Source organism: Sphingobacterium sp. Ag1, assembly GCF_000988325.1.
In the GTDB taxonomy this organism is placed as follows: domain Bacteria; phylum Bacteroidota; class Bacteroidia; order Sphingobacteriales; family Sphingobacteriaceae; genus Sphingobacterium.
In genome coordinates this window covers 173,015-219,821 of the sequence record NZ_LBGU01000039.1, presented here as the reverse complement: position 1 = coordinate 219,821, position 46,807 = coordinate 173,015, and the positions used below count along the sequence as shown (strand labels likewise).

The following is a 46,807-nucleotide window of genomic DNA, read 5'->3' as shown; positions in this document are numbered from 1 at the left end:
CCTCCAACCTTGTATTTACAGTTTGATCAAAAAGCATAGATAAAGAGTCCCGCTGCTGATACATTATTCAACCATATTTAGGGTTAATTTTCTCATTTAAAAGTATAAGCAACTCATTGAGTACTTAATTTGCAAAATTGTTAACTTTTACCCCAAAATAATAAATAAATATTAAAATATGTAACTTTTTATATAAAATACTAGCAGTTATATTTTTATGTATGCATAACAATATACATGCTAGTATTTTACCTCTTCTGTGCCTAAGACCTTCTGTCTAATTCTTAATTTTTTCTAGCCACATCCAGTTGAACCAAAGTGGTTGTACTTGTTTACTATTAAAGGTTATGATATACTTTCCGGGCTTATCGAATTTAAATTTGCCGATGCGGTTTTCGACAAATTCTTCTGTATAATTGTTTTCATTGGGCTCGACCACCATTTTGTTTGTAGGAGCAAAATTTCCTTCCAACCGCTGATTGGTCGTGCTGACTTCAAAAACACTATTTTCTTTATTGGGATTATGTGCTGAAAAATCGAGTGAGTAGACGCCAGCTTCGGGGATGGTTACCTCCCAATCGATCTTAGTATCCCCCGTCAGGATCGCATGCGTTGGATTTTTTCCATTATAGCGTACAATTTTGAGTCCTTGGTTGAGGCTATTGGTTGATTTCAATGAAAAGCCACCAAAGGTTGATTCTGAGACCGTATTTTTGTCTAGTTCCACCGGCCCATTAAAGGTTAATTTAACTTCTGAAACATAATGATCCGGCTGCGCGTCAGGCAATTGGATATGGATTAAACTGAGACTCTGATCAAATTTTAGTGCCGTTGATACACTTCCCTTCATCAGGGAAACCTGTTCTGGTGTCGATTTGATTCCTGTAATCCGAAGTGTATGGTCTAAGGGCCAATTAAAGACGTGTGCATACACGACTGTTTTTTGCCCTTCCTTTTTAGTTGTCAGGTAACCCCAATCGAACTGGTTGTTTTTTAGATCAAGGCCGGTGCTGCCGTAGATGCCCTCTCCGTATGTGTTTAACCAATTTCCGACTTCGTGCAGACGACTGACACTTTCGTAGGGCACTGTTCCATTGGCACGTGGTCCGATATTTAAGGTGAACCCGCCGTTGAGACTTACATTGGAGATTAAGGACTGGAAAATTTGACTGGTTGATTTCCATTCATTTTCCTGGCCATTGTATCCCCAAGAATGGGCAATCGTCCCAGGGGTTTCCCAGGGATGGTTAATATAATTGCTGCCAAATTGGTTGTCACCTAATGTCTCGAAATCCACATTCTCTGCATCCGTAGGAAGACCTAGACGTGAATTAATCAAGCAATTAGGTTGAAGTTCACGGATAAGTTTGACAACTTGAAGTAATTGTTCTTTTTTAATAATAGATTTTTGATAAGGGATCCACATGTCGAACCATATCAATGCAATATCGCCATAATTGGTCATCAGTTCGCGCAGTTGAGGGATGACTTTTTCTTGCCAATATTGATTGTATTGGGCATCGGTAACATGTCCCGACAGCTCCTGCTGATGGTTCCAACCGTATGGATGTTCCCAGTCAATCCAATGTGAATAATAAAAACCCAATTTCATGCCGTGCTTTCTACAGGCTACTGCAATATCTTTGATGACATCCCGATTGGAACCACTCAATTGTGGAAGGCTATAATGACCAACTTTTGTGTCCCAAAGAGCAACACCATCGTGATGTTTGGCGGTGATGATAATGTATTTCATCCCAGCTTCTTTTGCTAGAAGAACCCATTGCTCAGGATCTATTTTACTCCAGTCGAAACGTTTTGCCAAGGTACCGTATTCTTCTTTGGAGACGCGGTTGCGATATCTTAACCACTCGGCATAGTTATTCATATAACGCAAAGGTTCGCCCTTCCACATGCCTTCAGCAGCACTGTATAGTCCCCAATGAATGAACATGCCAAAGCGGGCATCTTTAAACCATGAGGCTTTTTCAGAAGTTTGTGCAAATAGTTTGGCCGAAATACTGAATAGCAATAATGACAGAATCAGTAGTCGCTTGATTGATGGTATCATAAAGGTTGTTCTGTTTTTTGACTTACAAGATAGGCAAAAAATCGAATATCGATCCTTAAATTGGTTTTGAAGTGGCTGTGAAGGATAAAATGTCGTCTGTAAAAAAGTGAAAACCCCTCGTATTTAAACGAAGGGTCTTTGTTTAGTATGAAAGCTTTAACGCGATTATTTCAAGTTAAAGGCCTGGATAATCTTTTTAAAAACGGCTGTATTGTTGTAGATGCCAATAAAATTTTGCGCACCTGGTCCATAAGCAAAGACAGGTACCATAATATTGGTATGATCATCGCTACTGAAATTGCCCCTAACAGTTCCCTTTTTATAATTGGCATCCAACAGGGATAGTCCTCCCGTTTCGTGATCTGCCGTGACAATGACGAGTGTTTCACCATCTTGATCCGCAAATTTTAGGGCTTCCCCGACAAGCCGATCAAAGTCATGCTGTTCGGTAACAACATAAGGGAGATCGTTGGCATGGGCTCCATAGTCAATCTGTGCACCCTCAGCCATGATAAAGAAGCCATTTTTATTTTTAGACAAAAGCTCAATCGTTTTTGAGAGGGAAGTTTTTAGCATTTCTCCCCGTCCATCGAGTATTCTTCTTGTCGCAGAATCCGCCAGGAGTACGAGCTGTTTGCCTGATGTCGCTTTTTCAAAATCACCTAAATTTTGCTGAAGCTGATAACCTTTTGCCGTCAGTTGCTTCATCAGCGTGTTATCCTTGTTGTTGAGGAAGCTTTCGCGACGGGATCCAACGAGAATATCCACATGGCTATTTTTGAAATCTGCCGCAATTTCCTGCGACATGGTCCGATCGATCTGATGTGCATAAAATGCAGCCGGAGTAGCATCTGTAATATCTCCCGCACTGATGATACCGCTTTTGATCCCGTGTTGAGCAAGTGTATCAGGAATAGCGCTCAACAATTTACCGTCTGCATCCACGCCAATGTAACGGTTATTGGTTTTATGTCCAGTAGCCAAAGCTGTCCCGCCCGCAGCGGAGTCTGTAAAATCCGAGTTGGATGCTTCGGTGCGCGAAAGACCAATATGTTTCATATTGATGATATTGGACTGACCAAAATTGGCACTTAAACCTGCTTGTATTTGGGCTAAGCCCATTCCATCACCAATAAGTAAAATAACATTCTTGACCTTGCTCGTTGCACCATCATTTTTATAGGTTGGCTGATAGGGAATGTAGGCCTTTGGATTTGCGTATTCGACTTTAGCGTTGTTTAAATAGAAATTCTTAAGTGCAGTAGGGTGGTCTGTATTGATCCAGTCTACCCCCATATGACCAAGCTCTTTCCAACTATTGGGACTATCTTTCGTAGCCCAAAAACGAAAGGGTTTACCTAATTTATGTGCTTTGTCTATTACAGCTTTCATCTTTTCAAGGTCGGGCGGAGTGGGAGTCCCTTTGCCATTCCAGACAGAATACTGCTTAATATCCTGACTGATCATCCCAATATGTTTGAGCTGTGCCGGCGTATAGTCTTTTTCCGGCCTACCATCAAAATAAATCATCGATGGATAATTGTCGAACTTTTCGGGCGGTGGGATTTCACCGCTGACGACGATTTTAATGGCGGAAGGATTTTTCTGCTGGTCGAAAACAGATTCGTTGCCCTTCAAATCGGCTAACAATTTAGACAATACCTGTTCGTAATTTTCCTTAATATCAATCACAAGCTGCAAGGTTTGCTCAGGTTTGGCATAAGGTTTATTGCCGTTCTCCTTAAAGAAGGCAATTAAAGGGTCGATGTAAAGTTTTTTTAACGTCTTCCCTGGTTTGATTTCGCTGCTTTCATGAGCAACGTAGAGCTCTCCATTGCGGTAGAAGACGTCCGCTTCGATAGAGCCCATTCCAGCATAGTAAGCCTCCAACAGCGGGATTTGTTGTTTGTAATCATTGTGGCTATGACCTGCATTGGCAGTCAGTTTCTGTTGTGCAGAAACTGACTGAATGCTTAGGCCGGCAAATAACAGCCACATTAATTTAGTGTTTTTTACCATCCTGCATTTTGTTTAATGACACCGGAACTGTTGTCGATCTCGCGTTGTGGAACTGCCCAGACATCATGTACTTGCGGATTGAAATTTCTAGCCGGCCAAATTACAGCACCATCAAAATCGTGTAGCGGTTTGGCATAGGTAGCTTGCGCATCGCCCCATCTGACCAAATCGCGGTGACGGTCTGCCCATTCACCAGCAAGTTCATTGCGGCGCTCACGTTTTAGGTCAGCAAGGGTCATTCCGCTTTTTGCGATTAAACCAGCTCTTTTTCTAATTTTATTTAATTCGGTATCACCAGCACCAGCGCCATTTAAATTAATGGCCGCCTCAGCTTTAATCAATAATACTTCGGCATAACGCATCAAGGGTACATTGAGGTCTGTAGTGCCGTTGTCACCATTTGGATTGACATGTGTTGGAATAGGGTTGGCATATGAAAATGGTTCCATGTACTTTTTGAACTGATAGTTCGAAGTCGCGCCACCGTCTTTAGTAAATGTACGTTCTGCGCCAAAAAACTGGAATTTGTCTCCTGGTTTCAAGATTGTTGCTTCACGACGCAAGTCACCTGTTTCAAAAGAATCGTAAAGTTCTTTTGTCGGCAGATAGTAACCCCAGCCGTTGTAAATTCCCCAAGCTTTGTTGGTCAACATCACACCTGGAAGTTTGCTGCCCCAGCCAGTACCACCACCATTTGGCGTACAGACCACCGACCAGATATATTCTTTGGACCAGTTGTTGGCGGCTTTAAACACATCCACAAAGTTGGTCAATAATTCATGTTTGCCCGAACTGATCACCATATCCGCGTACTTCGCTGCATTGGTATAATCTTTTTTGTACAGATATACTTTTGATAAATAGGCCCATGCAGCTGTTTTGTGGGCTTTACCATAATCGGTATCCTTCATCTCAGAAAAATAAGGAAGGTTGTCGGCCGCTTTTAATAGCAGTGAAATGATGTAATCGTAGTTTTCGTTAACGTTGTTTGCTCTGGCTACCGGAACGGAAGCATCTGTTTCAGGCGTAACAATAGGCACACCTGCCTTGTCGTTACCATAGTTTGCTGCCAGCTGAAAATAAACCAGGCCTGCATTGAAATAGGCGTCACCAATGATTTGTTTTTTTCGAGCTTCATCCATGGAGATATTGGGAACATTGATAATAATATCGTTGGCCCTTTTTATAATCGCATAACGCATGCTCCATTGAGATTCTGTATAACCGCCACCGATGTAATTGCGGTTGAAATTTTTGATATTGTCGGCTTCGGGTTTGTTACGTCCGGTCACCATGTCGTCACTGGCATTAATAAACCAGAACATTCCACGACCATAATAATCCTCTTCGTTGTACTTTTCATACATACCGGCTTCTGCTTTAATCGCATCTTGTTCCGTTTTCCAGAAATTCTGTGCAGAAGGGGAGCCCTCTGGCGTTATATCTAACTGTTTGTTGCACGATGCAAAAAATGCTAGTGCAGCTATTGCAAGGTATTTTATATTCGTTTTCATTTTTTTTTTTTTTTAGGGCTGATAAGTATAACTCATCTGCATTGTTTTAAGATTAGAAATTGACATTTAAACCAATAATAAAGCTTCGGGCTTGTGGATAACGGCCGACATCAAGACCATTGTTATCCATCCCAATTTCTGGGTCAAAACCTGTATATTTTGTAATGGTGAACAGATTATTGGCTGTTGCATAAATGCGTACGTTGCCCGTCTTAAATTTGCTTGCAATTGATTTTGGTAAAGTGTAGCCTAATGTAACGTTACGAATGCGGAGGTAAGAACCGTTTTCAATGTAAAAATCAGATGCATTGAAGTTTCCGTTAGCATCTGAGGTGGAAATGATTGGCACTTTACCATTTGGATTTTCTGGAGACCAGGCATCCAAAATACCCGTTAACTTATTGTAAGAAGGGCCGCTTGCACTATACGTTGTTCTTTTGATAGCGTTGAAAAGCTTGTTGCCTTGAACCCCCTGAGCAAAAATATTGAAATCAAAATCCTTATAATTCGCATTAAAGCTCAATCCATAAGAGAAATCCGGGTATGCACTGCCCGCAAAATAACGATCTTCAGGTCCGATTGAACCATTGCCATCAATGTCTACAAATTTGAAATCTCCCGCTTTTGCATTCGGCTGAATTTTTTGTCCATTGGCGTTTTTGTAATTATCAGCTTCGGCCTGACTCTGGAAGATACCATCTGTTTTGAGCACATAGTAGCTGTAGAGCGGTTGACCGACGGTAATAGAGAGCGGAGCCAATTCATTTCTGAAATTAGTACCCACAGCAATGGTGTTCAAGCCCGGTGCTAATTCTTCAACCTTGTTGTTTAATTTGGTTAAGGTTGCATTGATGGAATATGTAAAGTCGGAATTTCTTGAACTATTGTAGGTCAATCCTAGCTCAATACCCCTGTCTTTGACTAAACCCGCGTTGATCGTTTGACTATTTAAGCCTGCTGTACCTGGTAGTGAACGGGTTAAGATCATTTTATTTGTTTCCTTAATAAAATAATCGGCGACTAAGTTAAAATGGTTGAAAATTCCCAAATCTAAACCTATATTAGTCTGTTTACTTTCAGCCCAAGTGAGGTTCTTGTTGGCCAGAATCGTTTGTACGTATCCTTTTTGTAAGGTCGGTGTTTGACCGAAATAACTTTGTGTCGATGCTAGTAGCGGGTTGACAGCTGCAGCTGACAAACTACCGAGATTACCTAAAATACCATAGCTACCGCGTAATTTTAATTGATCTAACCAGGTTGCTGATTTTAAAAACTCTTCTTTGCTGATTACCCATCCTGCTGATGCAGAAGCGTAGTTTTTAAATCTATTTTCCTTTGTCAACATGGATGACCCATCCCGTCTACCAATCAACGATAGTAAATACTTATCATTGTAACTGTAATTTGCTCGTAAGAATAGCGAAGATATTGCTGTTGAAGCGTAGCCACTTTCTGAAGGTTGAATGGTATTGGCATTTGTTAAATAACGGTATTGTTTGGACTCATCATCAAAGCCTGCCCCGGAAGTATACAGATAGGTGTTTTTTGTCTTTTGGAAGGTATAACCACCGGTTAGGTCAATTTGATGCTTGTCGAAAGAAGTTTTGTAATTTAAAACTTGTTCTGCAAGGATATCGTTTGCATCATCAGCTCGTTCAACTAGACTATTGCTCAAAACGGGTTTGCCTATTTCCGGACGTCGTGGTGTAAAACTTTTATATCTAGCGTTTGATTTAGTAATACTTAAGTTGGATCTGAATGTTAAGCCTTTTGCCAATTGGATGCTCGCATAAGGATTGACAACAAGGACATTGACCGGATTGTTGATGTCGATGCGCATCAGTTCGGCAACAGGGTTAATGATATCACCGTAATCGCCCGGGAATGGCCCTGGTAGACCGGCGAAGCTTCCGTCTGCATTGTAAGGGGTTCCATTGGTTGGATAATAAATGGCAGATAATAGCGCTCCTGTATAATCGCTGCTCGTATTGGCACCATTTCCATTGGTACTGCTGTAGGATAAGTTTTCACCAACTTTCAACCAAGGGGTGAGTTGATGTTCTGAATTTATCCGGAAATTATAGCGCTTGGTTTTCGTATTTAGGACAATACCTTCGGCATTGCGGTAATTGAAACTGAGGTAAAAACTAGATTTTTCGCTACCACCATTAATTGCAGCATTGTAATCCTGTAGTGCTGCATTTCTAAAAACTTCATCCATCCAGTTTGTTTTGGTCACTAGACCCTCTGGGTATTTGGCTGGATCAAAAGCAGGTAGGATCGTAGTTCCACCATTTTTTGCAGCTGTTGCAGCGACTTCGGCACGTTGTTCGGCATTTAGCGGCTGTAATTTTCGCCAAGCGCTTTGTTGGCCTAACTTGGCATCAACGCTAATTTGCATCTGTCCTTTTTTTCCTTTTTTAGTGGTGATCAGTACCACACCACCAGAAGCTCTGGCACCATAGATCGCTGCAGAAGCATCCTTTAATACGGAAATAGACTCAATGTCGTTGGGATTTAATTGTGGAGTACCTAGGAAAATGGAACCATCAATAACATAGAGTACACTTTCACCATTGATACCACCAGCACCGCGGATATTGATACGGGGCGAAGCAGTTGGGTCACCACCTTCGTTTGTGACAATAACACCTGGTGATTTACCGGCCAATACTTCGCCAACGCTGTTGACAGACCTAGACGATAATTTGTCAAGTGAAACCAAGCTTACAGCGCCCGTTAATGTCTCTTTTTTCTGCGTTCCATAACCAACAACAACAACTTCGGATAGGGTCGAACGTTCTTCGCTTAGCGTTACATTAATAACTTCATTTTCGCCAACTGCGACTTCCTTGGAATGGAATCCGACCATCGAAAAAGAAAGTACAGCTTGCGGTCCTGCCTCGATTCGGAAGGCTCCTTTTGTATCTGTTGTCGTTCCAACCTGCGTACCAACTACTTTTACAGAAACACCTGCGATTGCAGTTCCCAATGTGTCCCGTACAAAACCTGTCACGATACGATCTGCCTTCATGTTTGCTTGTGTGTTCAAGATCACATAGTCCTCTTTTTCCACCGCATTGATTCCAAGCTTATTCAAAAGAGAGCGAACTGGTTCAGTTTTAAAACTGCCGCTTAAGACCGTGTTACGTTCTTGCAATAGATCAGGATTGTAAACAAAATGAAGGCCTGAAAGACTCTCGATTTTGTGTAGAATCACATCGAGTTTCTCGCCCTTGCTTATTTTGATGTTTACACTGCTTTTGTCCAGACGTTGGGCCATGCTTGGGGAGGCCATCAATGAACTGCAGAATACCGAAGTAATCGAAAATGCGATGCAGGGATACTTCATGATCCGATAAAAAGAGAATTCTCTTTTGAATGCAGGTGTTTTCATTTTTTTGTAATGATTAGGTAATGAATTACGCATGGTGACTAAGATGTTTTAGGTAAATTTTTAGACATTATTTGTGGACTTTAAATATTTTATCCTTTTCAATCGTACTGTACTTGAGGTGATGTAGGCTGCAGATGATATCCAGTATTTCTGCCGGATTTTGTGTGCTATTGAATGTAGCTGTTGTTTTTAAAGGCGAAAGTGAAGTGTCTTTTAAGATAATTTCGATGTTGTAGACATATTCCAGTCTTTTTACCACCTCCTTAAGTGGTGTTCCATCAAACGCAATGGCTACGGCTGTATTTTTTTCTACTAGGTTGCGCGATGATTGTTTGGTCTCTTTATCATAGCGTAGACTTTGGTTTTTGGTTAATATGCCGAGGATCTTATCATTTTGCTCCACAGCAACCTTACCCGTAGCGACGGTGACTTCGACTTGATCGGAAGCCTGATAAGCTTTTATCCGAAAAGAGGTTCCTAATACTTTAACTGCTAGCTTCGATGCAAGCTGTACCTGAAATGGATGCTTCTCGTCGTGGGCAATGGCAAAGAAGGCTTCCCCCTCAGTAAGTGCTATTTCACGGATATTGCCCTTGAAATTACTTGGATAGCTGATTTTTGAAGATGGTTCGAGGATAATTTCCGAACCATCTGCCAAGACAATCTTTTTATGTTCCCCTGCAAGGGTTGTTGTGACGATCTGCGCAGATGCTGCGATAGGCTGATTATTTACTTTCCAATAAAGAAGTCCTATGGAAGCAATCATTAAAATAGCGGCTGCTATTTTGAATACAGGTGAATACAGCCGGGAAGGTCGTTTACTTCCCTTTTCTGAAATACTGGACTGAATATTGGCCAATAATTGTTCGCGCAGTGCAGCTTTTCGTTCCTGCGGAACTTTTTTTGCAGCGTTGTCCAGTTGGGCGTACCAATCTTCGACTTGCTTAATCTCGGTGGCGGTAGCCTCTCCATTTAAATATTTTTGCAGTAACTGCTTTGCTTTTTCTTCCCTCATTTGAATACATGTCACTTCAAATGGGAAATGGTACTAGTCGAAAATATTAGGAGTATATTAAATTATTGTTAACACTCAAAAAAATGGAGGAACTGCCTAAGAGAGGCTTTTTTTGAGCAGTTTCATGGCCGAGGTAATTTGATTCTTGACAGTTTGTACGGAGACATTTAGCTCGCTCGCAATTTCCTTGATAGACTTTTCTTGCTTTCGGCTCATGGTGACGACCAGTCGCATACGTTCGGGAAGCAGCATCAAAGCTTCTTCAACTTTTTGCTGCGCGTCTTTTAGGATCAGTAGGTCGTCCGCTGAATCCGCATATCGTTGGTTCATTAAAGTCGCTAGTTCGGCTTTATGTCCATCTTTAACTGTCGTATTCCGAAAATGGTTGATTACTTTGAATTTGACAGCCCCATGTAGATAGGCTGCGAGACCACCAGATATGATGACCTGCTCACGGTGTTCCCACAGCGAAATGAAGATTTCCTGGGTAATGTCCTGAGCCACATTTTCGTCGCCTATTTTCTTAAAAGCTGCATCAAATATGGCTTCCCAGTACAGATTAAAAATCTGTTCCATGGCAAAGTGGTCACCTCGCTTTAATGATGCTATCAATAATTCGCTCACAAGATCAGTTTTAATTGGACAAAGCTAATAACTCAGTATTCCTTTAAAGTTAATAAATCTTAAAGAGTATATTTTGTCTGTTATAAATTAATCTTGGTAATTTTTGCTGAGATTGAGCGGTATTTTTTATTCTTTATATTCCTTGCCCGTAGCAATGTTAATAAAATAGCCATCGTCCCGATTGCGCTCATTTTTATGTTGTACCCACCCGTTGGGATTGATGGTCATGTAGCTTTTGTTGCCGATTCGTTGTTTTGTTTTGTTGTTGTATAAAGTATAGCGACCATCTTTATGCTCCTGTAATGCAAAGATTTGTCGTTTACCATCTAAGTTTTCAATATGTTCGAAATCGGGGTTTATATCCCAAGTCTTTTTACTTGAATTCCATAGGCCTTTTGTAGGTTCTAGATCACCTCGTTTTACATCAATTAAATAAAGATCTTCTGATGAATCGATGTACTTTATTTTTCCGGTCTTCCAATTCTTTTCCAGGGCATTCGAGGTGAGTAACATGTGTTTGTCTGGCCAGACCAAATTACCCACCTGATCCAGGATATAGAAGTTCGAGGCTTTGATGGTGTCCAATAAGTTGCCATCTTTATCCATATATAGCCAATCATAAGCCCAGATGGCATGATCGTAGTTAAATCTTCCTAGAATAAAATAGGGCGAATTAGTCACCGAATAAACTAAGGATATTTCTTTTAGAAAGGCAATCTGTGTCACATTGGCTTGTCTAATTTGTTTTGGAAAAGCTTTGTCGTATTGTGGAAAGGCATATATGCTGCCTGTATTATTGTCCTTTAGTAGTTTGGGAATTGCTGGGCTGTAGCGCTCCTGATTGATAGAATCGAGCTGTATGGCCTCATTTTTCCAAAGAAGGTCTATTTTGTCTATGCCTGTCAAAGCGGATAAAACCGGTTTTTTGCTTCGGATATCAAGGATGGCAAAACTGTTTGCTGATGCTGGAATATAACGTCCGTTTTCCAAGGGCATTTCAATGTGTTCTTCTATTTTCTTAAGTTTTTGATCTTTTAGCAGATACAGGTTCCCATTGAGGATCAGGTGCTTGTCGTCTAAGGGGTAAGTTGCAAGGTTATATTGGTTCTCATCGTAAGGAATATCTTTTTTGAGCAGAATCTGATTACTTTCCAATACCCGTATTTCAAGCTTGACATAAGTAGCTGTTTTCTTGATATAACTGCTTAGGATATTCCAGTCCCATTTCCAGAAGGGCAATTTCTTTTCATATTCCTGGCGTTTCATCAGAAGAGTCAGCTGCTTGAGGTCTAAGAGCTGTAAATCTGTGTCGGAATAATGTTCGATAAATTCACCTTTGCTGTTAATGATCCCCGTTTGATCCTTTTCATTGGCTACCAGTGCATATCCTGTGGACGTGAAAGGCTGAGCCCAATGGAACTCTTGGGATAGCTTCTTCTGGAATGCACTGTCGACAAAGACAAACTGCTTGTTTTTGGTTTGATAGGGAATCCATTTAACCCGGTCATTTTTTGTGTTTATGGCGGATTCCTGTGCACATGCCGTGATACATAGCATAGTTGTTATACTTAGCAATAATGATTTGATCATCCTTTTTTCTATAAATTGAACCTGGTTGTTTGTAAGTAGCCCGTGTATTGCTGCGGTTACTAGCTTGTTGATTACAGGTATTTAAACTATACGCTTACTAAACCATTGGGTTTGGAAGCTAAAGTAGGGGAAACAATCGTTAGAAAAATAGCCGATTTCAGTGATTATCTTGAAGATTCAAAAGGAAGGGAATTTTTCCTTTGCTGGATTTGTAAATTATCGTCAAGAGAGGCCAATAATGAATATGCTTTTTCCTTTGAGCCGATTAGATTTTTAAATCGGCTCAATATGTATAACTGGCAATATAAAGAGTGGCCTAATTTGAGCAGGGAATTGAAGGTTTTATTGGCGGGATGACTGCAAAAAAATATATCTCTATTACACGGACCTCAAAAGCTACTGCGACTAGGGATCTGCAAAGGTTGCAGGAACTGGGGATAGTTGAACAGTTGGGACATGGGAGATCTGTACGGTACGAACTCATACTTTCTTAACCCCGGGCATAAAGTCCTCGGTGCTTCTATTACTTTTTAGTAACCGGAACCAAAATAACCTCCCCTTTATTGGTTTGATACCAGTATCTGTTGCCAAGGTCATCTTCGAAATCATGGTTCACCCGGGATTTATCCACCTTTTTGAAACTTTTTACATCTGGTCCGTTGAATATTTTATTGCCAATGAAAATATGTTTGGCATCCTTGGCAACGGCAAACTTGAGGACCTCAAAAGTCTTTGGATCTGCTTCTGAAAATATCTGTTGCTTATAATAGACATGATTTTTGTCGCGTGACCAAGTGGCGTTTCCGTTTGATTCTTCTAATAATTCAAAGCTGCCCGCATCGACCGCAGGGTATCCAAATTTCTTTCCCGAAATAACTATCAATTGGTCAATGATTACTGTTTTCTCATTAAGGAATTTGATTTCCTTTGACGAAGGAATATCGATTTCCAACAGACCGATACGTTGATAAGGTTCATAATAAAGCAACTTTTTACCATCCAGTAGGGTATATGCTGCATTGAGCGCCTCAATCTTATCTGTTTTATAGTGGATCGAAAGAATACCTTTGTCCGTAACAACATAAAGCTGATTTTTATCTTTTACAAAGTTGCTGTTGACAACGCTGAAAGTCGCATAGTCGACGTGAAGGGGTTGATACTTATAAAAGTAATGTGCTTTGTCTTTAGCTAGTGCCGGCAGTTGATCATATAACGTCGTATAAGTTGCCGGATCGGCTCCATCAATAATGGTGAGCTGGTTTTGGCTGCAATCGGAAGTAGCCGAAGCAAAACCTTCAAACTTGAATACGTGTCGTTGATCGACAGGAATCCTGTTTTTCAGTTGAAAGGTCTTTACGTCGACGAGTTGTTGGGGGCAGCCCATGAAATAGAGGTGATCTTTATCGCGGGCATAGACATCTTTAATCACTGAAAAACTAGCTACATCGGCAACGGTCTTTCTCGACCCTCTTTCAAAACCATTGCCGCCCGGTATAAAATAAATTGCACCGCTCTTTTTGTAGTAAGCTTCAGACAAAGGACTCACTTGCTCTTTGCAGGAAAAGAGCAGACCTATCAAAGCACTTATTAGTCCCATTTTTAAGCTATTTTTCATAACTGTCAATGCTATGTTCTATAGCAATTATAAAAGATCTATTCGGCTAAAGATAACAGAAGTATATAAGTAATCTATCGATTGTTTACAATTCGCTTCTCGCCATTTATAATTCGTGTATTTAAAGCACTATTGGATTTTCTTATTGGCTATTTTTAAACATACAAAAGTGAAATCTAAAAAATAATTTGTTTTAAAATTGTTAATTTATATATTTGTATATATTAACTATATAATTGTATTGTTATTGTTTTTCTTGTAATTGAATTACAAAGTGTTTAGTTACCAAATTACCAGCGGTAGCTCATCACTTTTTCATGAAGTGAAAGTTTCGATACATTTTTAATTGTGGTGCTGGTATTTCCTAAAAAACCAAGGGGCGAACGTCTAGCTATTAAAACGTGTTGAACCCTATGTAGTCTCCTTGGATATTATACTATCTTTTTTACAAATTAAGTATTGATTATTTGCAATAATAGTCTGTAACAGTTTGACCTGTTGGTCTGTTTTATTGCGCCAATTTTTTAACCTTAAATCATTTAGTATGGAAATTAATAGCCAATTAATTATTGATCGGCTTTCCCAGCGTATGGATCTCGATTGTGCCTATGTCGTTAAATATCAATTTCTCGATCAGGAATCCCATCATTTAGTTTTAGCGCTTAAACCCGTGAGTGGACTTTCACACAAAGTGCTAAAACCTATTGTGGAGTTGTGCTTGATGGATCAGGAGAACATTTCATTTGAATTGATTTTTGCGCCAGAATTGAAGAATAAAATAAAGCTTGGGAGCTTATTTTATTGTTATGCGATCTTGCCTCAGCATGAGATTTTTAGTAGTACACGAAGTAGTTCTGTCATCAGTAAAGGAAAGGAAATACGTGGCATATTGGATCTCTCGGAAAAGTATTATGAGAAGGCGACCGCTGTATCCGCGGAGTTTTTACAGGGAGCACAAACATTTGCAGAAATAGCCAATTATCCGCGTGCTTTATTTATGGTTCACCAAAGTTTGGAAAGTCATTTGAAACTGCTTCAGGTAATGGTAGAAGGTAAGGGAAATAATGTACATAGTCTTGACAGTCGAATTCGGAGCCTGCATACGCATTTTCCGATGTTCAAATCGGTCTTTATGGGCGAGACAGACGAAGATAAGATGCGTTTTGCATTACTGGATAGTTCTTTTAATGCTGTTAATCAAAATAGAGACCTGGATATTTCGGCCGTAGATGCTTCGCAACTATATGATCGTTGTCTCGTATTGCAGGCTGCAATAGAAAAGTTGTTTCGCTACTTTACGGAAGCTTTACAGGCTGTATACGATGCGCTTGTGACGGCAGAAGGTGCTACGCAAGCGGCGCTAGAAAAGAGCAAGCTGGCTAAAATGAAGGAACAAGAGCAAGTCGAAGCTGGTGCAGACTTTCATAGTTTCCCCTGGCCAGCGCAGTATCAGAGCGATGTACAGGAGTTGTTGCATCAGATCCGTCAGGAAAATAATCCCGAACAAATGATGTTGCTCAATTATTATGTCAGCGATACTCATGGAAAAGGGCTGTTTGACTTTCCTCGTCAGGAAAATGGAAAAGCCGAGATCTATCTTGTTGTGATAAAAAAGAAATTGGGTCACTGTCACTTTCGAAAAGTCGCTTACGGTCAAGTTACTGCAGTTGTAGCTTTTTTGAATACGGACTTTCTGGAGACAAAACTCAACGAAGGTAGTCGATTCTCTCATATCATCTGGAATGAATCTGTTGTTCTCTACCGCCATTCGCGTTATAAACCGACTTATTCGGTTGTGCCTGTCGATTGGCATAGTACCTTATTTAAAATCTCAATTTCATGGGGGCGGAATTCAAAACTCATGCAGGATCTTTTGGCTGTTTTTTCTTCTGAAAACCTTTCTAGTGCCCAATTGGCTGTATTATTCTTAAATCAGTTGACTTCTATTGGATTATACAGCTATCTGTATCTCCGAATCGGTTATGCACCGATGAATGTCACCATTGCAGACCTCGTGGATTGGACCTGTATCTGTGATAAAAAGGTGAAAGAATTTTTTACAACAAGAAGTGAGGTTGAGGAAATATTGAATGCAGAGCTGTTAAAACACATGAAAGGGCGGGTCTATGAGCTTCCTGCACAATTGGCTCAGCTTGATATGGACTACTTTAAGTCAAAAGCGAAGGAAATTACGGATTTCTTTGTCGATCTCTGCGATCAGAGCATACGGTATATGGAGTTGAAATCTGAGGTTAAGTCCAATAAACAATAAAGGAGGATTTATGGAAAATAGTGTTGAAAATCTGGAGTTAGTAACAGATGTCGTTCCGATTATACCTGACAAAGAGAAGAATAGCTTTATTATTCCTTGGGAAAACCAAGAGGATCTTTATATTTCATCAGACTACTTTCTTAAGCTCTATAAAGGAGAAATACCACTGACGGATTTTCAGCTTTATAGTTACAGCGTTAGGATAATCAAAGTCAACAAGTTTAAATGGCCATTTTCTCTAAGAAGAGACGGAAATTATAAAAACAAAAATCTCAAAATTGATCTCGAGATCCGAGAAATCGGATTGAAGGTTAAGTGCGATTGTAAAAAGCGTCATGATAGTCTGTGTGATTATGTAATTATTGGACTTTATCGTAAGTTTTTAGTCAGTAATAAATTCTTACATGATTTATATGCAAAAGATATTGCCATCCTACCCGAAAGTCAGCATAAGTACTTTCAATTGGGTATTTCTAGGCTATATTACCGCAAGGACAAGGTTTGTATTGAAAATCATAATCAATTTGGTCAGGTATATAATTATTTCGACCACCAGGAGCTTGAATCGGAATTGCTAGATGCAGCATCTGAAAACCGATGGATGGAACAGCATGAGGCACCTTTTCCGAATTTTATGTATGTTATTCCTAGAGAGCGTCAGGTGGACGGACTGCCCTTTTTAATACCTTTTGAAATAAACAGTAAGATAAATTATTTAGAAGAATTTGGTAATAAGTTGGCGAATTTTGCTGATAGTGATGTTTTAAAAATCGATTTATGTCGTAAGATTTTAGCTTTTTCCAAAAGTCCACAAAGACAATTAGGGGATAGGGAAAAAGATGAGATGCGAAATGACGCTGATCGTGTGAAGAAGGATTTTATCATCAGTGCTTGGCGTAAACTTTTGGAAGGAAAATCGGATCAAAGATTACGTGTTGCTTTTGTCGATAGAAATAATTTTAAAACTACAATTGAAAACTTCAAATATCCATCCAAATATCGTACAACGTATCGGAATGTGATTTTGGCGGGCGATGATCTTAGTCTGAAATTTCATTTGAAAGAAGGCAGCGATCACCTGCTTCTATCGTTAATTCTTGTCTACAAAGGAGAGGAGTTGAAAGACTATACATCCGAATGTCGGTCCAATTTCTTCTTTATCAATCTAAATGAAGACGAGTGTCTTTTTGTTGATAATCTTCAAAAGGAGTTTGTATTACGTTTCTTTTACAGTATTTCTACTAAAATAACGGTGTTAAAGCGGGACTATGAAGACTTCTTTACGCGTATGTTGATTCCATTGTCAACATCCTTTCACATAGACCTTGAACCTTTAAACAAGGATACAGTTTTTATTTCTAATACCGCTCATCATGTGCCTCAATTTAAGGTTGTGGTGGAGAAAGACGACGATGATCATTTAAATTTCGAATTGAAAGCTATGCTGAGTGAAAAGGAAGAATATGTAATTCCATATGGAGGAAACTTGATTTTAAAACCGGAAAATGGAACCTGCCTGTATACGGAGAGAGATCTTGTTGGCGAGCATGAGTTTAATACCTTTATTGAAGCACAGTTGCCAAATTTGAAAAGCTGCACCAATAGAATGGTTAAGCGCTTGGAATGGCAGGCGCATAGCAACAGAAATAGACTGTATGAATTTATAAAAAAATGTAAGAGCAAGGGGTACAAAACTATTCTGAACAATATTTCAAAGGGAGCTTATTTGCTGCCACACCAACTGAAATGGGAAGTATTGGATATTCGTCAGGACAATAATGTATTTTCCATTTACATGATTTTCAAATTTGGAACAACGACCTATTTACCGGGAGAGTTTGAAGAAAAGATCATAAACGACTACAGTAGCATCCAATTGGCAGATAAATCTTTCGGATATATTAAAGCCTCAGATAAAGCATTATTTGATGTGCTGTTTAAGTATGCGCTGGTTGAAACCGACTGTCTTAAACTCACTTCAGCCCAATTGCTATCTTTCCAAACACGGCTGGATCGAATTGATCCCCGTATTATTCAAAATAGCCTAGCTGAACGTCGAAAGAAACTGTTGGATACGGATGAAATAGCCCTGTTGGATGTTCCAAAAGCGATCCAGGCAGAGTTGCGCCCTTACCAACAGGCAGGGTTTAGCTGGATGGTATTCTTAAGCGATTTTCAATGGGGCGGTATCTTGGCTGATGATATGGGATTAGGGAAAACATTACAGGCAATAACGCTTTTGGAATATTTCTATCAAAATAATCCAAAGGCAGCCCCCTCAATTATTATTGTACCCAATTCCCTACTATTCAATTGGCTGGCTGAATTCAAGAAATTTTCTCCAAATCGTCGAACATCTATTTATCATGGACAAAAAAGGAGGGAAGTCACGGAAATAGAGAACGAATCCATCTTAATTACAACCTATGGAACAGTTATGATGGAGCTTGACTTTCTTAAATCCCAGTCCTTTAGTTACATGATTTTAGATGAGTCGCAGGCGATAAAAAATCGTCATTCAAAGAGATTTAAATCGCTAACTGAGCTAAAATCTTGCTATCGCATAGCGATGACGGGAACACCTATCGAAAATGGAGTGGAGGATATCTACGCACAGATGAGTATGGTCAACCCGGGTTTTTTTGGAACTTATGGCAGTTTCAATAACACTTATCGAGGGATCAAAGATGAAAATACAGCGCAAACAACTATTCTTGGGCTTCAAAAGATGATTCAACCTTTTGTCCTTCGGCGTACAAAAAAACAGGTTGCTTTGGACCTTCCTGAAAAGACCGAAACAATTCTGTATATGGATATGCTTCCGGAGCAAAGAAAGATATACGATAAGGTCAGAAAGATATTCAAGGGGGAGATTGAAAGTAATCTGAATAGTGCCGATTCCACAAAATCCAAATTTTTGGCGATAGAGGCGCTGCAAAAACTACGACAGCTGTGCAATTCGCCCATGCTGATGAAAGATGGTGGCTTCGGTCATGATTCGATCAAATTGGATTTTATTGATGAGATCATGGATGAAGTAGCTCCAAATCATAAGATTCTTCTCTTTTCGGCGTATACGTCCATGCTAAAGCTCGTGGCACAACGAATCGAAAATAAGGGTATAGCGTATGCCTATCTTGATGGTAAGATGAATCAGGATCAGCGGCAAAATGCGGTCGAAAGATTTCAGAACGAGAACGGATGCCGTGTGTTTTTAATCAGCCTCAAAGCCGGAGGAACAGGCTTGAATCTGACCGCAGCTGATTATGTTTATATTTTGGATCCCTGGTGGAATCCCGCTGCCGAAGCACAAGCTATCGATCGTTGTTACCGTATAGGACAAGATAAACATGTGATGGCTTATAAGATTGTCTGTCGGGATTCCGTTGAGGAGCACATCTTAGCACTCCAAGAAAGTAAAAAACGAATATCCGAAGGACTGATTTTAGATGAGGCTAATCTAATGAAGTCGATCAGTAAAGATGAGCTGCTTAAATTATTTGAATAACCAATTACAAAATAAATTATGAAAACAGAATCTATTCTAAAAACTTCCTATTCGGGAATGATGTATTCACACGATTTTCAGCTTTGGTACACCTATCTTAAGCGGCGTATTCAACAAGAGTGGAGGCCGGAGGAACTGTCGTTTTTACTGGGGAAAGCCGATCACGCTTATTTGGATTTTGAGAAAATGTATCAAGTTCGAAAATTTTTAATACAAGAGTCCATCCTGCTCGACCGCATCTATGCAAGCTCCTGCATAGAAGCGATGGAATTCCACCGTGAAAAATATGAAGTTTCCGAAGAGCGTCTCGTGCGCCTACATATCGAAGAGGATGAGGTAAAATGGAGTTATACGCTCGAACTACCTTGGCAGTTTGTAGCTGGAGATAATAAACCCGCTGCTCCAAAATTACAATTTGAAGAATGGAAGGCTGAAAAGGACCTTCAGATAGAATCGGATGCAATGTTGCATGTACGACAGAAAATTAACCTCCTTTTGGATGTGGATTTCTTCAGATCGGGGGCTTCTCCCTATCAGTTGTTTCGGAAAGTTAAGGATACGGGATTGGCTCACCTCCGGATTTATCCAAGACATTTGAAAAATGTACTGTATGGACTCATTCAGCAAAATAAATTGGTCATCATAAATGTGGAAGGAAGGTATTCTTTTTATCCAGTTGATAGAAAGGGAGAGCATGCAATATTTAATTAGTGGTGGTGAGAGATAAAACAACGTACACAGCATAAGGCTATGTTAAGTTTGATCAACCTTGTAAAATACGACGATCAAAATGTGGACCTAGGTAGTCACTGGCAAGGTACCTATAGTGATTATAACATGCAATCAAAATGAATCGCTATATTTAAGCATGCACGCAAAACCCGAACAACGTAAAACATCAATAGTGCCGACATTATACAACGTCCTTGTTGGTACTATTGGTGTTTTTGCTATTTTGACAGTTTGTTTCTATCATAATGATCTGGACGTCGACGGTAATTTAACCGTAGGATTTCCCTGGATATTCTTTCGGAAAGGGAGTGGCTATAGCCTGGATCTTAATAAGCAGGTCGGATACCACGAATTTGAACCTCTAAAATTGATCGGCAATATTCTTTTTTCTGCAACACTGGCTCTGATGATCTTCTGGATATATCGCGCCACCATAAGAAAGCGCTAGAAATTTTATAAATTTCATAAAGAATGCCAAGAATACATTCGCTAGTTTCAGGCTCCTTGACTATAATAAATTATTCTCTTTAATGAGATTTCTGTAAAACTGTAAACTCTCCTCTAAATAAGAAATATAACTCTCTTTGTCGCGTAAAAGCTGCTTTTCCTTTGCTAAGGGTAATTTTTCTTGCTTTAACTGAGCTGTCGGAGAATTGATCAGACTATTCATATCCGTGTTTAATATATCCGCAATTTGCTGTAAACGCTCAATGTCTATCTTCGTTGTTCCGATCTCAAGATTCTGATAGGCTTTTAATGATATATATAATTGTTCAGCCATTGCCCGTTGGGAAATCTTGAGATATTTCCTACGCTCTTTAACGGCTTTGATAATTTCTTGTGATGTAACATTGCTCATGGTTAATAGAATGCAAATTAATGTGAATACAGGGTTTGGTATAAACAAAGATAGGTATTTTGAAAATATAATCTACTTATGTAGTAGTCTTTATTTTTATTTATTTAAAAACCACTGCTATCCTCCTCGTAAAGCCTTCTTCGTAAAGGCGTATTAAATCTTCATAGCACCATTTAATATAGGAACATTTTCTACCTAACTGTTGGAAATGAATAGTCAAACCACTTATTTTTGAATAGTCTACTTATTTGGTAGTTTTTATAAAATAATAAACATATGACTAAAGTATTTACATTGATTGCATCGCTCACTTTCTCTACAGCGATTATGGCGCAGCATAAAACTGCCCTGTTAAACGGTCAAGTGACTGGCTATACCGCGCAGGACAAAGCTTTTCTGAGCTATCGGAATGGTACACAACGTGTCGTCGATTCCGTCAACATTGGTTCAAATGGAACATTTCAATTCAGTTATACGATTGCTGATCCGACAGTAGCCAGCCTAGCGGTAGGTAAGACACTTGCCCTGGCTCAACGGTCAAAAAATCTAACACTTTATCTTGAAAACACAGCGATCAAGGTTCAGTCCACCGATTCATTAAAAAATCCATTGATCCAGGGAGGGAATACAAATAAGGAACTTAGCCAATTGAAGAAACGGCTGGAACAAATTGCTCCTTTGCGTGATGCGTTGAATACAAAATATTTTTCGGCGAGCCAAGAGCAACGAAATTCCCCAGAATTCAAAAAAGAAATTGAACAGCTCAGTGAGAACTATCAGCTTGAAAATAAGAAAATTCTGGAAGCCTTTATCTCAGAGAATCCTAATTCTTTCGTCAGCTTAGACCGGATTGCAGAAGTTGTTGGCTATGCTCCTGAGGCTGACGATCTAGACCGATATTTCAAACAGCTTACGCCTGAAATTCGTCATTCAGAAAAAGGAAAAGCTTTTGCACTACAGATTGATCAAACCAAGGCGACATCAATCGGACAGATTGCTCCGGCTTTTACCCAAGCTAACCCGGATGGGAAAAATATCTCCCTTGCCGATTATCGGGGTAAATATGTATTGTTGGATTTCTGGGCAAGTTGGTGTGGTCCCTGTCGTCAGGAAAATCCTAATGTCGTAAAGGCTTATCATGCCCTAAAAAACAAAAAATTTACCGTGCTCGGCGTATCTTTAGATCAACCTGGCAAAAAGAACAGCTGGCTAAAAGCTATTGCAGATGATAAATTAGAATGGGATCAGGTTTCGGACCTTAATTTTTGGGATAACCAAGTGGCTAAACTCTATAATATCCGATCGATTCCTCAAAATTTTCTGATCGATCCCAATGGAAAAATTATTGCCAAAAACCTTCGTGGTGAAGATTTGGAACGCCAACTTTCTAAATATATCGTTGATTAAACAGTAAACATGCAGAATTTATGAAAACACAGTTATCGATTTTATCCCGTAAAAAAAATATTTCCTCAACGACGGTCGTTGTTGTTGAAGAAAAATGGAAAGTGATTTTTATGCTACAACAGCTAACCTCAGCCTATATTTCCCAAGCACGAATGTGCATGCCTATTCCATATATGTAGGCCTCAACTACTCCCGCTATTTTATTCATTGACGATATGGGGTTTACCTCATGTTGTTCTACTTTTTTGTCGCAAAAAGGGATGCCGAGCAAATGCCCCTAGGGTATTGCTTTGTCCCTGTGTGACATGCTACACTTTTATTAATCGAAAATTACAATGAAACAAAAATTAATCTATTTTTTGTTGGGGATCCTCTTTGTCGTTCATGTTCAAGCACAGTCTGCTCGTAAAGTCAGCGGTATTGTGTCTGCTGCGGACGGCACGCCTTTGGCTGGAGTTTCTATCCGGGTAGAGAACACAAAAGAAGCCACACAAACAGGTAGAGATGGTCAATACAGCATCCATGTCGCAGCTTCCGAAAAACTGATATTTAGCTTCATAGGCTATCAGGTTCGTCACATTGATTTAAAAGGACGATCATCGTTGGATATTGTGTTACTGAAAGAGGAGTCTGTCTTGGATGAAGTTGTGGTATCGGCAGGAGGAATCCTCCGAACTCCCCGCGAGCAGGGCTATGCAACCACACAGGTTACCGGCGAAAACCTCACCCAGGGAAAATCACCGACTATTGCCGGAGGACTTCAGGGCAAGGTCCCAGGATTACAGATCAATCAGATCAGCAGTGGCGTAAATCCCAACTACAGGTTGGTGCTTAGAGGAAACAGATCTTTATTAGGAGACAATACGGCTTTGATCGTATTGGACAATGCGGTTGTAAGTAGCGATTTGCTCAACAATATTAATCCCGCCGATGTAGAGAATGTACAGGTCTTAAACGGCGCTGCCGGTGCAGCAGCATATGGGGCCGAAGGATCCAATGGAGTGCTTATCATTACAACAAAGAAGGGGCAGGCGGGACGTACCGCGATCAACTTGAGTAATACTTTTACGTTGGAAGAAATCAGTTTCTTCCCGAAGTTACAGGATAAGTTTGGCGCAGGATCCACTTCGGGTGCACAGGTCTACAACCCCGAAGAGAACCAACAGTATGGTCCGGCCTTCGACGGGTCTACGGTCGCGATTGGTAACCCGCTGGAAAATGGTGAACAGCAATACGGCATATATTCACCGCGCAAAGATCGTTTTGATTTTTGGAATGTCGGCCGCAATAACCAAACCGATCTTTCAATCTCCTCCGGAAATGATAAATCTTCTCAATACATTGCCGGGCAATATCTTATCGGTAGAGGAACAACCCCGGGCGATAAATACAATCGGATCTCTTTTCGTTTGAACGGTACAAGAGCTTTTTATCCCAATCTGACCCTGGATTATTCAGCGAGTTATGTCGAAAACTTTTATGATATTACCTCAGCCACAAGCTCCATTTATACACAGTTAACACAGACTCCAGCCAACATTCCATTATTGAGTTACAAAGACTATGTCAATAATCCTTTTGCAACACCTGATGGCTGGTACAACCCTTGGTACTTAAATCCGTATTGGACAGCCGATAATTACCGATCGAAAACAAAAAATAGCTATCTGACGGCCAAAATTGAACTGAAGTATCGTCCGACAACTTGGTTGGAGTTTACCTATAGGCCCTCAATTTCCAACCGATGGTATGATTCAAAATCTGTTTCACCCAAACAGACATACTCGAGCTATTCTGTCAATACCATAGGACGTACCAATTTAGCGGGAGGTGTTTCGGATACTGAATATAACAGTGCCCGTATCAACCATGATCTTCAGATAGGCATAAAAAAGGATGTCAATGATTTCTCTTTCAATTTTAATCTGACCGGTACCGCCATTAGCCGACGGTATAAATCGGTGGCTGTTTCGGCATCAGGTCTTGAAATTCCGGGGCTTTACAACGTGTCCAACCGAATCGGGGAAGCTGGCGCCAGCGAGTCGAATATACTGGCGCGTACATTTGCGGTATGGGGTGATCTCCTGGTTGGATACAAGGATTATCTTTTCTTACATGCTACAGGCCGTAACGATTGGACATCCGTACTCAGCAAAGCAAATAGGTCTTATTTCTATCCTTCTGTAGACTTGTCTTTTATTCCAACAGATGCCTTCAAGCAATTAAAAGACAACTCGATTGTCAATTACTGGAAGTTGAGAGGTGGTCTGTCTCGCACTGGCTATGTCAACGTGGATCCTTACTCGCTGGTACCTACTTTCTCCTCAGTTACAGGATATAGTAGCGGAACTTTCTTTTCACAAGGAAGCCGGATTATTTCATCTAATTTAAAACCGGAGATTACAACAGGGGTAGAGTTTGGTACCGATTTTAGGTTGTGGGATAACCGCATTGATGCAAATATCACGTACTATCATACCGGAACAACAGGACAGGCTATTCCTGCCGGGATAGCGATTTCTTCCGGCTATTCTCAATTTTATGTCAATACGGGTAAAGTCACAAACGAGGGGATTGAAACCGCTCTGCATATCACGCCTATTCGTAGCAGAGACTTTCAGCTAACGGTTGGGGGAAACTATACGCACAATAAAAATATCTTACAGAATCTTTACCCTGGACTAGATCGTATTTCCATTAATGGAAGTAGTGTGATCTATGCACAGAAGGGCTACGAGCTGAATCAGATTATTGTTTCAGATTATGCCCGTGATGAGCAGGGCCGTGTCATTGTCGACGTAAATACGGGTTACCCTTCCGTGGCTTCTGAAAGCAAAATACTTGGCAATACCACACCACGTCACCGCTTGGGTCTTGATCTGTCTTTACGTTGGAAGGATTTCTCTTTCAGCACCCTTTTTGAATATCGTGGTGGATACAAATTTGCCGCTATAGACCTCGGTAGTACGCTTGATTTTGGCGGTTCATCGGCTCGAAGTGCCTACTACAACCGGGAGCAGTTTGTCTTTCCAAACTCTTCTTATTTAGATGCCACAAGTGGTCAATATGTGGCCAACGATCATATTACAGTTTCAGATGGTGGAGCTGGATTTTGGACTTCGGGTACATATAACAGGGGTGTGTACAGTAATTATGTGATTTCTGGAAATTATTGGAAGTGGCGCGAGGCCTCGCTTTCCTACCGCTTACCGCAGCATATCATTTCCCGCTTAAAAGGGGTGAAAGCTGCTTCAGTCAGCATCCAAGGGCGCAACCTATTGTTATTTGCCCCTAAGTCCAACGAATATACCGACCCTGATTACAGTGCCAATGATAACAATGCAATAGGAGTCTCGACAACAGGACAGACTCCACCGACACGCTATTTTGGGGCTACACTATCACTTACTTTTTAACTAGTGAACAATCATATACTTATTCTCAATGAAAAAATTACATTTGAAAAATATATTGTCCCTGGGGATCATCATTGCACTATCTTCTTGCTCACAATTGGATATCAATGAAAATCCCAATGCGGCAACCGAAGCAACAATAACACCCGACCTGGTATTGACCCAGGCGATTGCTGCCACGGCATCCAATATCGTTAGTTATCATTCATATGGAGCCTTTTTGGTGGGATATCAGCTTCCCGGTGGCGGGATTGGCGGGTATGGAGATACGTACACGTATAACATCACATCCAATACCAATGTGGGATTGTGGAATAATGTGTTCAACAATCTTCGCGATTACCAATTTATTATCAACTACACACAAAAAAGCCCCGAGTATAAATTCTTTGGCGATATAGCGCGCATTTTTAAAGTGTTCAATTATCAGCTGCTCGTCGATGCCTACGGGGATGTACCTTACACAGAAGCGCTGCAGGGGGATAACAACTTGGCGCCCAAGTTTGACGATGATGCAGTCGTTTATCAGGCCTTGGTTACCGAACTCGATGCGGTTATTGCGGATATTAAGCAGTATAAGGGTGATCTAAGTTACCGAAGTCTAACGAAAAAGACCGATCCGGTGTTTGCTGGTAACTTGGACAACTGGATTAAGTTTGCCAACAACCTTAAGCTGCGTCTTTTGGTGCGAGCAAGGGGTACTTCTATTGACAGCTTTGTCCAATCGGCTTTTAGTAAGTTCTCGACGGATGGATTTCTGATCGATGATGTACTCGTCGATCCCGGATATCAGGCCACGGCAACACAGAACCCTTTGTTTGCAAGTTTTCATAGCTCAACTGCTGGTTCAATTTCAACGGCCGCCAATTATTATGTGCCTTCTAAATACCTGTTTACGTTCTATGACGGTCGTAAAATAACCGATGAGAAACGTGGCAAACTTACGTTCCGAAATTTTCCCAATACATCCATCGGTCAGCTTGGCGACGAAGTCAATAACCCCAATTCCGATGACTATGTGTGGTATGTTGGAACAGGAAGTGCAGATGCCCTAGGTGTATTGAAAGGACGTACCGCAGGTTTGCCGATATTTCTTGCTTCGGAAACGTATTTCTTACTAGCCGAGGCGGCCTTATATGGGCACGAGCTTAGTGGTTCGGCATCAACCAATTTTGAAAAAGGAATTTTAGCTTCATTTACTTATCTGGAAAAGAATGCGACCAACGCATTGGCAATAGGACAGGTGCCTGCAACTGATGCTGCGAATTATAAAACAGAAAATAGTACAAATTATCTTGTCAATTATGCCCTGGCCACCACAACCGCACAACGGTTGGAGGCTATCATCACGCAGAAATATATTGCCTTGAATTTTTTCCATGGTCATGAGGCCTGGAACGAATTTCGCCGTACAGGATATCCAAAAATTGTCAATGGTTCGCAAGTTGCCACGGAAACATTTGCATCGGTCCAATCGGGTTCGCCCCGCGCGGATAAACTTCCAATACGCAATCTTTATCCACAGACTGAAATAAATTTAAATGTGAACGTTCCCAAATTGACGAATGGATTTTCGGATCCAATCTTTTGGGATATCAATTGATCAACATCATCAACTAAAGCTTGAAAATCAATGAAAATAAATAAAAAATCAGTATTAGGCCTGACAGCGGTCACCTTGAGTATGGCGCTCTGGGGCTGTGTAAAAGAAAAAGGTGTCTTTGAAGATGGTGGAAGCTCAGGCATTGTGCAGCTTGTACTTCCTGCACGGACAAGCAGTACGGCAATTGCCCGTGCTGTAACAACTGTTTTTGAAGCCCTTGACGTGGTGACCCTTCCTGTAAAAGTTCAGTTGACAGGTGCACAGGGTGCCCCAGAAGACCTGAAGCTAACCTTGAAAATAAACGACAGCTCTGTTGATAAATACAACCTGGCCTGGCAATCTAAATACGAAGCATTACCTACGCGTTTATATGCCGTCGACACCTATGATGTTACTATACCCAAAGGGGCAAAAGAAGCTGTTTTAAATGTTAAAATTTATCCTCCACGTTTTACAGCTACCGATTTTACCAAGTCCTATGCGCTTGGCATCCAGATACAGACCGCGACAGGTGGAAAGATCAGCGGAAATTATGCCGAAGGGATCTATGCTGTATCGATAAAGAATAAATACGATGGTGTTTATGAGATCACAGGAACCTACCAGGACTATGTCAATGCTGCCTTTAAAGGAATTTATCCACAGACCGCAAATCTGGTTACACTCACAGGTAATACCACTGAAATTAATTATACAACCTTCAATAACGGTAGTTCTCCGCATTCCTATTATTTTAACGCGGGGGGATCAAATTCTTATTTCGGCAATTGGAGCCCGATATTCACGTTCGACAATGCAACAAATAAGGTCACAGCAGTGACCAACTATTATGGACAGGGTTCCAATAGTAGTGGACGGTATGGCGAGATCGACAATACGGCAAATAACTATTATGACCCAGCAACGAAAACCATACATGTGACGTATTATCTTGTCCAGCCTTCGGGACGTCGGGGAAAATTTACAGAGATCTATACGTTCAAGAAAACGCGTTAGTCCATACGATTACCAAAGCACTTTTTCAATATATTTATAGCAATTTTGCGCGGCGGCTGAGTACACAGCCGCCTTTTTAGTATTACCTTTTTGTTAAGTCTCGTCAGTTTGCTAACCCGGTTTAGTTAAAAACTGTTAATGTTTTGTTGACCCTACCTTCATATAGCATTTGTAATCTTGTACCCATAAATCAAATGCGCTACTTATGAAATTTAAAGCCAACAATGTCTTTTGGTTGTTATGTGCCATTGCAGCGAGCTCACCCGCTGTTCAAGCCAAACCGTTCACACTAACCACCTCGCAATTTACGTATGCACAGGGGATCGTCAAAGGCCGTGTCCTAGACGCCCAAGGAAACGCAATCGCAGGAGCAACCGTTCAAAATTTGAAAAGTAAAAAATCTGTTCAGTCTGACGAGAGGGGAAATTTCCAGATCGAAGCTGAAATGGGCGATAACCTGAGTATTTCCTTTATTGGATATGGCAGACTCGTGCAAGCTGTCAGCCAATCCAATGGGCAGATCTTTTCTCTAAAGACCGATGAAAACACGCTGGAAGAAGTGACCATCTCTATCGGTTATCAGCGGATCAGAAAGTCGGATGTCACTGGCGCAATCGCTAGCGTTAAGGCGGAAGAACTCAATCTGAGCGCACCAAAATTATCCCAGGCATTGGTTGGTAAAGTAGCAGGTGTACAGGTGATGCAGACAAGTGGCGCTCCATACGATGGGACCAAAATGCGCGTCCGCGGAATGGGATCGATCAATGCTGGTTCGGATCCATTGTACGTTATTGATGGATATCCAGCAGGAAACAATTTAAATATCAACCCCAATGATATTGAGTCTATCGATGTGTTAAAGGACGCCGCTTCTGCAGCGATCTATGGATCTCGTGGTGCTGGCGGTGTTGTATTGATTACAACCAAGCGTGGCAAGGAAGGTAAGAGTAATGTGGACTACGAAGTATTGGGTGGTTTCGGTCAGCTTTCCAAGAAAATCGATGTTTTAAATTCGGAACAGTTTATTGATCTCCTGATTGATGGTCGTAACAATTCGTATAAAGACCTTTTGGCTACGAAAGGGATTGCCTGGAGCGATAGTAGACGCTTTGATGATAATAAAACGCGTATTGCTAATGTTGGAAATGCCGGCTCGGTGAGTATTCCTGAAGACTACTATGACTTCGCATCTGGTACGGCAAAAAAAGCAAAATATGATACGGATTGGCAAGATGCCTTATACCGTAATGCACCTTTTCAACGTCATAATCTATCAACCTATGGCGGTAACGAAAAAAATCGCTATTTCCTAAGTGGATCTTATCAGAATCAACAAGGGATCATGCTCGGGACGGATCAAAAGGTCTTTAATTTCCGCGCCAATATCGATAGCAAAGTCAGCAAGAGATTGACCGTTGGTGCAAATGTTTCATTTACATATAATGACAACAACGAGGTGACGACAGGACGTTACGACAGAAGCCCATCAATGGCCGCGTTAATTTATTTGCCTACCCTCCCTGTTTATAACGAAGATGGAACCTATGCCAAATACCTGATGGCTGATCTTTCGGCGAACAATTACGGTATCCAAAATCCTGAAAACCCATTGGCCTATGTCACTGAGATTAAAAACAATCGTCGTGGAAAAAGGGGGTTATACAATGCCTTTGCTGATTTTTCCATTATTGATGGCCTAAATCTGAAAATAAACGGTGGATTGTCTACTTACGACGAGAAGTATGATTATTTCCGTCCTACAAGTCTTTCTGATGGGAATAACAAACCGTTTTCACCGCAAGCGGTATCTGCAGCCTATGCAGATGCCAAGACAAAAAATGAATTGGACAAATTGCTGGAAACAACGTTAAACTATAACAAGACTTTTGGTGGTAAACATCAGGTATCCGCTTTATTGGGCTATTCGGCTCAACGAACAGATTACGATTATCAAGGTGTGAGAGCCAACGGTTTTAATAATAATGCAATTGGGGAAATTACAGATAAAGGAGCCGATCCTTCTAATTTCCAATTGCTAAAAGACGATACGTTCAAACGCATTACAACGCTCCAGTCATATTTTAGCCGTGTAAGCTATAGCTTTGATTCCAAATATTTCCTTTCAGCTTCCATTCGTACCGATGGATCATCACGTTTCGGGCCAAATAATAAATGGGGAACCTTCCCATCGGTTTCAGGTGGTTGGACCCTCTCCAAGGAGGAGTTTTATACGGATTGGTTAGGACAACAGTCAACGGTCAAACTAAGAGCGAGCTGGGGACGTAGTGGAAATAATAATATTGGTGATTATCGCGCGTTATCCGTTATCAACTCGCCAGCAGGAGTTATTCTTGGTGATAAAGTGGAGACTTCCTATACAGCAAGTGATCTGTTCGATCCAAAATTGGGTTGGGAATCAACCTCGCAATACAACGCTGGCGTGGATCTCGGTTTGTTAAAAGGACGACTCAACATTATGACCAACTTCTACCTGAGCCGTTCCTTCAATTTATTATTCAATCAGCCACTCTCCGCTGTATCCGGATCAACAACAATCTTGACCAATCTGCCAAATTCGAAGGTGCAGAACAAAGGTTTTGATGTGCAGGTTGATGCCACACTGATTCGCAAAAATGAATTTGAATTAGGATTCAGTGGGAATATCAATGTCAACAGAAATAAAGTGCTCGATCTTGGTGGGGCTTCTACCATCTTGACGAATGGTGCTGAACGCTCCTACTTAACGCATATTACACAAGAAGGAAGTCCGATTGGTATGTTCTACGGCTTTAAAGTTTTGGGTGTTGCCACGGAGGAAAACTATAAAACTGTCGCACCTTCCGCTGCTTCAACAACTCCGCTACAACCTGGAGATCTTTATTTTGAAGATGTTGACGGCAATGGTATCGTCAATGATGCCGATAAACGTGTGATCGGCAATCCGCATCCTAATTTCACCTATGGCTTTGCCGTCAACGCACGCTATAAGGCATTTGATCTACGCGCATCATTTAATGGCTCCCAAGGGAATAAAGTGCTGGATGGCTATGATTATTACCTCTATAATATGGAAGGTTCCGGCAATCAATATGCGGATGTCGCACAACGCTACCGTTCGGCTCAAAATCCGGGAAATGGTAAAGTATACCGTGCATCGCGTGGCGGTACGCAAAGTAACAGTACACGTCTTTCCGATTTTTACCTGCAGGACGGTTCATTCCTGCGTATGACAAATATTGCTTTGGGTTACAATCTTCCCAAGAGCCTAGCAGAAAAACTAACACTTTCTGGTGTAAGGGTCTACGCTACAGTGGACAATCCATTTACGATTTCTAAATACAAAGGCTACAATCCAGAACCGGATTATAATCAACGCGGCAACTTAACTCCAGGTGTGGATTATGGGCTTTATCCATTGGTGCGGTCGTATAACCTTGGTGTGAAAGTAACGTTCTAATAGCAGGATCAAGGAGCTATTGTGCGTGGGAATTTCAAGGAAACCTCCGTTTTGATAGCTCTAGTATTGTAAAACTAGTCCTACGAACTGCGCTTTGCAGTTACGTAGGCTGATGAAAAATAAAAAAATAACAGGATGAAAAAAAGATATATATTACCCTTTGTTTTGTTGGCATTGTCTTCATGTACCAAAGATTTTTTAAATCAGAAAAACCCCAATGCCGTCACAATCGATGATTACTTCAAGTCGGAAAATGATGTGCTTTTGGCTGTCAACGGCCTCTATCAATCACTTCGTTCGGGAAGCACGATCGGGGAATCCAGCACGTTGTATAACGAGGAACGTTCGGATAATAGTGGGCGTAATGATAACCAATCCAATGCCGGGGAGCCTTTTCAATTCAATGACTTTTCGTTGCTGCCAAGTAATACCTATCTCAAGACACATTGGTCGGCTATGTACGCAGCAATCAGTCGCTGTAATGTGGTTCTTTCACATGTCGACGATGTGACTTTTACAAGTGCTGAATTAAAAGGACGTTATATTGCGGAAGCGAAATTCGTTCGTGCATTATTATATTTCCATCTGGTACGTAAATTCGGAGATATTCCATTATCTACCGTACAGGTGACCAGTAAAGAGCAAGCAAATGAATTGGCTTTTCGGCAAAAAGAGTCGATTGTGTACGAGCAGATCATTAAAGATCTGACGGAGGCATTGTCCAGCAATCTTCCCAATACGCAAAAAGATTACGTTATTGGCAGAGCATCTAAATCGGCCATCAATGCAATTTTGGGACAGGTATACTTAACTTTAGGTGCAACGCAGACATCAGGTAATGCGGAAAATTTTGCGAAAGCAGAACAGTACCTCAATGCGGCCTACCAAATGCGAACTTTTGGCAAGCTAAACGAAATCCCCTACTCGGATGTTTTTGATGTGACGAAGAAGAATAGCTGTAGAGAACTCGTTTTTCAGATTCAGTACAAACAAGGTGACCAAAACTATAGCTCAAGTATTGCCCGTAATTACCAGGCTCGAGGAGAAACCATCAATTCACGCTATAACTCTACAGGTGCTGGTGAAGTGGCAAAACTAGATTTGGTTAAAGATTACGAGCAAAGCGATATCCGAAAAGATTTCTCTGTGAAGTTTGCAACAAATACCCAGGTTAACGATTGGTTTGTAACCAAATTTAGGGATAACAGTGACGCTGCCGGTACCAATGGTTGGGGCGGAAACGACTGGATCTTGATCCGTTACGCGGATGTGATGCTGTTGTTGGCCGAGGCCAAGTATCATCTAGGTAAGGATGCGGAAGCTATCGCGCTGTTAGATCAAGTACGTGAACGTGCCGGATTGCCTTCCTATGCTGCTTCCATGTTGAATACGGCTTACCGCAGTAAATATCCAACTTTAAAGGAGGCTATATTGCATGAACGCCGTGTGGAACTGGCATTTGAAAACCAACGTTGGTTTGATCTCATCCGTAATTACAATGCACAGGAACTGGTGACTTATTTCAAAACGAAAAGCCAGGCTGATTACGGAAATGCTAAAATCTCCAATATTTCGACAAAAGATCGATACTATCCAATTCCTTTTGACGAATATAAGCTGGATCCGACACGTATGTATCAAAATCCGGGTTATTAATCTGTTATCGAATGGATATGATAAAGAATATCAGAAAAATCTTGTTACTTGTCTTGGGAATATGCTGTATGCATATTTCCAAAGGTCAGGTAAACAATATGCCTAATGGCCCACAGGATTGGCTGATCAAGAAGAATTATTATGCATCCTATTTGCTTTTAAAAGATTCTGTCCTTATACAGGAGCTCGTCAGCTCCAAGCCGATAGCACAGGTATTGGAAAAACGGTTCGAACGGTTTAACAACAGCGCTAGTTGCGCCGATCTCATGTGCTATTTGAATGCCTTCAAATGGCAGGATAACGAAATCGACCTGTTGGCAGAGCAGCTGGCGGAGCAACTTGGTCATAACAAGAAGTTGGACCAGCTTGTTCAGGCAAGTCTTATTCCATCAATGACCTATGGTGTCTTGCATCATGAAACAGCAAAGGCCTATTTTACGAAAGCCTTGAAACAGGATTTAAAGGCAATGAATTATGTAGTGGACGTCTATGCGGGTGGCGAAAGTCCCAATTACCCCAAGATAGATTCGATCTCTTTCGATGTAAGAACTGCGGCCTACCTTCATCTGTTGGACGACGTGCGCCAAGACATCCGCAAAGATATTCCGACCCCTAAAATGGCATTTTTTATGACCATGATGACTGCGATACGCTTGTTGGAAATTAATGAGCGATGGGACGCAGCACAACTTGAGCCGCTGATTGAACTCGAAAACAAGAAAGCTTACGAAGCGGTCAAAAATACCGACTTTGCCAGCTATCCTTATAGTCTGTTGCTGACCTTAGGTGCGGGCCCCGAGCTGTATGGACAGCCTATTAGTCCTGGTGGAATGTTACGTGCGCGGATGGCAGCCCGAAGCTACTTTGAAAAATTGGCTCCTTTTATTGTACTGTCTGGCGGTAAAGTACATCCCTATAAGACGCACTTTATTGAGGCAATAGAAATGAAAAAGTATCTGATTGAGGTTATGGGAGTACCCGAAGCGGCAATATTGATTGATCCGCACGCGAGACATACGACCACAAATTTGCGAAATACCGCACGTATCCTGTTAAATTATGGTTTTCCAAAAGATAAATACGCCATCGTTAACAGTAGTAAAGTGCACATTGATGCGGTGGAAAAGATGGGCGATCGTTGCATGCGTGAATTGGGGTATATTCCCTATACATTGGGTAAACGAATTTCAGATGTGATCATCGAGTTCAAGGCAAAAGAAGAGGCCTATACGATCGATCCAGATGAACCCTTGGATCCTTAGCCGACTAAATGGTCGGCTGCTCGCCTATTAACTGAGCGGATCGGCTTTGCTTACCCGTAGCGGCAGGGCATGAAAAAGATCTGTAGCGGTGTACGCTACAGATCTTTTTTATTTTAATAAAATGGACTTCCCTTCTTTAGCCGAGCGTTTTGCCGCTTCCAGGATTTCGACTACAGTGACATTATTGTGGATCGATCCAAGATCATTTTCTGGCACCCGGGCATCTTTCAGGACCTGTTCCAGATAGGCAATATGGGTCTCAAAATAGGGGACCGTAGTTGGTACATTTGAGGGTGGATCATTCTGTTGTTTGTATTTCAAGAGCTCTTTATCATTTTTGGCGTAGAGCTGAGCTTTTGTGCCAAATACCTGCAGATCTTTAACACTGTATGGCCAAGCCCAAGAAGCTTGAATAATGCCCGTGCTGCCGTCACGGTAGCTCAGTATGATGGTGGCATTATCGTCTACCTTTGGATAAACCTCGGGTTTAAGCTGTTGTGTAAAGGCCGTCACCGAAATTGGCCTTTCTCCATTTTTGAGCCAGGTCATCAGATTGGCGCCATAACAGCCAAAATCCATGATTGCACCGCCACCGTTTTTTTTCGGGTCAGTAAGCCAGTCGAGGAAGTAATTGCTACAGCCGATTTCTTTTGGTCCTTCGTGCCCGTCTTTTACAAGTATACGTGTGATTTTTCCAATTTCATCCTTGTCGACCAGCTGCTTCAGTTGTTGATTGCTTTTATACCAGGTCGTTTCGTAATTCACCAAAAAGGGCGTTTCGAACTGTTTGGACAAAAATGCAATACGTTTTGCGTCAGAAAGAGTCGTCGCAAGAGGCTTTTCTACCATGACAGGGATCTTGAGCGGGAGACAGGTCTCTGCGACGTCGATATGCTCATTGGTTGGATTGTAGGCCAGCACCGCGTCCGGCTTGATATGTTTCAATAAACTGGGCAAGTCATGATAGAAGATTGCGTCAGGTAAATTATACTGCGTTCGGATTTTGTTTGATAAGGTTTGATTCGGTTCAGCAATACCGATAATATCGACTTTTTTATCCTTATATAAATTTAAAAGCAAGAACACGTGGTCATGGTTGAGCCCCGCAACAGCAACTTTAAGTCGCTCACTGGCCTGTGCAACTTGTTGGAAGAATAGGAGCAGGAAAACTAGGCGGATAAGATGCTTCATATGTTAAGTTTAGTTATTATAAATATACCGATTTGTTCTGAGGATATCCCGTGTAAATCCAGGTTACTTTGCGGTGCGATCGGATGATATCGGCAACAATGTCAAAATAGGTTTCTCCACGTCCAGCTTTTAGCTCATCTAGTTTCTTTTGAAAATACGTTTGATTGAATGGTGATTGTGCGCCAAGCTTTCCCTGATAATAGGCCAAAGTTGTTTCAACGCCCAATGACGTCCTGCTTTGTGCAATATCCTTCCAAACAATGCAATGTGAAGTAGCGTCTTTAAAGGTTCCAAATCCACCGTAGAGCAAGTCGTCAAAGCCATCCAGGCTTCCTATCTTCCAGCTTTCGCTGGACATGTAGACGGCATTAATTTCTTCGTAAAAACTTGCAATATCGTTAATGTTACAGCCATCAACCATAGCCACGCCGAGATCGGGATTGCTCCCCACAAGTTGCTTAAAATCCGTCCAGAGATCCTTCGCAGGAAATATTAAGTCATCCTCTTTATCTTGCCATTTGTTTAACAATTGAACGAGTTCGGTTCTAATGGTACTGGGATGATAGGTCAATGAAGACAAAAATGACCTTAACGCAGTGCTATCCGAATCACTGACCAAAAAATGCGCAAGTGTACCGACCAATTTTTTTTCATCTGTTTTCATCACTGACCTTTATTTTTAATCTTCTAATAATATTCTAACGAAATCGTTTGCGGTTTTTTAACAAAAAATCCTATACATTTAACGATACATTTAAGGATAAATCTAATGTTATGTTCTACCGATTTACGTGCTATAGTATATTAACCCTTGTGAATATACTCTTTACGTTTGGGATTCCTGTATTTGGGCAGCAACATCCTAACGTTATTGTCATCTTGAGCGACGATGGAGGTTATGATGATTTTAGTTGTTACGGCGGCAAGGAGGTCTACACCCCAAATATTGATGCACTTGCACAAAATGGGGTGCGTTTTCAGTCGGCCTATGCCTCAGCTTCGGTGTGCGCTCCTTCTCGCGCGGGATTACTTTCTGGCCGATATCAACAGCGTTTTGGTTTTGAACATAATATTTCCAAACGTCCAACAGCGGGTGTCGCGCCAGAGGACATCGGGATGGATACACAGGTAGCCACCATCGCCGACTTTATGAAGTATAACGGCTATAAAACTGTGGCCATTGGCAAATGGCATCAGGGGGATGGTCCACAATTTAATCCGCTTAAACGTGGATTTGATCATTTCTATGGTTTTATTGGCGGCGACCGTCCTTACTTCCCAATCCAGGGAGCCGTTAAGCCAACGCAGCTGCTTTATGACGATCAACGTGTAGTCCCCGAAGATTCGATTCGTTATTTGACAGAAACATTGACTGATAAAGCAATTTCGTATGTTCATCAGTATAGAAGCCAACCTTTTTTTATGTATTTAGCATTCAATGCTGTGCATACACCCGTCGAAGCACCCCTGAAGACCATTGAAAAGTATAAAAATGTAGCCGATCCATTGCGACGGGCTTATCTGGCTATGTTGGACAATATGGATGAAAATATTGGACGTCTGGTCAACCATTTAAAGCAAGAAGGACTTTATGAAAACACCTTAATCATTTTTATGAATGATAATGGTGCGGCAACAAATAATGGTGCAGACAATGGGCAATTGCGTGGTTTAAAGGGATCAAAATGGGAAGGTGGAATTCGGGTTCCCCTTATTATGCAATGGCCAGCCAAACTACCGAAAGGGATAACATCCGATGCCATGGTATCGGGTATGGATATTTTACCCACGAGCATCGACGCAATAAAAGGGAAGAAAATCCCTGAGCAGCAAATCGATGGCATCAGTTTGCTATCTTCCTATAAGGATGTGAAAAATGGGCACGACTATTTATTCTGGCGCCGGGGGATTGCACGTGCTGTGCGACATAAAGAGTGGAAACTGATTGTGGTTAAAGATGATCCGATTTTGTTATTCAATCTTAAGGATGATCTTCGGGAGCAGCACAATCTGGCCACGAAGTATCCTGAGCGTGTAAAGGAGATGCTGCATAAACTGACGGAATGGGAAAAGGGACTGGAGAATCCAAAATGGCTAAGCTCTGTATTGGATAATGATCAAAATCAACTGATGAAACACCGGATGGATGTCGTCGGACGAGCCGCAGAACGACAATATCCTTAAGTAAAGAACACCAAAAACAGATGAAAGGACTAATCTTATTTTTATTGTCCTTTGCCTTGGTTATGGCAAAGGCACAGAACAGCGATACGTTTGTGCGTATTAAAAAGCATGTATACGATGATGAATTAAGTGGCCCATTGCCCGGTGCAGATAAAACACGAAACCTATGTGATCAATTGCGTGCGGACGGTACCTGGGCAGATATCGATTACAGCAGTAAGTCAATATCGCTTTGGCCTCCGGGAGAACACTTGGATCGGTTAAGGACACTTATTGTTGCCTATGTGTCTCCACAAAGCGGAGCTTATCAACAAAAATCACTTTACGATAAAATCCTGCTTGCGGCACAATATTGGGCGAATAATCGTTTTGAATCTTCGAATTGGTGGCATAACGAAATCGCTTCTCCAAAGGCCATCGGTGTTTGTCTGATCCTGATGAAATTTGGGAAGGAAAAAATTCCTACGACAGTAGAGACTTCGCTTGTTGAGCTGATGAAGCGTGGCGATCCTTACGCAAAAACAGGGGCGAATAAAAGCGATATTGCCATGCACTATTTTTACCGTGCAGTAATCTTGGAAGATGCAAATCTATTGGCTGCTTCGATGGAGCAATTGCTTTTTCCGATACAGCTTGTGGACGGCAAGGAAGGACTGCAATATGATTTTTCCTACTTACAACATGGTCCACAGTTGTATATTGCGGGCTATGGGGAGGAATTTCTGAAGGGGATCTCAAAAGTTATGGCTTATGTGCGCGAGACACCCTATGCTGTTGACCAAAAAAGACTGGATCTTTTTGAACGTTTTCTCACAGAAACATATTTACCAATTATACGTTCGCGTTATATCGATTTTAATGTACATGGCCGTGGGATCTCACGCCCCAATATCTTGGAAAAGACACAGGAGACTGCCATATTACAACAAATGAAGCTGATCGATCCAGCTAAAAATGCTGTTTGGAATAAAGCGCTGGCAAAATTGGATAGTGTGCAGCCTTTTGACGCCGAAAATATCGAGGCCCACCGCCATTACTGGAAAGGTGATTACACCACTCATTTACGTAAGCAATTTCATTTTAATGTTCGATTGGCCAGTAGCCGTACCAATAAATCGGAGTCTGGAAATGGAGAAAATATGCTTGGTCGTAATATGTCAGATGGTGCGACCAATATTCAGGTGTTTGGACCGGAATATTATAACATTATGCCTGTATGGGAATGGGATAAAATTCCTGGAACGACAACGCGCGATTATCCGGGCGACCTGGAGCTGAAAGAACAATGGGGCGCGCGTGCCGCAAATAGTTTTGCAGGCGGCGTAAGCAACGATAAGACAGGAGCCTCAGCCATGTCGGTACAGTACGATGGGGTTACCGCTCAAAAAGCCTGGTTCTTTTTCGATCGGGAAATCGTTTGTTTGGGGGCTGGGATTCACTGTGCTGCGCCAGAAGCTGTGGTAACAACCCTAAACCAAACCTGGCTGAATGGCCCGGTTATTTGGAATGGAAAGGAAACGTCGACGCTCGATTCAGTACAGCGAACTGTCAAAGAAGGTGAATTTATAACCCATAATAATGTCCTGTATTATTTTCCAACAGCGATGAACGTTGGATTGACAACAAAGGATCAGGTCGGCTCCTGGTATCGTATCAACCGTTCCCGTTCCAAAGATGCTGTACATGGAAAGGTCTTCAAGCTCTGGTTTGATCATGCTGTTGCTCCGAACAATGCGAGCTATGCCTATATTGTTTTGCCTGGCACCAAAACTGTTGATAAAAAAGCAATGCAACAGCTAAAAATTTGGCAGAATACACCAGATATCCAAGCCGTCGAACATAAAGGAAACAGGATTCTACAGCTAGTTTGTTATCAAGCAGGAACGTACCAAGTTGGCGATTGGTCTATAAAGCTCGATCAACCAGCTATCATGCAACTGAACCTGCTGGAACCTACAAAGATTCAGTTTGATATAGCAGACCCACTGCAAAAAGCCAAAATAGTGAAGGTTCAGCTTATCAATAAGCAGCTTCGAGTAAATCAATCGTTGGAGGTTTCACTTCCACAGGGCGAATACGCTGGAAGTACTGTAAGCAACCGAATCACTATCGGGAAGAAATAATCCGAATACAATTGGAAAGCTTATAAAAATACCAAGGGGAGATGTTAAATATCTCCCCTTGGTATTTTTTATTTTTTGAGTTGTTCTAACCGTGTCAAACCTTCCAGATAATAATAATCTGCATAGGTCAGCGGAACATCGATTTCCGAATGATGGGGTAAGCTTCCGACGCTATGTTGCAGTAAGAAACCACCATTGGTCGCATATTTGGCAAAATAGGTGCTTCCCGATAATGTTTGCAGGCTTTCCTGAGCAAATGTCAAATAGGATTTGCTTTCTGTACCCGTGGTCAATGTTGAGAGTTCAATCAGTGCAGACGCAACAATGGCTGCAGCTGAGGCGTCACGCGGAACAAAATTCAATTTCAAGGAGGAAAAATCAGCATCCGACTTATAACCTGGCTTTCCCGCATTAAAATCCCAATACGGAATTTTATCTTTTGGCAGATTCGGATGGGTCATGTAAAACTTTGCCGCCGCTTTTGCTGTTTTAAGAAATTCTGGTTTTTTGGTCTCCCGGTACATCATGGTAAATCCATAAATAGCCCAAGCTTGACCGCGTGCCCAGGTTGAATTGTCTGCATAGCCTTGGTTGGTCTGTTGATGGATTGCATTTCCTCTGGCATCGTAGTCCACCACATGATAGGTGCTATAATCTTTACGGAAATGATTTTTCATGGTTTGGGTGGCATGACTGATGGCCGCATCCTTGTACTTGGCATCTCCCGTCAAGTCGGATACATAGCACAGCATCTCCAGGTTCATCATGTTGTCGATAATGACTGGATATTTCCACAGGGTCTTGCCGTCCCAAGATTTTTTTTCGTTCCATGATTTGATGACACCCACCTGCGGATTATAACGCTTGAGCGCAGTATTGGCGGAATGGATGAGGATGTCCTTATAGGCGGCAATTTTTTTGGAATCTTTAAGGTATTTAATGGCATTGCCATAGGAACAATACATCACAAAACCAATATCATGATGTTGATCCAGGTCTTTGGCCTTTTCAAGCGCCTCTGTCCATTTGATCGCTGCGGCTTCGGTTTCTTTGTTATGGGTATGGTTGTAGATATACCACAGTGATCCTGGGAAGAAACCGCCTGTCCAATCCCATTCGTCTGTGCCTACCAATTGTCCCGAAGGGCTCAATGTACGCGGGAACTTGTGCTGCTTTTCTGCTGCTTGTTCCAAGAACTGATATTGCTTTTCTGCTGCTTTAAAACTTGTGTCAATAAAGCTTGGTTTTTGATCCGTAAAGCTCAATGTGATCAGACTAGAAGCGATAACAAAAAGCGCTTTTAGACCAGGTTTTCTTTTTTTCATAACGGCTTATATTCTTAGTAAGTTACATAATAATTTCGATTCCTTTTATTTTATAGCCTCTTGGCGAATCGTAAAGGTGTATTTTCCAGTAGATTTGATGCTTTTAGCTGTGAGCTTGATGCGATAAAGTTCCTTACCCCAGACTTGACTTAAACGTGGGTCATCCTGAGGAATGACATCGTAGCTCGCTGTGAACTGGCCCGCATCAAAGTGTAAGGTGGCGCGCCCATTATTGAGAAGGATTTCTCCTTTGCCAATTTTTGGTTCCTGAGCAACCAGAAAATGGAGGATATTGGCCTGCTTAGGACCTGTGATTTTAAACTCATCCTGAATGTCCAGCCCGTTTTGTACAAGGGTGTAACTTCTATTCCAGTGCTCAACATTGGCCGACTTCGGATATGCTTTTCCAATATCAAGCTGGAATTTATTTTGTGCAGGCAGAAATGCCACATGTTCAGCTTTATATTCCTTTCCAAAAGATTGGTCGGCTCCATTGATCATCGGAACATTATGGTAAGCACTCTGCATTGTCCAGATACTGTATCTGTCATCGCTAAATGTTTTCTTTGTATAGGTACCCACACCGGCATCAATGAACAGTGGTTGTTGGTCCTGGTATAAGATAAAACTCCCGACATCGTTATGGTTGTGACTTTCATTATTGAAACCACCTTTGGCGGCAAAGAAAAATGAACCCTTTTTCAGGTAAATAAATTGTGTTTCTGGATACCATTTAAAATTGTTTTGAGGGAGTGCAGCGGTAACGTTCTCTAATTCCGGATAGCATCTCAGATCTTCGAAGGCGCGGAAAATATCCCTTGAAGGTTTGAAATTTGCAGTTTTGTCGCCGATATTTTCCATATATCGGGCAAATTGCATCATCTCGCTACTATTGACATCCTGTCCATAACGGTAGATCAATAGCGGATCGCCACCCCCTTTGGCCGAAGCATCGGCAAAATTAACGACCCATTTATCGCCGCCAATATAAGATTGTGCGATGTACTCGCCCATATCGCGAATTACAGGTTTATCAAAAATATTGATCTTACCCTTGGTGGCCAGCGAAAGTATTTTCAGATAATCGTACAGCTTACCCGCAGCATGCCCCCAATAGGAGGGGCCCTCTTCGCAGGCACCGTCTGTTTTGACATAGTTGATAAAGCGATCCACAGAAGACATCGTCTTATAAATCCCCGCCAGTTGAATATCGGGATTGTCTTCAATCAAAAGCAAGACCGTAAGGACATTAAAGTTACACCATGGATTCCAGTTGTTGACCAGCTGTGTTTCCTTGAGTTCAAATGCCTGCCACCACATATCGTTGCGGTCTAGGTAGGGCTGTATAATGCGTTGTTGAATCTGTTGTTTAAGACGGATACTGATTTCGGGGTTTATTGTATTGAATGTATCGCGAAAGAAATAATGAACCCAGGAGAGGAGGGAGCCTACATCACCGGCCATCAGATCGACCACTTGTGTTCGTTCTTGCGGTAGAGACCGTTTGGTGGACTGAAAGGCGCCAAGATGGGCCGAGAGCGACCATGTTGCCATTTCTGTCAATTGCCAACTACCGTTTAGGATTTGGTCAACAAAGCGCCCCTGTCCTTCTGCAAGCTCCGCCAACAGTAGGTTGGTCAGTGCAGTACAATTTTCATTCATGGGTTTTTCCATGATGCTCCGGTTGCCTGAACGCTCATATTCGAGATAATCTGTTGCTTTAACGACTTGCCATTGGTAGCTAAGAGCCTCATTTCCCTTTTTGATTATACGGTCTTTAAAAGGAGCCATCAGCTTATCCCAGGCCGCCCGATCCGAATAAGCCGGATAGGGGACCCACGATTTGTCATTTCCTAGACTCGCTTTCAAGTTATCCTGCTTAAAGGCGCCCGTCAGGAGGTTCAGATCTTTTCCTAGCAGTCTTTGGAAAGAAAAACTGCTCAGGAAAAGAAATAGAATTACACACATTCTCATGATTACCAATCTTGATTTTGTGGTAGTAATGCCGGGTTCATTTCAATCTCTTGTCCTGGTATTGGCCAAAGCTTATGACGGCTTTGGTAACCCCGGGTGACGAGATTGTCTCCGGTAATACTTTTTTCGATGTAGTCTTTGGAAACGCTTTCTAAGAGGTTCCAGCGCTTAAGATCAAAATAACGCCATCCTTCACCTGCTAGTTCTACGGCCCGTTCGTGCTGGATACGTTTACTCATATCTGCTTTACTACCGACTGCCAAAAATGAACTGCCACTATTTAACGCCGGCATTTTTGAACGGGTACGTACTTTGTTAAGCTCAGTAATCGCTTTGTCCAATTGATTGGATTCGTTGTACGCTTCGGAAAGCATCAAAAGCACGTCGCCCAAACGGATGATTGGGAAATTGATCGGTGTATGTGCGCGATCGGTGATGGCTCCTTTTAGGTTCCCTTCAGGCACAAATTTCCGCCATAAGTAGGTATACCAGCCCCGGTTGTTGCGGATCTGACCAAAGTTTTCATTGACTCCGGTTGCCAAAATCAACTGCATATCTCTTTCTTTATTGGCGTTCCAGCCCAAGTAATGTGAATAAGGTACGATAAGTGTCTGATTCATACGAGGGTCGCGGTTGGCATAGATCTGACGCAGTTTTGCTGTATCTGGTACTTTGGTAAGCGTGCCTCCAGATTGCGTAGACTCCATCGCCTGTTTTTTAACCGCATTATCCGTTGTATAGTTGGGGAAATAATCATTCCAGTTAAAGGGGCTTCCATCACGGTTTTCGTAACGGTCTGCAAGGCGTGTGCTCGGCATACAGTTGTTCCAGTCACTACCAAAGGTTGAGCGCGTTCCCATATAGAAGGCCATGGGCATGCCATACGGGAAGCCGGTGCCGCCCATATTCTGAATGGCAAAAATCATCTCCGGCGATTGGTCGCCATCCATGGTGAATAACGCGGAATAGCTTGTGTTTAAACTATAGCCATACGTGTTGGTCTTGTTGTAAACAATCTCTTCAAAATCCCGGATTGCTCCAGCCCAATCTTTATTGTAAAGGGCTACTTTCCCTCTTAACGCATACGCTGCACCTTTGGTGATCCGCCCATAATACTTGGCATCGTAGCTTACCGGCAGTTTTTCAATCGCATAGTTCAGGTCATTGAGGATGAACTTATTGACATCTTCAACGGAAGAACGGCTGTTTTTAAGATCGGCGAAATCTTTATTCAAGTCTACAGTTTCATCGTATATTGGTAAGGCGCCATAGAGATTGGTCAGCTGGAAATACATCAATGCCCGTAAGAACTTGGCCTCCGCTATAAAGCCCTCCTGTTTGGTCTTGTCTATGGTCATCGGTTGGATATGCGCGATTGCATGATTACAGCGTTGGATCAGATCGTAGCCTGCTTGCCATCTATCCACAATAATAGATGAACGGTCGGTGAACGTTCCGCTGATCACCTCGCCCAAGCCCGGAGGATCATAGCCCAGGCCAATATCGGTAAGTCCATCGTAAGAAAATTGTAAGCCGAAGGTGGCTTCTTTTTTTAAGTCATTATAACAGCCCAGTACGCCAGCTAAGGCCTGGTCTTCATTTTGCCAGAATGTGCTAGCACTTACCTGACTATATGGTGTCGTGTCAAGCTTATAACAAGATGATAAAGCAATGCATCCGGCTATGAGTAGTGAAATCTTTTTCATGAGGTTTAATTAATTAAAAGCTCTTTTCAACTTTTGTTCATAATTTATCTGTTACAGGTCGGGAACATATCCTCTGTCGCACACCTTTCTCCTTAAAAGGATAAACTCACACCAAAAACAGCCTGTTTCATGGTTGGATAGTTGGTGCCGCTAACCTCCGGATCGAAACCCTTATATTTGGTTATGGTCCAGAAATTTTCAAGCGATGCAAAAACACGTAGATTTTGCACCTGTATCCGCTTCGTAATATCGTTTGGAACTGTATAGCCCAGCTGGATATTTTTTACACGGACGAATGCCTTATTCTGTAACCAGAAATCGCTGTTTTTGGTATTTTTGGTATCTGTATAAGGCAGCAATCGTGGGAATTTGGCATCTGTAGCACCTTCAGTCCATCGGCCATCAGCAATTTCCTGATTGATCTGGTAGCCCCAGCGAACAGTAGGTGTGTAATAACCATCCGTCCAGACCACTTTGTTGCCCGCGTTACCTTGCAAGAAGACCGAGAAATCAAATCCTTTATAATCGAATCCCATGTTAAAACCATAGGTCATGCGAGGCGCTGTACCATGGCCTACCGGAACCCTGTCATTGTCGTTGATGACGCCATCACCATTGGTGTCTTTATATAAAAGATCTCCTTTTTTAGGTGTGCCATAAGATGCGAATGGATTGACTTTTTGATTGGTATTCGGATCGATTGGCGCATTATCGATCATCTGCTGTACGAGCTGCATATCAGCATCCGTCTGTAATATGCGATCGGTTAACAGGATATATTGGGTATTGATGGCATAACCTTCTTGAAGCAAATTGGAACCACTGATAGACTTGTCATTGCCTTTAAACTTGACTACTTTATTGTCAATGAAAGTAAAGTTACCGCCAATGTTGAATTTAAAGTTATCGCCAATTTTATCGCGGTAAGTCAAATTCAGTTCGACACCATTATTACGTACTTTGGCCGCATTGGTGCGTGGTATTGTTGCATTTCCGACAACCAAGGGAGCGGGGAGATTGATTAAGATATTGTCCGTTACTTTGTTAAAGACATCGATCGAGCCGCCCAGTTTGTAATTGAATAGGTCAAAATCCAAACCAGCATTCAGGATATAGGTATTTTCCCAAGTTAGAAGCGCATTGCTCAATACGGTCTGCGCAAAACCGACATAGAGCTGGTTATTTAACACATAGTTTGTTGGATTATAAAGCGCTTGGTATTCGTAATTGTTGATGTTGGCGTTTTTGCGGAAAGATTCATCGGTGGTTCCATTGTTACCCAGGGCGCCAT

The 46,807-nt window shown here is 41.7% G+C and carries 30 protein-coding genes (1 of these 30 only partly in view); 15 read left to right on the top strand and 15 right to left on the bottom strand.

All coding sequences use genetic code 11. The annotated features are described in order from the left end of the window. Window positions 1–277: 277 nt before the first annotated feature. The 7 genes from AAW12_RS13630 to AAW12_RS13600 form a co-directional block, all read right to left on the bottom strand. On the bottom strand, window positions 278–2,071 hold the full coding sequence (locus AAW12_RS13630; RefSeq protein WP_231585268.1) for an alpha-L-fucosidase: 1,794 nt from the start codon (window positions 2,069–2,071) through the stop codon (window positions 278–280). Window positions 2,072–2,236: 165 nt separating this feature from the next. After that, window positions 2,237–4,090, bottom strand: a complete 1,854-nt coding sequence (locus AAW12_RS13625; RefSeq protein WP_046674179.1) for an alkaline phosphatase — start codon at window positions 4,088–4,090, stop codon at window positions 2,237–2,239. Beyond that, the gene (locus AAW12_RS13620; RefSeq protein WP_046674178.1) at window positions 4,084–5,604 is read right to left on the bottom strand and encodes a RagB/SusD family nutrient uptake outer membrane protein; all 1,521 of its coding nucleotides are present in this window, start codon (window positions 5,602–5,604) and stop codon (window positions 4,084–4,086) included. The genes AAW12_RS13625 and AAW12_RS13620 overlap by 7 nt, the downstream gene beginning before the upstream one ends. Before the next feature lie 52 nt (window positions 5,605–5,656). Further along, the gene (locus AAW12_RS13615) at window positions 5,657–9,001 is read right to left on the bottom strand and encodes a SusC/RagA family TonB-linked outer membrane protein (RefSeq protein ID WP_231585267.1); all 3,345 of its coding nucleotides are present in this window, start codon (window positions 8,999–9,001) and stop codon (window positions 5,657–5,659) included. A gap of 67 nt (window positions 9,002–9,068) precedes the next feature. Beyond that, window positions 9,069–10,016, bottom strand: a complete 948-nt coding sequence (locus AAW12_RS13610) for a FecR family protein (protein WP_046674177.1) — start codon at window positions 10,014–10,016, stop codon at window positions 9,069–9,071. Between the two features lie 96 nt (window positions 10,017–10,112). Beyond that, window positions 10,113–10,640 (bottom strand): RNA polymerase sigma-70 factor, encoded by a 528-nt coding sequence (locus AAW12_RS13605; protein ID WP_156167646.1) that lies wholly within the window; start codon window positions 10,638–10,640, stop codon window positions 10,113–10,115. Window positions 10,641–10,766: 126 nt separating this feature from the next. After that, complete coding sequence (locus AAW12_RS13600) at window positions 10,767–12,230, bottom strand: hypothetical protein (protein WP_053003680.1); 1,464 nt, start codon at window positions 12,228–12,230, stop codon at window positions 10,767–10,769. A gap of 353 nt (window positions 12,231–12,583) precedes the next feature. Between AAW12_RS13600 and AAW12_RS26825 the strand changes: the two genes are divergently transcribed. Further along, the gene (locus tag AAW12_RS26825; protein ID WP_376746074.1) at window positions 12,584–12,724 is read left to right on the top strand and encodes a hypothetical protein; all 141 of its coding nucleotides are present in this window, start codon (window positions 12,584–12,586) and stop codon (window positions 12,722–12,724) included. A 29-nt stretch (window positions 12,725–12,753) separates the two neighbouring features. Here AAW12_RS26825 and AAW12_RS13590 read toward each other — a convergent pair whose 3' ends face one another. Next, a complete protein-coding gene (locus tag AAW12_RS13590) occupies window positions 12,754–13,827 on the bottom strand; it encodes a DKNYY domain-containing protein (protein ID WP_197084034.1) in 1,074 nt (357 codons plus the stop codon). Window positions 13,828–14,389: 562 nt separating this feature from the next. Here AAW12_RS13590 and AAW12_RS13585 point away from each other — a divergent pair. From AAW12_RS13585 to AAW12_RS13570, 4 genes are all read left to right on the top strand, one after another. Continuing rightward, window positions 14,390–16,117, top strand: a complete 1,728-nt coding sequence (locus AAW12_RS13585) for a hypothetical protein (RefSeq protein WP_046674173.1) — start codon at window positions 14,390–14,392, stop codon at window positions 16,115–16,117. A 10-nt stretch (window positions 16,118–16,127) separates the two neighbouring features. After that, a complete protein-coding gene (locus AAW12_RS25510; protein WP_053003679.1) occupies window positions 16,128–19,625 on the top strand; it encodes a DEAD/DEAH box helicase in 3,498 nt (1,165 codons plus the stop codon). 18 nt (window positions 19,626–19,643) lie between these two features. Further along, window positions 19,644–20,336 carry a hypothetical protein gene (locus AAW12_RS13575; RefSeq protein ID WP_046674172.1) on the top strand — a complete coding sequence of 231 codons (693 nt, stop codon included), beginning with the start codon at window positions 19,644–19,646 and terminating at the stop codon, window positions 20,334–20,336. 157 nt (window positions 20,337–20,493) lie between these two features. Further along, window positions 20,494–20,805: a hypothetical protein gene (locus tag AAW12_RS13570; RefSeq protein ID WP_046674171.1), complete on the top strand. Its 312-nt coding sequence runs from the start codon at window positions 20,494–20,496 to the stop codon at window positions 20,803–20,805. Window positions 20,806–20,865: 60 nt separating this feature from the next. Here AAW12_RS13570 and AAW12_RS13565 read toward each other — a convergent pair whose 3' ends face one another. Beyond that, window positions 20,866–21,216, bottom strand: a complete 351-nt coding sequence (locus AAW12_RS13565) for a helix-turn-helix domain-containing protein (protein WP_046674170.1) — start codon at window positions 21,214–21,216, stop codon at window positions 20,866–20,868. A gap of 276 nt (window positions 21,217–21,492) precedes the next feature. Between AAW12_RS13565 and AAW12_RS13560 the strand changes: the two genes are divergently transcribed. The 8 genes from AAW12_RS13560 to AAW12_RS13530 all read left to right on the top strand — a co-directional run bounded on the left by AAW12_RS13560 (window position 21,493) and on the right by AAW12_RS13530 (window position 35,013). After that, window positions 21,493–22,623, top strand: coding sequence for a TlpA disulfide reductase family protein (locus AAW12_RS13560; protein WP_046674169.1), 1,131 nt, complete (start codon window positions 21,493–21,495; stop codon window positions 22,621–22,623). 20 nt (window positions 22,624–22,643) lie between these two features. Beyond that, window positions 22,644–22,802, top strand: a complete 159-nt coding sequence (locus AAW12_RS26265) for a hypothetical protein (protein WP_156167645.1) — start codon at window positions 22,644–22,646, stop codon at window positions 22,800–22,802. A 156-nt stretch (window positions 22,803–22,958) separates the two neighbouring features. Then, complete coding sequence (locus AAW12_RS13555) at window positions 22,959–26,039, top strand: SusC/RagA family TonB-linked outer membrane protein (protein ID WP_046674168.1); 3,081 nt, start codon at window positions 22,959–22,961, stop codon at window positions 26,037–26,039. Between the two features lie 28 nt (window positions 26,040–26,067). Then, window positions 26,068–27,642 carry a SusD/RagB family nutrient-binding outer membrane lipoprotein gene (locus AAW12_RS13550; protein ID WP_053003678.1) on the top strand — a complete coding sequence of 525 codons (1,575 nt, stop codon included), beginning with the start codon at window positions 26,068–26,070 and terminating at the stop codon, window positions 27,640–27,642. Between the two features lie 30 nt (window positions 27,643–27,672). Then, window positions 27,673–28,638 (top strand): DUF1735 domain-containing protein, encoded by a 966-nt coding sequence (locus AAW12_RS13545; protein ID WP_046674167.1) that lies wholly within the window; start codon window positions 27,673–27,675, stop codon window positions 28,636–28,638. Window positions 28,639–28,843: 205 nt separating this feature from the next. Continuing rightward, on the top strand, window positions 28,844–32,095 hold the full coding sequence (locus tag AAW12_RS13540) for a SusC/RagA family TonB-linked outer membrane protein (protein ID WP_046674166.1): 3,252 nt from the start codon (window positions 28,844–28,846) through the stop codon (window positions 32,093–32,095). A 135-nt stretch (window positions 32,096–32,230) separates the two neighbouring features. Further along, window positions 32,231–33,751 carry a RagB/SusD family nutrient uptake outer membrane protein gene (locus tag AAW12_RS13535; RefSeq protein ID WP_046674165.1) on the top strand — a complete coding sequence of 507 codons (1,521 nt, stop codon included), beginning with the start codon at window positions 32,231–32,233 and terminating at the stop codon, window positions 33,749–33,751. 11 nt (window positions 33,752–33,762) lie between these two features. Continuing rightward, window positions 33,763–35,013, top strand: a complete 1,251-nt coding sequence (locus AAW12_RS13530) for a YdcF family protein (RefSeq protein WP_231585266.1) — start codon at window positions 33,763–33,765, stop codon at window positions 35,011–35,013. Window positions 35,014–35,121: 108 nt separating this feature from the next. Here AAW12_RS13530 and AAW12_RS13525 read toward each other — a convergent pair whose 3' ends face one another. Both AAW12_RS13525 and AAW12_RS26670 read right to left on the bottom strand, forming a co-directional pair. Beyond that, on the bottom strand, window positions 35,122–36,204 hold the full coding sequence (locus tag AAW12_RS13525; protein WP_046674164.1) for a Gfo/Idh/MocA family protein: 1,083 nt from the start codon (window positions 36,202–36,204) through the stop codon (window positions 35,122–35,124). 16 nt (window positions 36,205–36,220) lie between these two features. Beyond that, window positions 36,221–36,868, bottom strand: a complete 648-nt coding sequence (locus tag AAW12_RS26670; protein WP_231585265.1) for a hypothetical protein — start codon at window positions 36,866–36,868, stop codon at window positions 36,221–36,223. Window positions 36,869–37,017: 149 nt separating this feature from the next. Here AAW12_RS26670 and AAW12_RS13515 point away from each other — a divergent pair, with 149 nt between their 5' ends. Both AAW12_RS13515 and AAW12_RS13510 read left to right on the top strand, forming a co-directional pair. After that, window positions 37,018–38,388 carry a sulfatase-like hydrolase/transferase gene (locus tag AAW12_RS13515; protein WP_231585264.1) on the top strand — a complete coding sequence of 457 codons (1,371 nt, stop codon included), beginning with the start codon at window positions 37,018–37,020 and terminating at the stop codon, window positions 38,386–38,388. A 20-nt stretch (window positions 38,389–38,408) separates the two neighbouring features. Beyond that, window positions 38,409–40,511 carry a polysaccharide lyase 8 family protein gene (locus AAW12_RS13510; RefSeq protein ID WP_046674163.1) on the top strand — a complete coding sequence of 701 codons (2,103 nt, stop codon included), beginning with the start codon at window positions 38,409–38,411 and terminating at the stop codon, window positions 40,509–40,511. A 68-nt stretch (window positions 40,512–40,579) separates the two neighbouring features. Here AAW12_RS13510 and AAW12_RS13505 read toward each other — a convergent pair whose 3' ends face one another. The 4 genes from AAW12_RS13505 to AAW12_RS13490 form a co-directional block, all read right to left on the bottom strand. Next, window positions 40,580–41,836, bottom strand: coding sequence for a glycoside hydrolase family 88 protein (locus AAW12_RS13505; protein ID WP_046674162.1), 1,257 nt, complete (start codon window positions 41,834–41,836; stop codon window positions 40,580–40,582). 45 nt (window positions 41,837–41,881) lie between these two features. Then, on the bottom strand, window positions 41,882–43,810 hold the full coding sequence (locus AAW12_RS13500) for a heparinase II/III family protein (RefSeq protein WP_046674161.1): 1,929 nt from the start codon (window positions 43,808–43,810) through the stop codon (window positions 41,882–41,884). A 2-nt stretch (window positions 43,811–43,812) separates the two neighbouring features. Next, the gene (locus AAW12_RS13495; RefSeq protein ID WP_046674160.1) at window positions 43,813–45,516 is read right to left on the bottom strand and encodes a RagB/SusD family nutrient uptake outer membrane protein; all 1,704 of its coding nucleotides are present in this window, start codon (window positions 45,514–45,516) and stop codon (window positions 43,813–43,815) included. Between the two features lie 92 nt (window positions 45,517–45,608). Next, window positions 45,609–46,807 carry the final stretch of a SusC/RagA family TonB-linked outer membrane protein gene (locus tag AAW12_RS13490; RefSeq protein ID WP_156167644.1) on the bottom strand. Its footprint extends 2,002 nt past the window's final position, so 1,199 of the gene's 3,201 nt are visible here — the last part of the coding sequence; its start codon lies off the right edge, out of view — the gene reads right to left on this strand; its stop codon occupies window positions 45,609–45,611.

Coding starts and splice junctions, on each gene's coding strand:
- AAW12_RS13590 (WP_197084034.1), bottom strand. CDS start 13,827: ATGGGACTAATAAGTGCTTTGATAGGTCTGCTCTTTTCCTGCAAAGAG.
- AAW12_RS13500 (WP_046674161.1), bottom strand. CDS start 43,810: ATGAGAATGTGTGTAATTCTATTTCTTTTCCTGAGCAGTTTTTCTTTC.
- AAW12_RS13510 (WP_046674163.1), top strand. CDS start 38,409: ATGAAAGGACTAATCTTATTTTTATTGTCCTTTGCCTTGGTTATGGCA.
- AAW12_RS13600 (WP_053003680.1), bottom strand. CDS start 12,230: ATGATCAAATCATTATTGCTAAGTATAACAACTATGCTATGTATCACG.
- AAW12_RS26825 (WP_376746074.1), top strand. CDS start 12,584: ATGACTGCAAAAAAATATATCTCTATTACACGGACCTCAAAAGCTACT.
- AAW12_RS13550 (WP_053003678.1), top strand. CDS start 26,068: ATGAAAAAATTACATTTGAAAAATATATTGTCCCTGGGGATCATCATT.
- AAW12_RS13555 (WP_046674168.1), top strand. CDS start 22,959: ATGAAACAAAAATTAATCTATTTTTTGTTGGGGATCCTCTTTGTCGTT.
- AAW12_RS13615 (WP_231585267.1), bottom strand. CDS start 9,001: ATGAAAACACCTGCATTCAAAAGAGAATTCTCTTTTTATCGGATCATG.
- AAW12_RS13560 (WP_046674169.1), top strand. CDS start 21,493: ATGACTAAAGTATTTACATTGATTGCATCGCTCACTTTCTCTACAGCG.
- AAW12_RS25510 (WP_053003679.1), top strand. CDS start 16,128: ATGGAAAATAGTGTTGAAAATCTGGAGTTAGTAACAGATGTCGTTCCG.
- AAW12_RS13625 (WP_046674179.1), bottom strand. CDS start 4,090: ATGGTAAAAAACACTAAATTAATGTGGCTGTTATTTGCCGGCCTAAGC.
- AAW12_RS13525 (WP_046674164.1), bottom strand. CDS start 36,204: ATGAAGCATCTTATCCGCCTAGTTTTCCTGCTCCTATTCTTCCAACAA.
- AAW12_RS13545 (WP_046674167.1), top strand. CDS start 27,673: ATGAAAATAAATAAAAAATCAGTATTAGGCCTGACAGCGGTCACCTTG.
- AAW12_RS13535 (WP_046674165.1), top strand. CDS start 32,231: ATGAAAAAAAGATATATATTACCCTTTGTTTTGTTGGCATTGTCTTCA.
- AAW12_RS26265 (WP_156167645.1), top strand. CDS start 22,644: ATGAAAACACAGTTATCGATTTTATCCCGTAAAAAAAATATTTCCTCA.
- AAW12_RS13505 (WP_046674162.1), bottom strand. CDS start 41,836: ATGAAAAAAAGAAAACCTGGTCTAAAAGCGCTTTTTGTTATCGCTTCT.
- AAW12_RS13570 (WP_046674171.1), top strand. CDS start 20,494: ATGCACGCAAAACCCGAACAACGTAAAACATCAATAGTGCCGACATTA.
- AAW12_RS13630 (WP_231585268.1), bottom strand. CDS start 2,071: ATGATACCATCAATCAAGCGACTACTGATTCTGTCATTATTGCTATTC.
- AAW12_RS13540 (WP_046674166.1), top strand. CDS start 28,844: ATGAAATTTAAAGCCAACAATGTCTTTTGGTTGTTATGTGCCATTGCA.
- AAW12_RS26670 (WP_231585265.1), bottom strand. CDS start 36,868: ATGAAAACAGATGAAAAAAAATTGGTCGGTACACTTGCGCATTTTTTG.
- AAW12_RS13575 (WP_046674172.1), top strand. CDS start 19,644: ATGAAAACAGAATCTATTCTAAAAACTTCCTATTCGGGAATGATGTAT.
- AAW12_RS13585 (WP_046674173.1), top strand. CDS start 14,390: ATGGAAATTAATAGCCAATTAATTATTGATCGGCTTTCCCAGCGTATG.
- AAW12_RS13565 (WP_046674170.1), bottom strand. CDS start 21,216: ATGAGCAATGTTACATCACAAGAAATTATCAAAGCCGTTAAAGAGCGT.
- AAW12_RS13530 (WP_231585266.1), top strand. CDS start 33,763: ATGGATATGATAAAGAATATCAGAAAAATCTTGTTACTTGTCTTGGGA.
- AAW12_RS13495 (WP_046674160.1), bottom strand. CDS start 45,516: ATGAAAAAGATTTCACTACTCATAGCCGGATGCATTGCTTTATCATCT.
- AAW12_RS13620 (WP_046674178.1), bottom strand. CDS start 5,604: ATGAAAACGAATATAAAATACCTTGCAATAGCTGCACTAGCATTTTTT.
- AAW12_RS13610 (WP_046674177.1), bottom strand. CDS start 10,016: ATGAGGGAAGAAAAAGCAAAGCAGTTACTGCAAAAATATTTAAATGGA.